Raw genomic sequence first — 56,409 nt, forward strand, 5'->3', positions numbered from 1 at the left:
GCTCGCGGGTAAACCCGATCCCACAGGGTTTTCAAGGCTCCCGTGGGCACGGGTTTACCGGCGAAAAAGCCGGAGGTGTTCATATTTATGGCCACATTCGTCTGGTACGCCTGTGCCGGTAAAAAGGCATAAATTTTTTGTTACCGACTGACGGATTTGCTGTGCTTGATGAGAAGAATTACTATTCGCAGCCTTCTCCGCCTCCCTGATGACCGACTGTGTCCGGACCCAAAGGCTTCCTCGACCACTACCACGAGCTGATCGGCACCTGGACGCGCAAACTGCGCAGCCGCCCCCAGGCCGAGGACCTCGCCCATGATGCCTTCGTGCGGGTGCTGGAAAACCCACGCCAGGCCGTCGAGCAGCCGCGCGCCTACCTGCACCAGACGGCCCGCAATATCGCCGTGGACGGCTACCGCCGTGACGACCGGCGCCAAGCCCTGGAAGAAGGGATGTTCGACGCTGGCCACGCAGGCAATGGCGACCCCGAAGCCTATGTACACGCCCTGGAGCTGGCCGACTGCGTCGAGCGGGCCCTGGCCGAGCTGCCGGTCAATTGCCGGCGGGTGTTCGTCTGGCAGAAGCTCGAGGGGCTGAGCCAGGCCGAGATCGCCGAGCGCATGGGGCTGAGCAAGAACATGGTCGAAAAGTATATGATCCGCACGCTCCGGCATCTGCGTGAGCACCTGGATGTGTCGACCAGATGAGTCAGGAGACCCTTTGCATGAAACAGCCCGGCGCCCTGGACGTGCGTGAACAAGCCGCCGCGTGGTTCGCCCGCATCAACGATGGGCCTGCAGATGACCACGTGCGGGCGCAGTTGCAGCATTGGCTAGACGCTGACCCGCGCCACCGTGAGGAATACGAGCTGCTCGGCCGGTTATGGCTGGCCGCAGACCGAATTCCCCGCGAGCGGCTCCAGGCGCTGTGCGAACCTGCCCCGGTCAGGCAATTACCGCGTCGGCGCTTCCTACAGCAGGCCCTGGCTGCGAGCGTGGGCATCGCCGCCCTGGGGCTGGGCTGGCGCGGCTGGCAATACCAACGCGAGCATCATCGACAGGATCTGCAGACGGCCCTGGGTGAGCGCCGCCAGGTCGAGCTGCCGGATGGCTCGCGGCTCGAGCTGAACGGCGGCACCCGCCTGGGTGTGCGTTTCAGCGCGGGCCAGCGGCAGGTCGTGCTCGAAGCTGGCGAGGTGATGTTCAACGTTGCCCACGACAGCACCCGGCCGTTCGTGGTGGAAACTGCCCAGGGCAAGGTCACCGTGACCGGTACCCGTTTCGATGTACGTCTGGACCCTGGCCAGACCCGGGTGGCAGTCGAGCAGGGCGCCGTGCGGGTGCAAGGGGCTTCGGGTTCGCTGGCGCAACTGACGGCGGGCCTGGGCTCGCACATCGGCGCGCAGGGGCAGGTGGCCCAACCCTACCCGGTGAACGCCGCGGCCCTGACCGCTTGGCGCCAGGGCAAACTGGTGTTCGACGATGCCACCCTGGCCGAGGTGGTCGCCGAAGTGTCCCGCTACCGGGCCCGGCCGCTTCGTGTCGCCCCGGGCAAGGTGGCTGGGCTCAGGCTTTCCAGCACCTTCAATATCGATGACACCGACGCCCTGCTGCGGGCTCTGCCGAGCATCCTGCCGGTGGCGATCAAGGCCCACCCTGACGGCTCCAGCGAAATTATTTCGAAATAGATTCAGGTTTTTTTCCGCTCGTTCGTCTTCCTCGCCAGCTGCAACTGCCAAGCATTTCCATTTGCGTGCGGTTGGCGTTTATCCCGTTTTTCAGGATCTTTCGACGACGTGAACAACAACAAGCCCTTCCAGCGTTTTCGCATTCTCGCCCTGGCCCTGGCGGTCAGCGCTGCCACTGCCAACGCTCATGCCGAGCAAGCCCCGGCGGCCATCCAGATCCAGGCCCAGCCGTTGGCCTCGGCCTTGAGTCAGCTCGGCCAGCAAACCCGTCTGCAACTGTTCTTCAGCCCCGAGCTGGTGGCGGGCAAGCAGGCCCCGGCGGTGTCGGGCGACCTGGCGCCGGAACAGGCCCTGCAGCAGTTGCTGCTGGGCAGTGGGCTGACGTATGAAATGTCCCAGGACACCGTAGTGGTCAAGCCGGCCCAGGCCGCCGGCTCGCTCACCACCGGCAGCCTGGAGCTGGCGCCCACCGATATCAAGGTGGTGGGCGACTGGCTGGGCGATGCCGAGCAGAGCGTGGTGCAGAACCACCCCGGCGCGCGCACCGTGGTGCGTCGTGAGGCCATGGTGGAGAAGGGTGCGATGAATGTGCGTGACGTGCTGCGCGGCATCCCCGGCGTGCAGGTGCAGGACTCCAACGGCACCGGTGGCAGCGACCTGTCGCTGAACGTCGGCGTGCGCGGCCTGACCTCACGCCTGTCGCCGCGCTCGACCGTGCTGATCGATGGAATCCCGGCGGCCTTCGCGCCCTATGGCCAGCCGCAGTTGTCCATGGCACCGATTTCCTCAGGCAACCTGGACAGCATCGACGTGGTGCGCGGTGCAGGCTCTGTACGCTATGGCCCGCAGAACGTCGGTGGGGTGATCAACTTCGTCACCCGGGCGATCCCCGAGAAGGCTTCCGGTGAATTGTCCACCACCCTGGAAACCTCCCAGCATGGCGGTTGGAAGCACACCGAGTCGGCCTTCGTCGGTGGCACCGCCGACAACGGCATGGGCGTGGCGCTGCTGTATACCGGCGTCAATGGCGACGGTTACCGCAGCAGCAACAACGACAACGATATCGACGATGTCATGCTCAAGACCCACTGGGCGCCTACCGACAACGACGAGTTCTGGCTCAACTTCCATTACTACGATGGCCGCGCCGACATGCCCGGCGGCCTGACCCAGGCCCAGTTCGACCAGGACCCTTTCCAGTCGGTGCGCGACTATGACTACTTCGCCGGCCGGCGCAAGGACGTGTCGTTCAAGTGGCAGCGCCAGATCGACGATGCGACGCAGTTCGAGGTGCTGACCTACTACACCGACAGTTTCCGCGGCAGCTCCATCGCCTCGCGGGACATGAAGACGCTGTCGTCGTACCCGCGCAACTATCACACGTTCGCCATCGAGCCGCGCGTGTCGCGCATCTTCTTCGCCGGCCCCACCACCCAGGAAGTCAGCGTTGGCTATCGCTACCTGAAGGAGGCCATGCGCGAGCAGTCGACCCGCCTGGGGCTGGTCGACAACGTGCCCACGCCGGTACCAGGCTCCGATGGCCATGTGTTCCAGGACCGCAGCGGTGGTACCGAGGCCAGCGCCTACTACATCGACGACAAGATCGATGTCGGCAACTGGACCATCACGCCGGGCATCCGCTTCGAGCACATCAACACTGACTGGCGTGACCGCCCGGTGATCGGGGCCAATGGTAGCCCGGTGGCGGAGAAGAAGCGCAGCATCACCAGCAACGAGCCGCTGCCGGCGCTGAGCGTGATGTACCACCTTTCCGACGCCTGGAAGCTGTTCGCCAACTACGAGACATCCTTCGGCAGCCTGCAGTATTTCCAGCTCGGCCAGGGCGGGACTGGCAACAGCACGGCCAATGGCCTGGAGCCGGAAAAGGCCAAGACCTACGAGATCGGTACGCGCTATGACAACGGCGACTGGGCCGGTGAGCTGACGGCGTTCTACATCGACTTCGACGACGAGCTGCAGTACATCAGCAACGATGTGGGCTGGACCAACCTGGGCGCTACCAAGCACCAGGGCATCGAGGCCTCGGTGCGCTATGACCTGTCCGGCCTCGACCCGCGCCTGCAAGGGCTGTCGGCCAATGCCGGCTACACCTATACCCGTGCGACCTATGAAGGCGAGATCCCGGGCTTCAAGGGCCGCGACCTGCCGTTCTACTCGCGCCAGGTTGCCACTGCCGGCCTGCGCTACGAGATCAACCGTTGGACCTGGAACCTCGACGCCTATGCCCAATCCAAGCAGCGCGCGCCGGGGACCGGGATCAATTCCGATGGCAGCTTCAACGGCGACTACATCACCGAGCCGAGTGCCGACGGGCAGTACGGCGATATTCCGGGCTACGTGACCTGGCATGTGCGCGGCGGGTATGACTTCGGGCCGCAGGCGTCGAACCTCAAGGTGGCGGCGGGGGTGAAGAACCTCTTCGACAAGCAGTATTACACCCGCTCCAGCGACAACAACGCCGGGCTGTATGTAGGCGAGCCGCGTACGTTCTATGTGCAGGCCAGTGTAGGGTTCTGATGACGAGCTGGGCCGCTCTGCGGCCCTTTTGTGGCACAAGGCCGCTCCTACAGGATTGCACCGTACCTGTAGGAGCGGCCTTGTGCCGCGAATAGGGGCGCGAAGCGGCCCCAGCGATTCGTCGGATTTTGGCCGGCGGCTCGACTTCAGGTATGATACTGCCCCTTTTTGATCCCCAGTCAGGCGATTTCCCATGACCAACCAGGCCGCCGAAGTCGCGAAGCGCCGCACTTTCGCAATCATTTCCCACCCCGACGCCGGTAAGACGACCATCACCGAGAAGCTCTTGCTGATGGGCAAGGCGATTGCCGTTGCCGGTACCGTGAAGTCGCGCAAGTCCGACCGCCACGCCACCTCCGACTGGATGGAAATGGAGAAGCAGCGCGGCATCTCCATCACCACCTCGGTGATGCAGTTCCCGTATCGCGAGCACATGATCAACCTGCTCGACACCCCCGGCCACGAGGACTTCTCCGAAGACACCTACCGCACCCTGACCGCGGTGGACTCGGCGCTGATGGTGCTCGACGGCGGTAAAGGCGTAGAGCCGCGTACCATCGCCCTGATGGACGTGTGCCGCCTGCGCGACACGCCCATCGTCAGCTTCATCAACAAGCTCGACCGGGACATCCGCGACCCGATCGAACTGCTCGACGAGATCGAGGCGGTGCTGAAGATCAAGGCCGCGCCGATCACCTGGCCGATCGGTTGCTACCGTGACTTCAAGGGCGTGTATCACCTGACCGGCGACTACATCGTGGTCTATACCCCGGGCCACGGCCACGAGCGCACCGAAGCCAAGATCATCGAGAAGCTCGACTCCGACGAAGCCCGCGCGCACCTGGGCGACCAGTACGACGCGTTCGTCGAGCAGCTGGAGCTGGTGCAGGGCGCTTGCCATGAATTCAACCAGGAAGAGTTCATCAACGGCCAATTGACCCCGGTGTTCTTCGGTACCGCGCTTGGCAACTTCGGTGTCGACCATGTGCTCGATGCTGTCGTCGACTGGGCGCCGCGCCCGCTGGGCCGCGTCGCCCACGAGCGGACCGTCGAGCCCGTCGAGGAAAAATTCACCGGTTTCGTGTTCAAGATCCAGGCGAACATGGACCCCAAGCACCGCGACCGTATCGCCTTCATGCGCATCTGCTCGGGCAAGTACGAAAAGGGCATGAAAATGCGCCACGTGCGCCTGGGCAAGGACCTGCGCATCGGCGACGCGCTGACCTTCTTCTCCTCCGAGCGTGAACAGCTCGAGGAAGCCTATGCCGGCGATATCATCGGCCTGCACAACCACGGCACCATCCAGATCGGCGATACCTTCACCGAAGGTGAGGCGCTGGGCTTCACCGGCATTCCGCACTTCGCCCCGGAACTGTTCCGCCGCGTGCGCCTGAAGGACCCGCTCAAGTCCAAGCAACTGCGTCAGGGCCTGCAGCAGCTGGCCGAAGAGGGCGCGACCCAGGTGTTCTTCCCCGAGCGCAGCAACGACATCATCCTCGGTGCGGTCGGTGTGCTGCAGTTCGACGTGGTCGCCAGCCGCCTGAAGGAAGAGTACAAGGTCGAGTGCGCCTATGAGCCGATCACCGTCTGGTCGGCACGCTGGATCAGCTGCGACGACAAGAAGAAGCTCGAGGAATTCCAGAACAAGGCCATGGAGAACCTGGCCATCGATGGCGGCGGCCACCTGACTTACCTGGCGCCGACCCGGGTCAACCTGTCGCTGATGGAAGAGCGCTGGCCGGATGTGACCTTCCGCGCTACCCGCGAGCACCATTGATCCCTGGCGCCAGGTCTGGACCTTATGATCTGGCCCATCGCCGGCAAGCCCGCGCCCCCACGTATTGCACAAACCACGTTGTGGGAGCCGGCTTGCCGGCGATGGGGTGGATGAGGCTCTACAGGGCCGTCAATTCCCGGCCTTGATGCTGGTCCACATCCGCGTCCTGATCCGGTCGATCTTCGCCGGCATCGCCTCCAGGGCATACAGCTTGCCCAGCACCTCGTCACTGGGGTAGATCATGCTGTTGGCCTTGAGCTGCGGATCCACCAGAGGGTCGGCCTTGAGGTTGCCGTTGGCGTACTGCACGTGGTCGCTGATGCTGGCCATCACCTGCGGTTGCAACAGGTAGTTCATGTAGGCATAGGCGGCCTTCTCGTCCGGCGCGTCGGCCGGCATGGCCACCATGTCGAACCACAGCGGTGCGCCTTCCTTGGGTATCGAATAGCCCACCTTCACCCCGTTGTGCGCCTCCTCGGCGCGGTTCTTCGCCTGCAGCACATCGCCCGAGAACCCCACTACCACGCATACATCGCCATTGGCCAGGTCGCCTATGTACTTGGACGAATGGAAGTAGCTGATGTTGGGGCGCACCTGCATCAGCAGCGCCTTGGCCTTGTCGTAGTCGGCCGGGTTACGGCTGTGATGCGGCAGGCCCAGGTAATGCAGCGCGATCGGTAGCAGCTCGGGCCCGTTGTCCAGCACGGCGACGCCGCAGCTTTTGAGCTTGGAAATGTACTCGGGCTTGAAGATCAGGTCCCAGGAATCCACCGGGGCGTTGTCGCCAAGCACGGCCTTGACCTTGTCGATGTTGTAGCCGATGCCGGTGCTGCCCCACAGGTATGGGAAGCCGTACTGGTTGCCCGGGTCGTTCACTTCCAGGGCCTTGAGCAGCACCGGGTTGAGGTTGTGCCAGTTGGGCAGCTGGCTTCTGTCGAGCTTTTTCAGCGCCTTGCCCTGGATTTGCCGGGCCATGAAATGGTTGGAGGGAAATACCACGTCGTAACCGGAATGACCGGTCATCAACTTGCCGTCGAGGGTCTCGTTGCTGTCGAACACATCGTAGGTGGGCACGATGCCGGTGGCTTGCTGGAACTGCTTGAGCGTATCGGGGGCGATGTAGCTGGACCAGTTGTAGATCTTCACCGAGTCGCTGGCATGGGCCGCGCAGGCGGCGAGCATCAGCGGGGCGAGAAGAAGCGTGCGCATGTCCGGTATACCTTGCTTGGTTTGTTGTTATCGAAGGGCGGCAGGCGAGTGGTGAATCAGAAAATCAGCACGTAGGTCTTGCGCACCGTCTCCTGGATGTCCCAGGTACCGGTGCTGTTGGCCGGTAGCATCAGGGCGTCTCCGGCTTCGATCTGCAAGGGCTCGCCCCCGTCGGGGGTGAAGGTGCAGCGGCCTTTGACGAAGTGGCAGAACTCCTGCTGCACGATCTGTCGCCGCCAGCGCCCGGGCGTGCATTCCCAGATGCCGGTCTCGACGCCGTCGTTGCGTTCGACGCAGGTCGTCGAAGTGACCGCGACCGGCTCGCCGAGAGGGACGGCGACCGGGGTGGAGCTGTCCAGGATGGCGCTGTCGGTGTGCTTGAACTGGGTGATGCTCATGGGGGTGGATCCTCTGTGGCGATGAAGGGGAATCAGCGCATGAAGCCTTCCATGAAGTTGGCAAGGCTGCTGGCCAGGTGCCTGCGCCAGGGCGCGCGGGCAGGGTTGGCCAAGGTCTGGTCTTCGTGCACGAAGCTTCGAATGATCGCGTTGTAGCCCAGCCATCGGCAGGGCTCGGGTGGCCAGCTGGCCAGGCTCGACAGCGGGCGGTTGTCGTACACCCAGGGCTGTGCGGTCAGGGCGTTGTGCTGGTCGAGAATCAACGCGGCCAAGGTGCGTCCGCCCAGGTTGGTGGCACCGACACCTTCGCCGCCATAGCCGCCGGCCAGGGCGATGCCACGTTGGCGGTCGCACAGCATGTGCGGGTGGAAGCGTCGGGCCATGCCCAGGTTGCCGCCCCACGAATGGGTGATGCGCACGTCCTTGAGTTGTGGGAACAGCTCGCTGAACAGGTAGCGGCGCAGGGCGATCTCGGCATCGGTGAGGCTGAAGTCTTCCCGCAGTCGCCCGCCGAAGCGGTAGCCGCCACGGGCTCCAAACACCAGGCGGTTATCGGCGGTGCGCTGGCCATAGGTGACCTGGCGGCTGCTTTCGCTGAAGGCCTGGCCCTGACTCAGGCCGATGCTCGCCCAGGTCGACTCCGGTAACGGCTCGGTCGCCACCAGCAGGCTTTGCACAGGTAACTGATGACGGCCCAAAGGCGGCAGGCTGGCGGCGTAGCCTTCCACTGCCGGCACCACCCAATGGCTGCGGATCGTGGCCTGTGGCGTGCGCACTTCGCCGGGGCGCCAGTCGATGGCGGGGGTGTTCTCGTAGAGAGCAACGCCCAGGCCTTCGACCACGCGCGCCAGGCCCCGGACCAGCTTGGCGGGCTGGATGGTCGCGGTGTGGGGGCTGAAGATCGCGCCATAGGCATTGCTGACCCGCAATTGGGCGCCGAGCTGCTCCGGGCCCAGCCAGCGGTAGTCGTCCGAGGTCATGCCCTGGCGGTACAGGCCGTCCAGATAGGCGCGCAGGCTGCGCTCCTGTTCGGGGTAGCGGGCCGCGCAATAGAGCACGCCGCCCTTGCGATAATCGCAGTCGATGCCCTCGCGCTGTAGCACGCCCTGGACTTCATCGGGGATCGCATGCAACAGGTCGATGCTGGCACGACGTTGCTGCGGCGAAAGGCTGGCGAGCATGCGGTCTTCGCCCAGCAGGTTGCCCATCAGCCACCCGCCGTTGCGCCCGGAGGCGCCGAAGCCTGCGATATGGGCGTCGATCACCGCGATGCTCAGGTGCGGCGCCTGGCGCTTGAGGTAGTAGGCCGTCCACAGCCCGGTGTAGCCGGCACCGATGATGCACACGTCCACCGTCAGGTCCTGGCCCAGGGCCGGGCGTGCGCAGAGGGGGTCGTCGAGCTGGTCCATCCAGAGGCTGATCGTGCGCCAGGGTTGCATGGTGTTGCGGCTCCACATCCATAAAAGGTCTGTGGCGATCCTAGTGGGGCGGGGTGGCGGCTGTCCTACGTGCGTGCACGCAGGGAAATTTGCTTCACATAGGCTTTGGGCGATAACCCTGTGTGTTCGCGAAAGCACTTGTAGAACGCCGAGAGCGAGTTGAAGCCGGCGGCGAAGGCCAGGTCATCGACCGGCATGTGCGTGCAGCTGTCGTCCAGGCTGGCCAGCAGGTGCTGCAGGCGCGCCTGGTTGACGTAGCGGTAGAAGCTCTGCCCCAGCACCTGGTTGAGCAGGTAGGAGATCTGGTTGCGGCTGTAGCCGCTGGCTTCGGCGACCTGCTGCAGGTCCAGCTCCGGGTCGAGGTAGGGGCGCTGGCGCTGGAAGTAATGTTCCAGGTCCTGGGCCATGGTCGACAACTGGCGGGGCGACAGGCCAAGGCGGCTGGTAGCCGGCCGTGGGTTGCTGCGGTCGGAGCCCTTGGCATCGCCGCGTACCAGGGTGGCGTACTCGTTGATGCGCCAGATCAGCCCGTCCTTGACGGTGATCGCTTCGCTGGACTGGAACGCCACCAGCCCGTCGCCGCCCTGGACCGTGACCTGGTACTGGATGAAGGCAGTGCAGCCGTCCACGCGGATGCGGTCGCTGTGGACGATGTCCTCACCAGCGGCATGGGGCAGGCTGGCGCGCACATAGTCGCGCAGCTCATCGAAGCCGAGTACGCGGTTCTGGAAGAAGTCGTGGTACTGGATGTCCGGGTGATAGAGCGCCATGACGCCGTCGAGATCGCGGTGCTTCCAGCAGAGGTGGTAGCGCAGCACGGTGTCGGCGGTGAGCGGGGTTTGCTCGGGGGTGTCGGCGAGGGTCATGGCGGGATAGTGCCCTGGCCGGGCGTGGGTGACAAGGCCAGGGCAGGCGTTGCCGGCGCCATCGTGGGGCAAGCGCTGGTCCCCCTGTGGGAGCGCCGCACCGCCGCTCCCACAAGGCCTGCAAAATCAAACAGTTATGCGTTGTTCTGTGGGAGCGGGCTTGCCCCGCGATTGAAGGTTCTAGAGGAACTGCTCGGCATAATGGCACGCCACCTGCCGTGTGCTCACCTGACGCAGCGCCGGCACTTCCTTGGCACAGCGCTCGGTGGCATAGGGGCAACGCTTGTGGAAGGCGCAGCCATCCGGTGGGTTGAGCGGGTTGGGCAGTTCACCGGCAATGCGGATCTTCGGCTTGAGCGGATCCGGGTGGATGGCCGGGGTCGCCGACAGCAGGGCCTGGGTGTAGGGGTGCAAAGGTTTTTCGTAGATGTCCTCCTTCGGCCCCATCTCCGCCGGGCGGCCCAGGTACATCACCAGCACCTGGTCGGCCACATGGCGCACCACCGCGAGGTTGTGGGAGATGAACACGTAGGCGGTGTTGAACTCCTTCTGCAGGTCCATGAACAGGTTCAGCACCTGGGCCTGGATCGACACGTCCAGGGCCGAGGTCGGCTCGTCGGCCACCAGCACCTTCGGCTGCAGCATCATCGCCCGGGCCAGGGCGATGCGCTGACGCTGGCCACCGGAGAACATGTGCGGGTAGCGTTGGTAGTGCTCGGGACGCAGGCCGACCTGCTCCATCATCTTCTGCACTTTCTCGCGGCGCTCGGCCTTGCTCAAGGCGGTGTTGATCAGCAGTGGCTCGGCCAGCTGGTCGCCGATCTTCTGGCGCGGATTGAGCGAGGCATAGGGGCTCTGGAAGACCATCTGCACGTCACGGCGCAACTGCTTGCGCTCGGCCTTGCTGGCGCCTTTCACTTCGGTGCCGGCGATCTGCAGGGAGCCGGAGGACGGCTCTTCGATCAGGGTGAGCGCACGGGCCAGGGTGGACTTGCCACAGCCGGACTCGCCGACCACGGCCAGCGTTTTGCCGGCCTCCAGCTCGAACGACACGCCATTGAGCGCGCGCACCAGCGCATGGCCCTTGAACAGGCCGCGGGAGACTTCGTAGTGACGGGTCAGTTCACGGGCGGATAGGACGACGGTCATCACGCCACCTCCTGGTTCAGCGGGTAGAAGCAACGTGCCAGGCTGTGCGCCTGGGGATCTAGAGGAGGGCGCTGCTGACGGCAGTTTTCCTGCACGTAGGGGCAGCGCGGCGACAGCAGGCAGCCCTTGGGCCGGTCGTAGCGGCCGGGGACGATGCCGGGCAAGGTGGCCAGGCGTTCGGCACCGATGCTGTGCTCGGGGATGGCCGCCAGCAAGGCTTCGCTGTAGGGGTGGGCGGGGATGTCGAACAGTTCCGGCACCTGGCCCACCTCCACCGCTTGCCCTGCGTACATCACGCAGACGCGCTTGGCGGTCTCGGCGACCACGGCCAGGTCGTGGGTGATGAGAATGAGCGCCATGTTGCGCTCCTTCTGCAGGTTCACCAGCAGCTCCATGATCTGCGCCTGAATGGTCACGTCCAGGGCGGTGGTCGGCTCGTCGGCGATCAAAAGCTTGGGTTCGCCGGCGATGGCCATGGCGATCGCCACGCGCTGGCTCATGCCGCCGGAGAGCTGATGGGGGTAGGCGTCCAGGCGGCTTTCGGCGGCCGGGATCTCGACCTTCTTGAGCAGCTCCAGGGCGCGCTGGCGAGCGGCCTTGCCCTTGAGCCCGAGGTGTTGGCGCAGCACTTCCTCGATCTGGTAGCCCACGGTGTAGCTGGGGTTCAGTGCGGTCATCGGGTCCTGGAAGACCATGGCGATGTCCTTGCCCACCACCTTGCGACGTTGCCGGCCGCTGAGCTTGAGCATATCGGTGCCGTCGAAGTTGAGCACATCGGCGGTGATGCGCCCGGGTGCGTCGATCAGGCCCATCAGGGCCATCATGGTGACCGACTTGCCCGAGCCGGACTCGCCGACGATGGCGAGGATCTCGCCGGCATCCACCGCAAGGTCCAGGCCGTCCACCACGGGCACGGCATTGGCGTCGCCGAAGCGCACGTTCAGGTTGTTGATCTGCAACAGTGACATGGCGTTCTCCTCAGGCGGCGTTCTTGAGTTTCGGGTCCAGCGCATCACGCAGCCCGTCGCCCATCAGGTTGATCGCCAGCACGCTGAGCAAGATGGTCAGGCCCGGCAGGCTGACCACCCACCAGGCGCGCTCGATGTAGTCGCGGGCCGAGGCCAGCATGGTGCCCCACTCGGGGGTGGGCGGCTGGACGCCAAGGCCCAGGAAGCCCAGGGCGGCGGCGTCGAGGATCGCCGAGGAGAAGCTCAAGGTCGCCTGGACGATCAGCGGCGCCATGCAGTTGGGCAGCACGGTGACGAACATCAAACGTGGCAGGCCGGCGCCGGCCAGGCGTGCGGCGGTGACGTAGTCGCGGTTCAGCTCGCCCATTACCGCGGCGCGGGTCAGGCGCACGTAGGATGGCAGCGAGACGATGGCGATGGCGATCACGGTGTTGATCAGGCCTGGGCCGAGGATGGCGACGATGGCGACGGCCAGCAGCAGCGACGGCAGGGCCAGCATCACGTCCATCAGGCGCATGATCGAGGGGCCGAGGATCTGCGGGAAGAACCCGGCCAGCAGGCCCAGCAGGATGCCGGGGATCAGCGACATCACCACCGACGACAGGCCGATCAGCAGCGACAGCCGTGCGCCCTGGATCAACCGCGAGAGCAGGTCGCGGCCGAGTTCGTCGGTGCCGAGAATGAATTGCCAGGTGCCGCCTTCGAGCCAGACCGGCGGGGTCAGCAGGAAGTCGCGGTACTGCTCGCTGGGGTTGTGCGGGGCGACCCACGGGGCGAACACGGCGCAGAACACCACCAGGCACATGAAGGCCAGGCCTGCGACGGCGCCCTTGTTGCGCGAGAAGGCCTGCCAGAATTCCTTGTACGGGGAAGGGTAGAGCAGGCTCTGGTCCACCGGGCTTGCCGGGGTGACGGATTTTGGAATCGAGCTAGTCATGGCTTGGGCCTCAGCGCTGATGACGGATGCGTGGGTTGGCCAGGCCGTAGAGGATGTCCACGACGAAGTTGACCAGGATCACCAGGCAGGCAATCAACAGGATGCCGTTCTGGACCACGGGGTAGTCACGGGCACCGATGGCCTCGATCAGCCACTTGCCGATGCCCGGCCAGGAGAAGATGGTTTCGGTGAGCACGGCACCGGCGAGCAGGGTGCCGACCTGCAGGCCGAACACGGTCAGCACCGGGATCAGCGCATTGCGCAGGCCATGGATGAACACCACGCGTGAAGGCGACAGGCCCTTGGCCCGTGCCGTACGGATGTAGTCCTCGCGCAGCACCTCGAGCATCGAGGAGCGGGTCATGCGGGCGATCACCGCCAGGGGGATGGTGCCCAGCACGATGGCCGGCAGGATCAGGTGCATGACCGCGTCCTTGAACGCGCCTTCTTCTTCGCTGAGCAGGGTGTCGATGAGCATGAAGCCGGTCTTGGGCTCGATGTCGTAGAGCAGGTCGATGCGCCCGGAGACGGGCGTCCAGCCCAGGCTTACCGAGAAGAACATGATCAGGATCAGGCCCCACCAGAAGATCGGCATGGAATAGCCGGCCAGGGAAATGCCCATGACCCCGTGGTCGAACAGCGAGCCTCGCTTGAGCGCGGCGATCACCCCGGCCAGCAGGCCGACGATGCCGGCGAACAGCAGGGCGGCGAAGGCCAGCTCCAGGGTGGCGGGGAACAGGGTGAGGAACTCGTTCCACACGCTTTCACGCGTACGCAACGATTCGCCCAGGTCACCCTGGGCGAGCTTGCCGATGTAGTCCAGGTACTGGACCGGCAGGGGCTTGTTCAGGCCCAGGCGCTCCATGGCCTGGGCATGCATTTCGGGGTCGACCCTGCGCTCGCCCATCATCACTTCCACCGGGTCGCCGGGGATCAGGCGTATGAGCGCGAAGGTCAGCAAGGTGATGCCGAAGAAGGTCGGAATCAGCAGGCCCAGGCGCCGGGCAATAAAACTCAACATCGTCGGGTGTACCTCATCAGCCGGTCAGGCGGTGCCGCCGGCTCCTTCGTGGGGCGCCGGCGGTCGTTGTTGTTCTACTTCACCTTGGTGGTGGCGAAGTTGTTGTTGGTCAGAGGGTTGATCACGTAACCCTCCACGTTGTCACGCATGGCGGTGAACATCTTCGGATGCGCCATGCTGATCCAGGGTTGGTCGTCATCGTACACCTTCAACGCCTGGGCATAGAGCCTGGCGCGTTCGTCGTTGTCGATCACTTCGCGGGCGCGGCTGATCAGTTCCTGGAATTTCGGGTTGCACCAGCGGGCATAGTTCTCGCCGCTTTTGGCCGCGTCGCAGCTGAGCAACGGGCTCAAGAAGTTGTCCGGGTCGCCGTTGTCTCCGGCCCAGCCGGTGGACACCAGGTCCGCTTCGCCCTTCTTGGCCCGGCGCAGCATTTCGGCCCATTCCATCACGCGGATGTCGAGCTTGATGCCGATTTGGGCGAGGTCTGCCTGGAGCATTTCGGCCGACAGGCGCGGGTTGGGGTTGGTGGGGCCGCCGCCGTTGCGGGTGAACAACGTGAGCCGGGCGCCTTCGGGCACGCCAGCTTCCTTGAGTAGCTCGCGGGCCTTGGCCAGGTCGCGGGGCGGGTTCTGGTTCTCGGTGTTGTAGCCGGTCATGGTCGGCGGGTACGGGTTGACCCCGACCAGAGCGTTGCCTTTGCCGAACAGCTGGTCGACGTGGGTCTGGCGGTCGAAGGCGATGTTGATCGCCTTGCGTACGCGCACGTCGCTCAGGTACTTGTGCTCGGTGTTCATCGAGATATAACCGGTGACCAGCGCCTCTATCTCGGCGACCTTGAGCTTGGGGTCGGTCTTGATGGCCGGGACGTCGTCAGGCTTGGGGTATAGCGCGATCTGGCACTCGTTGGCGCGCAGCTTCTGCAGCCGCACGTTGCTGTCTGTCGCAATGGCGAAGATCAGGGCATCGGCTGGCGGCTTGCCACGGAAATAGTCCGGGTTGGGCTTGTAGCGGACCTGGGCGTCCTTGTTGTAGCGCTGGAAGATGAACGGCCCGGTGCCCACCGGCTTGCTGTTGAGCTCGGCGGTCTTGCCGGCCTTGAGCAACTGGTCGCCGTATTCGGCCGAGTAGATCGAGGTGAAGGCCATGGCCATGTCGCGCAGGAAGGGCGCTTCCGGGCGGGTCAGGGTGATCACCACGGTATGATCGTCGGTTTTTTCCACCGACTTGAGCAGGTCCTTGAAGGCCATGCTTTCGAAGTAGGGGTAGCCGACGCTGGTCTTGTCGTGCCAGGGGTGGTCCTTTCTCAGTTGCCGATTCAGGCTCCACAGCACGTCGTCGGCGTTGAAATCGCGGGTTGGCGTGAAGTAGGGCGTGGTGTGGAACTTGACGCCTTTGCGCAGATGGAAGGTGTAGACCAGCCCGTCTGGGCTGATGTCCCAGCGTTCGGCCAGTGCCGGCTGGATGTCGGTGGTGCCGGGCTTGAAGTCGACCAGGCGATTGAAGATGGCCTCGGCCGTGGCATCGGCGGTAACCGCGGTGGTGTATTGGGCGATGTCGAAGCCTTCCGGGCTTGCCTCGGTGCATACCACCAGCGGCTTGGCCGCAAGGTGAGTCGCGGCGCCGAAGATGACGGCCGCCAGGGCGGCACGTAGCGGTAGCGATTTCATGGAACCTCCCTGCAGATTGTTCCAGCGTAGCTGCCACGGCCCGCACGGGGGCGGGCCGGGCATCCTGGCTCAGAGAATGTTGAACGGAATGGTGGTGACGATACGCAGCTCGTCCAGGCTGCCGTCGGCCTGGGCCTTGCTGGCACGGTGCGCGGTGTAGGTGGCGCGGATGCTGGTGTCTTTCAGCGGCCCGCTCTGCACCGCGTAGCTGGTGCCGATGCCCCATTCATAATGGGTCTCGCCGTCCATGCCATTGACGTCATAGGCCGTACCTCGGTAGTGGGTGCCGTCGATGCCCCAGCCGCGTGCGTTGTACACGTTGAACTTGAGCCCTGGCACACCATAGGGGGCCATGTTCAGCACATAGGAGATCTGCAGGGATTTCTCGTTGGGGCCGTTGAAGTCCGACAGCAGCGAGTTGGCCAGGAAGATGCCGTTGGTCTCGTGCAGGTAGTCGAAGTACTCGTTGCCGTTGACCTGCTGCCAGGAGGCGGACAGCGTGTGGGCCTGGTGGGTGAGGCCGAACGACAGGCTGTAGGTGTCGTTGTCGATCTGGCCCATCTTGCGGCTGCCGGCGTCCACGGTCTTGTAGTAGTTCAGGCCTGTGGTCAGGCTCAGCACCGCGCTGTCGCCCAGCACATGGTTGGCGCCGAAGTAGTACTGGTTCCAGAAGTCCTCGACCTTGGTGGCGTAGAGGCTGGTGCTCAGGCTCTTGAACGGCTGGTAGTTGACCCCGACGGTGCTGGCACGGTCGGTTTCGACGCCGGTGGCACTGTACTCGCTGCGAAACTTGCTCAGGCTCTGCTCGGTACGTGGCGAGACGCGGTCGAAGGTGCCCAGGTCGAACGACAGGTTGTCGAACTCGGCGCTGTGCAGGAACGCGCCCTGGAAGCTAGACGGCAGCGCACGGTTGCCGATGTAGGCCATCATCGGTGTATCGACCGACTGGCGGCCGACGGTGAGGGTGGTGTTGGACACCCGCGCCTTGACGTTGGCCAGGCCCATCTTGCTCCACTGGCCGATCACGTCGCCGTCGCTGTGGGTGAGCGTGCGGTTGTTCGGCCCGGCCACGGCGGCGCGGCCACGTTCCAGGGCGATGGCGTTGTAGCCGGCGGCTTCCACGGCTAAGCCCACGGTGCCCTGGGTGAAGCCCGAGCTGTAATTGAGGATGGTGCCCTGCACCCAGTTGTCACGGCTGTGGGTGGCGTGCCGGGTGCCGTCGCTCTTGTAGTACTTGAACAGCGGCGCGCGGGTAGCACGTTCCCGGGCGTACCAGTTGCGCGTGCTGCCGGTCAGGCTCTGGCCTTCGAGAAAGCCACTCGCCTCGGCCTGCTCGCTGCCTGATTTCAGGGTGATGGGCACGAAGTCCTGGCTGACGGGTTCGGCCTGTGCCGTGGCGGAAACTGCGCTTATGGCCAGGGCCAGTGCGGTGATGGTTGTACGTCTCAAGGTGAAGCTCCCTTTCTATTTTCTAGTTATTCCCGTGCCTTATGGGCCGGGCATGTTGCGGTACAGCGGTACTGCCAGGTTTGCCGCGGGATCGCCGGGCAAATTCGGGGGAACCGGTAGATCAGGCTGCTGGCGCAGACCGTGTAGGAGCGGGCTTGCCCCGCGATCGAGGGCGAAGCCCTCGCCATGCCAGCGCTTTGATGGGGGCGGCCGGTTCGCGGGTCGCAGTCCGGTCAGTCGACACTCACACCGGAAAAATCGTTACGCCCGAAGGGGCTGACCTTGAAGTCGTTGACCTTGGCGCTGATCGGCTGGTTGACCGTGGAGTGGGCCACCGGGGTGATCGGTACCTGTTGCTTGAGACGTTGCTGGGCTTGCTGATAGAGCTGGGTGCGCTGCTCGCGGTCGGTGACCTGCTTGGCTTTCTTGACCAGCGTGTCGTACTGCCGGTCGCACCAGAGGGAATAGTTGTTGCTGCCGATGGCATCGCAGCTGTACAGGGTGCCCAGCCAGTTGTCCGGGTCACCGTTGTCGCCGGTCCAGCCGATCAGCGCGATGTCGTGCTCGCCGTTCTTCATACGCTTGAGGTATTCACCCCACTCGTAGCTGACGATGCGCACCTTGAAGCCGAGCTTGCTCCAGTCGGCCTGGAGCATTTCGGCCATCAGCTTGGCATTGGGGTTGTAGGGGCGCTGCACGGGCATGGCCCACAGGGTGACTTCCGTGCCTGGCTTGACGCCGGCCTGGGCGAGCAGTTGCTTGGCTTTTTCGGGGTCGTATTGGGCGTCCTTGATGCTGTCATCGTAGGACCACTGGGTCGGCGGCATGGCATTGGTCGCCACTTGGCCTGCCTCCTGGTACACGGCCTGGACGATCGCCTGCTTGTTCACCGCCATGTCCATGGCCTGGCGCACCTCGAGCCGGTCGAAGGGCGGATGTTGGGTGTTGTAGGCGATGTAGCCAAGGTTGAAACCAGGCTTCTGCAATACCTGCAGCTTGTCGTCGGCCTTGACCGACGGCAGGTCTGCCGGGCGCGGATGCAGGGTGACCTGGCACTCGTTGCGGCGCAGCTTCTGGATACGCACCGAGGGGTCGATGTTGATGGAGAACACCAGGTTGTCGAGCTTCACGTCCTCCGGCGCCCAGTAGTTCTTGTTGCCCTTGTAGCGGATCTGCGAGTCCTTCTGGTAGCGCTGGAACACGAACGGGCCGGTGCCGATCGGCTTCTGGTTGATATCGCTGGGGCGGCCCTCGGCCATCAGGTGGTCGGCGTACTCGGCGGAGAGGATGGAGGCGAAGCTCATGGCCAGGTTCTGGATGAACGCGGCATCGACACTGTTGAGGGTGAAAACGACGGTCAGCGGGTCGGCCTTCTCGACCTTGGCGATGTTCTTGTCCAGGCCCATGCTGATGAAGTAGGGGAACTCGGTCGGGTAGGCCGTGCGGAACGGGTGATTCTTGTCGAGCATGCGGTTGAAGGTGAACAGCACATCGTCGGCATTGAAGTCGCGGCTTGGCGTGAAGGCCTTGTTGCCGTGGAACTTCACCCCCTCGCGCAGGTGGAAGGTGTAGCGCAGGCCGTCTTCGGAGACCTCCCAGCGGGTCGCCAGGGCGGGCTGGACAGCGGTGCCGCCACGTTCGAACTCGACCAGGCGGTTGTAGATCGGTTCGGCGGCATCGTTGTCGGTAGCGCTGGTGTACTGGGCGGTGTCGAAGCCGGCGGGGCTGCCTTCGGAGCAGAACACCAGATTCTTGGCGAGCAGGCCAGGGGCTTGGGTCATCAGGCCGAGGCCGAGCAGGGTGCTGAGGAGTGTGGCATGGCGCATGGCGAGTCCTTTTCCGTCTGTTTTCGCCGCGATTGGTTGAATTGCGGCAACAGGGTCCCTGTCCCGGTGCTGGGGGCATCGGGAGGGCGCTGGTTGCAGGTTGCGTTCGTGGCGCTGGGGATCGCCGCAGGCCGTCAGGCCCGCGGCGAAAGAGCTGGCGCTATTTCTCCACGCTCACGCCGTAGAAGGAGTTCAGGCCGAAGGGGCTGATCTTGAAGTCCTTCACCTTGGCGCTCATCGGCTGGTAGACGGTGGAGTGCGCGATAGGCGTGATCGGCACTTGTTCCTTGAGGATGTGCTGCGCCTTTTGGTACAGCTCGGTGCGCTTGGCCTGGTCAGGGGTGGCCTTGGCTTGCTTGATCAGGTCGTCGTAGGGCTTGTAGCACCATTTGGAGAAGTTGTTGCCGTCCATGGCATCGCAGCCATAGAGGGTGCCCAGCCAGTTGTCCGGGTCACCGTTGTCGCCGCTCCAGCCGATCAGCATGGCGCCTTGCTCGCCACCTTTGGAGCGCTTGATGTACTCGCCCCACTCGTAGCTGACGATTTTGGCCTTGATGCCGACCTTGGCCCAGTCGGACTGGAGCATTTCGGCCATCAACTTGGCGTTGGGGTTGTAGGGGCGTTGCACCGGCATGGCCCACAGGGTGATCTCGGTGCCTTCCTTGATGCCGGCTTCCTTGAGCAGCTGCTTGGCCTTTTCCGGGTCGTACTGGGCGTCCTTGATGGTGGTGTCGTAGGACCACTGGGTCGGTGGCATGGCGTTGACCGCCAGTTGGCCTGCGCCCTGGTACACCGACTCGATGATCTGTTGCTTGTTCACCGCCATGTCCAGGGCCTGGCGCACCTTCAGCTGGGCCAGGGGGTTGGGCTCGTTGCTGCCCTTGACCTTGTCCATCACGTTGTAGGCGATGTAGCCGAGGTTGAAGCCGGCCTGTTCAGGCATCTGCAGCTTCGGGTCCTTCTTCAGCGGCTCGATGTCCGCCGGGCGTGGGAAGAGGGTGACCTGGCACTCGTTCTTCTTGAGCTTTTGCATGCGCACCGAGGCGTCGGTGCTGATGGCGAAGATCAGGTTGTCGATCTTCACATCGTCGGGGTTCCAGTAGTCCTTGTTGCCCTTGAAGCGGATCTGGGCGTCCTTCTGGTACTTGCTGAACACGAACGGGCCGGTGCCGATCGGCTTCTGGTTGATGTCGGCGGCCTTGCCCTGCTTGAGCAGTTGGTCGGCGTATTCGGCGGACTGGATCGAGGCGAAGCTCATGGCCAGGTTCTGGATGAACGCGGCGTCGACCTGGTTGAGGCTGAACTTGACGGTGTGATCGTCGATTTTCTCCACCTTGGCGATGTTCTTGTCCATGCCCATGTCGGTGAAGTAGGGGAATTCGGTGGGGTAGGCTTTGCGGAAGGGGTGGTTCTTGTCGAGCATGCGGTTGAAGGTGAACAGCACGTCGTCGGCGTTGAATTCGCGGGTCGGCTTGAAGAAGTCGGTGCTATGGAACTTGACCCCTTCCCGTAGGTGGAAGGTGTAGGTCTTGCCATCCTCGGAAACGTCCCATTTGGTCGCCAGGCCCGGGATGACAGCGGTTCCGCCGCGTTCGAACTGGGTCAGGCGGTTGAAGACGGTCTCTGCCGAGGCATCGAAGTCGGTTCCGGTAGTGTATTGGCCGGGGTCGAAGCCGGCGGGGCTGCCTTCGGAGCAGAACACCAGGTTGGTGGCTGCAAGTGCGGAAGGTGCGCCGGCGAGCAAGCCTGCGCCGACCAGGAACGGAATGACTGCGTGTTTTAGCATGGTGGCCTCATTGTTCTTTTTCGATTGAGGTGGCCTCGTGAGCCGACTTGCGGATACTTATGCAGGCGAGATTGCCAATGCAACAGGCAGAAGGATAGTTGGCGTCAAAATAGTGGGACCAACGTACATGGATGTCGCATTCCTATAACTTTGCCGCAAGTTGTACGTTTGCGATGGTTTTTTGCCAGCAATTTAGCGTTTATTTGCTGGCCTCTGAGTCAATAGGAAAGTGCCGTAAGTACTGTGGGAAAGGTCTTTTTGAGCTGAAAAATTCCAGCGGCGTAGCGTAGACGGTGAAGCGACAAGCGTTGCACCTGTCGCTTCGGCCATAGACCCGATCAGGGCATTTGCACTTCGATCAGGCCATCGGCATTCATGCTGACTTCGCTGGTGCCGGCCTCGATGTCCGGTGCCGGTGCCGCCTCGTCGGCCGCCATGGCCTTCATGGCCATTGGCGCGCTACGCAGATAGGGGCGTGGGTAACCGCTGCTGTTGAGGTTCAGGCTGACCACCTTGTAGCCCTTGCCACCCAATGCCTCGGTGGCTAGCTGTGCGCGGGCCTTGAAGGCATCGACGGCGTCCTTGAGCAGGGCATCTTCACTGGCCTTGCGGGTGGCCGGGGCGATGGAGAAGTCCATGCCGCCCATCTTCAGGTCCTGCAGCAGCTCGCCGGTGAGCTTGGACAGGGCAGGGAAGTCGGCGCTTTCCAGGCGCAGCTCCGCGCGCTCTCGCCAGCCGGTGATCTTCTGGCCTTTGCTGTCGTACACCGGGTAGCTGTTGCGGCTGCCTTGGCTGATCTTCACATCCTTGACCTGGCGCGCCTGCTGAACGGCCTTGTTCATGGTCTCGGTGATTTCCTTGGCCAGCTTGCCGGGGTCGCTGTTCTGGGCTTCGCTGTAGAGGGTCACGACCATCAGGTCGCGTGCCACTTCCTTGCTGACTTCGGCGCGCAGCGATACCTGGTTGTAGCGGGGCGCTTCGGCGGCCAGCACCGGCAGGCTGGCCAGCAGGCCACAGGACAGGATCAGCGCAGTGCTGCGACGAGGTAGTTGCATGGTTGACTCCTTGGCAAAAAAGAAAGCGTGGGGGCGGTGTCCTTGCCACGCATGGCCCATCAGACCGGGAACAGTGTAGTGGGTTCCTAAGTGCCATCATGAACCTGTGACAAAGTGTGGCGCTTTGCCGCATTGCTGCTGTGGGGGGCCTGGCTTCGGTATACTTCAGGCGATTTTCCTGGAGCACTCATCAGGAGAGCTCATGCTCGCTGCCGTTCACCCGCTGTCCGCTACCCGCCAGAACCTCTGGCGCCTGACCTTCATCCGCATCCTGGTCCTGGCCGCCCAGGCCGGCTCCGTGGGCGTGGCCTACTGGACCGAGCTGTTGCCATTGCCCTGGCTGTCGCTGGCGGCGACGCTGGCGCTTTCATCGTTGCTGTGCGCGTTCACCGCCCTGCGCCTGCGCCTGTCGTTGCCGGTCACCGAGCTGGAATATGCCTTCCAGCTGGCCTGCGACCTGCTGATCCACAGCGCCTTGTTGTATTACTCGGGGGGCTCGACCAACCCCTTCGTTTCCTATTACCTGGTGCCGCTGGCGATCGCCGCGGTGACCTTGCCGTGGATTTACTCGCTGGTGCTGTCGGGTATCGCGCTGGTGGCCTACAGCCTGCTGTTGGTGCAGTTCTACCCGCTCGAGACTTTGCCCATGGCGCGGGACAAGATGCAGGTCTACGGCATGTGGCTGAGCATCGCCCTGGCCGCTGGGGTGATCACCTTCTTCGCCGCGCGCATGGCCGAGGAGTTGCGCCGCCAGGAGAAACTGCGCGCCGACCGACGCGAAGAGAGCCTGCGCGACGAGCAACTGCTGGCCGTGGCCACCCAGGCCGCAGGCGCCGCCCACGAGCTTGGTACGCCGCTGGCGACCATGAGCGTGCTGCTCAACGAGATGCGCCAGGATCATACCGACCCGCAATTGCAGGAAGACCTGGAGGTGCTCCAAGACCAGGTCAAGCTGTGCAAGGAAACCTTGCAGCAACTGGTACGCGCAGCCGAGGCCAACCGCCGGATGAGCGTGGTGGAGCAGGAGGTGACCGCCTGGCTCGACGAGGCGCTCAACCGTTGGCACCTGATGCGCCCTGAAGCCACATACCGCTTCCAGCGCCTGCGCGACGGCGCGGTACCACGCCTGACGCCACCACCGGACCTGACCCAGGCCTTGCTGAACCTGCTGAACAATGCCGCCGATGCCTGCCCGGACGACCTGGAAGTACAGTTGGACTGGGACGAGCAGGACATCATCATCAGCATTCGAGACCACGGCGCCGGCATTCCCGTGGCGATTGCCGAAGCGATCGGCAAACCCTTCTTTACCACCAAGGGCAAAGGCTTCGGCCTGGGCCTGTTCCTGAGCAAGGCCAGCGTGACCCGTGCTGGCGGCTCGGTGAAACTCTATAGTCATGAACAGGGCGGCACCCTCACCGAGCTGCGCCTGCCCCATGGCAAGCGAGGAGATGAACGATGAGCGAAGAAAACCTGGTCGAAGGCGAAGAGCTGCCGCACCTGTTGCTGGTGGACGACGACGCCACCTTCACCCGCGTCATGGCGCGGGCCATGAGCCGCCGCGGTTTCCGCGTGAGCACCGCGTCCTCCGCCGAGGAGGGGTTGGTGCTGGCCAGGCAGGACGTGCCTGACTACGCGACCCTGGACCTGAAGATGGACGGGGACTCCGGGTTGGTGTTGCTGCCCAAGCTGCTGGAGCTCGACCCGGAGATGCGGGTGCTGATCCTGACGGGGTATTCCAGCATCGCTACCGCGGTCGAGGCGATCAAGCGCGGGGCGTGCAATTACCTGTGCAAACCGGCAGACGCGGATGATGTATTGGCGGCGTTGCTGTCCGAGCATGCGGACCTGGATTCGCTGGTGCCGGAGAACCCGATGTCGGTGGACCGGTTGCAGTGGGAGCACATCCAGCGGGTGCTGGCCGAGCATGATGGAAACATCTCGGCGACAGCGCGCGCGCTGGGGATGCACCGACGCACGCTGCAGCGCAAGTTGCAGAAACGTCCAGTGCGACGCTGATCGATTCACAGGGTCGTTCGGTGATTGGTGCTGTCAGGGCTGCCTTGCAGCCCATCGCCGGCAAGCCGGCTCCCACAAGGGATCAGCGCTGGCGGACCGGATGATCTCCCGCAGAAGGCGAACCTTGTGGGAGCCGGCTTGCCGGCGATAGGGCCGGGACAGCCAACCCAACAACATGATCCTAGCGGCAGTGGCCACCGCCGTTACCTCTGAAATTTCGCTGAATTCCCCCTATTCCCCGCAAATCCCCCTAGTTCGCGTATCATTAGCCCCCAACGGCAACCCCTCAGGACCCGCAATGCTCGCCCTTCTCATCCAGACGCTGAACATCACGGCCCCGGTGTTCGCCATGCTGTTCCTGGGCGTGCTCCTCAAGCGTATCCGCCTGATCGACGACAACTTCATCAAGGTCGCCTCGTCCCTGGTGTTCAACGTCTGCATGCCGGCCCTGCTGTTCCTCGGCATCTACCACGCCGACCTGGCGGCTGCGGTCAAGCCCGGTGTCCTGCTCTATTTCGTTCTCGCCACCCTGGTCGGTTTCGCCCTGTCCTGGATCCTGGCCATCTGGCGCTGCCCCGAGGCCGACCGCGGCATCTACACCCAGGGCGCCTTTCGCGGCAACAATGGGGTGATCGGCCTGGCCCTGGCCGCCAGCCTGTACGGCGACTACGGCATCTCCCTGGGCGCGGTGCTCGCGGGCCTGGTGATCCTCCTGTACAACTCCCTCTCGGCGGTGGTGTTGGCGGTCTACAGCCCGGACCTGAAATCCGACCCGTGGAGCATCTGCAAGAGCATTTTCAGCAACCCGCTGATCATCAGCGTGCTGCTTGCCGCCCCCATGGCTTATGGCCAGGTGGCGTTACCCAACTGGTTGCTGACCTCCAGCGACTACCTCGCCCAGATGACCCTGCCGCTGGCGCTGATCTGCATTGGCGGGACCTTGTCCCTGGCTGCGCTGCGCGACAGCGGCAGGCTGGCCATCGACGCCAGCCTGACGAAGATGGTCTGGCTGCCCTTGATCGGCACCTTGGGCGCCTGGCTGTGCGGGTTCCGTGGCGCCGAGCTGGGCATCCTGTTCCTCTACATCGGCAGCCCGACCGCCGCGGCCAGCTATGTGATGGCGCGAGCGGCCAACGGCAACCACGAGCTGGCCGCCTCGATCATCGTGATCACCACGTTGCTCGCCGCGATCACCACCAATATCGGCATTTTCATCTTGCAGTGGGGCGGATGGATCTAGATCCTTCACTGCGCGCACACCAACAACAACACGCCTCCTGACCTGAGGACACTTCATGCAAGACCAGAGCACGCCCGAGCGGTTACAGCGCGGGTTGAAGAATCGCCATATCCAGCTCATTGCGCTGGGTGGGGCCATTGGTACCGGGCTGTTTTTGGGCATCGCCCAGACCATCCAGCTGGCCGGCCCGTCCGTCCTGCTGGGCTACGCCATTGCCGGCCTGATGGCCTTCCTGATCATGCGCCAGCTGGGCGAGATGGTCGTCGAGGAGCCGGTCGCCGGCAGCTTCAGCCACTTCGCCCACCAGTACTGGAGCGAGTTCGCAGGCTTCGTCTCGGGCTGGAACTACTGGGTGGTGTACGTGCTGGTGGGCATGGCCGAGCTGACCGCCGTCGGTATCTATGTCCAGTACTGGTGGCCGGGCTTCCCCACCTGGGCGACGGCGGCGATCTTCTTCGTGGTGATCAACGCCATCAACCTGACCCAGGTGAAGGTCTACGGTGAACTGGAGTTCTGGTTCGCCCTGGTCAAGGTGGTGGCGATCGTCAGCATGATCGGCTTCGGCGCCTGGTTGCTGGGCAGCGGCCATGGCGGGCCGGATGCCAGCGTGGCGAACCTCTGGCAATTCGGCGGGTTCTTCCCCAACGGCGTCACCGGCTTGATCATGGCCCTGGCGGTGATCATGTTCTCCTTCGGCGGGCTGGAGCTGGTGGGCATCACCGCGGCCGAGGCAGACAACCCACGCGAGAGCATCCCCAAGGCCACCAACCAAGTGGTCTACCGCATCCTGATCTTCTATATCGGCGCGCTGGCTGTGCTGCTGTCGCTGTACCCATGGCAGAAAGTGGTGCAGGGCGGCAGCCCGTTCGTGATGATCTTCCATGAGCTGGACAGCGACCTGGTGGCCACCATCCTCAACATCGTCGTGCTCACGGCTGCGCTGTCGGTGTACAACAGCTGCGTCTATGCCAACAGCCGCATGCTGTTCGGCCTGGCCAGCCAGGGCGATGCGCCACGCCAGTTGCTCAAGGTCAGCCGCCGCGGCGTGCCGTTGACGGCGTTGGGCGTCTCGGCATTCGCCACGGGCCTGTGCGTGCTGATCAATTACCTGATGCCGGGCGAGGCCTTCGGCCTGCTCATGGCCCTGGCGGTGTCGGCACTGGTGATCAACTGGGCAAGCATCAGCATCACTCACTTGAAGTTCCGCAAGGCCAAGTTGGCCGCAGGGATCACGCCGTTCTACCGCAGCTTGTGGCACCCGCTGAGCAACTACCTGTGCCTGGCGTTCATCGTGCTGATCCTGGTGGTGATGTACCTGACTCCGCCGATCCGCATCTCGGTGATGTTGATCCCGCTGTGGATCGCAGTGCTGTGGGTGGCGTTCCGGATGAAGAAAGCGCGCCAGGTTCGCCGTTAGGTTTCCTGCGCCCATGAGATAGAGCGCCGCCCGCGCGGCGCATCGCGAGCTGCGCTCGCTCCTACGTTTGTTTACGGCCAGTCCATCCTGTGGGCTTGTCGCGCGGACGCCTGGCGCATGACGCGATTTCGTGTCGTACCAACCGAGCAAAAGTAGGTCGCCGTAAAGGCGAAAAGGTGAGTCAGCGCCGCCATGGCGAATAGATATTTCGCGATTCCAATGCGCCCGGTGTTTGGTCGACTCGTTGGTATTGATTTAAGCGAATAGTCCGTTTGCGATGGCGACGCTGAGTCACCTTTCCGCCCTTACGGCGGGTCACTTTTTGTCAAACGCGACAAAAAGTAACCAAAAAACGCTGGCTCCTGCATCCGGCCCCTGCGCTTCGCTCCGGGGTTCCCTCGCTCCAGCCTTGCTCCGGCGGGGCGCGGCGAAGGGCCATCCATGGCCCTGCGCCGCTTGCCAGGCATCCATGCCTGGCACCCACCTGCGCAAGGCTTCCACTCGGCCTCCTGACGTCGCATTTGGCGGCGCCTGGGCTATCGTGTCTGACGAGCAACAGAAGGGTCACTGGTGCTGTTGTGATCAGAATCTAGTGAGAGAGCGAACCTTTCGACCGCGCTCGACGTATTAAATAGCTGCCGTTGCCTAATAATTGGGGCCGCTACGCGCCCCATCGCGGCACAAGGCCGCTCCTACAGGACTACGCAAACCTTGCCAATGGCGGGCGGTGCTCGGTCTCAATCACAACGACCCGCCTAAGCCCTACACCCATCAGTGCTGTCGCCGCCAGGCCCGCACTGTGGTGTACATCAATACCGCAGCAAGCACCGGCAAGACGTAGAACAGCATCAGGTGCTCCAGCCGCCCGGCCAGCGGCATGCCAGTGGTGAAGGCCACCACATGCAGGCCGTAGGCCAGGTAGAGGCAGAGAAATACCAGCCCTTCGGCACGGGTGACGCGGTAGCCGGAATAGAACACCGGCAGGCTCAACACCGCGACCCCCAGCATCACCGGCAGGTCGAAATCCAGGGCATTGGGCGAAATCGACAGTGGCTCCGGCGTGACCACCGCGGTCAGGCCCAGCACGGCCAGCAGGTTGAACAGGTTGCTGCCGATCACCGTGCCCACCGCGATTTCCCGCTCGCCGCGCAGGGCCGCGATCAGGGCCGCGGCCAGCTCCGGCAAGGACGTGCAGACGGCAACCACCGTAAGGCCAATGATGCGCTCGGACAGCCCCAGGTCGGTGGCCACCTCCACGGCAGCCTCGAGCAGCAGGTGGCCGGCCAGACTCAGCAGGCCCAGGCCCAGCAGCACCTGCAGCATCGCGCCGCTCCAGAAACGCCCGGCACTGGTGTGCACGGCCTCGGGGGCAGGATAAGTGCGGGCGTAATGCCGTGACTGGTGCCATAGCATGCCCAGGTAGCCCAGCAAGCCAAGAACCAGCAGCAGGCCTTCGAGGCGGCCCAGTTGGCCGTTTCCGGCCAGCAGGTAGACCAGGGCGCTGGCGGCGATCATCAGCGGGATATCCAGGCGTACCAGCTGCCGGGAAACGCGTAGTGGAATGACCAGCGCGGCCAGCCCGAGAATCACCAGCACATTGAAGATATTGCTACCGATCACGCTGCCCACCGCGACGTCAGGGGCGCCCTGGAAAGCCGCCTGCAAGCTCACGGTCAATTGTGGCGCGGTGCTGCCGAAGGCCACCAGGCTCAGGCCGATGATCAATGGGCGCACATGCAGGCGCAAGGCCAGGCGCAGGGCGGCGCGTACCAGCAGCTCGGCACCGATCACCAGCAACACCAGGCCGAAGCCCAGTTGCAGGAGGCTGAATGTGGGGAGGGTGGCCAGGTCGAAAATGGTCGGGACTCCTGTCAGGTCAGTCGCTTAGCCCTTGTACCCGGACGCGCGCTGTTCCGCTACGGATCATGCCGATTTTTTCTGCTGCAGCCCGTGACAGGTCGATCAGCCGGCCGCGGGTATGTGGGCCTCGGTCGTTGATGCGCACTACGACGCTGCGTTTGTTGGCAAGGTTGGTGACCAGCACCCGGCTGCCGAAGGGCAGGCTGCGGTGGGCGGCGGTGAGACCGTGTTGGTTGAAGCGCTCGCCGCTGGCAGTGCGTTTGCCGTGGTGGCGGGAGCCGTAATAAGAAGCGACGCCGGTCCGGTCGTAACCTCGGGAGTCGATGTCGCGGGAATCGATGTCAGGGCTGGCGCAGCCGGCCAGCAGGGAGAAGAGCGCGAGGGCGCTGAAGGAACGGCGTATCAATTCAGGGGCTCCGTTATAAGGAAGCAGCAGGCGAGGGCGTTGCCCTCGATCGCGGCACAAGGCCGCTCCTATAGGCTTGTCGAACCTGTAGGAGCGGCCTTGTGCCGAGATGGGCCGCAAGTGGCCCCAATGCCGCGTTACCCTTCGAGCTTAGCCTTGAGCAATTGGTTCACTTGCCCCGGGTTGGCCTTGCCCTTGGATGCCTTCATCGCCTGGCCGACGAAGAAGCCGAACATCTTGCCACGCTTGGCCTCGTCGGCGGCGCGGTACTGTTCTACCTGTTCGGCGTTGGCGGCGAGCATTTCGTCGAGCATCTTGTCGATCGCTCCGGTGTCGGTGACCTGCTTGAGGCCACGGCTTTCGATGATGCTGTCGGCATCGCCTTCACCGGCGGCCATGGCCTCGAACACGGTCTTGGCGATCTTGCCGCTGATGGTGTTGTCGCGGATGCGCAACAGCATGCCGCCAAGCAGTTCGGCATTCACCGGTGCCTGGTCGATCTCCACGCCCAGCTTGTTGAGCAGGCTGCCCAGCTCGACCATCACCCAGTTGGCGGCAAGCTTGGCGTCGCCACCGATACGGGCGACTTCCTCGAAGTAGTCGGCCTGCTCGCGGCTGGCGGCCAGCACGTTGGCGTCATAGGCCGACAGGCCATACTGGCTCTGGAAGCGCTCGACCTTCTGCGTCGGCAACTCCGGCAGGCCTGCACGGACGGTTTCGAGGAAGCTGTCCTCGATGACCACCGGCAGCAGGTCCGGGTCAGGGAAGTAACGGTAGTCGTTGGCTTCCTCCTTGCTGCGCATCGAGCGGGTCTCGTCCTTGTTCGGGTCGTACAGGCGGGTTTCCTGGACCACCTTGCCGCCGTCCTCGATCAGGTCGATCTGGCGCTGGATCTCGCTGTTGATGGCGCGCTCGATGAAGCGGAACGAGTTGACGTTCTTGATCTCGCAGCGCGTGCCGAACTCGGCCTGGCCCTTCGGCCGGACCGAGACGTTGCAGTCGCAGCGCAGCGAGCCTTCGGCCATGTTGCCGTCGCAGATACCCAGGTAGCGCACCAGGGCGTGAATCGCCTTGACGTAGGCCACCGCTTCCTTGGCGCTGCGCATGTCAGGCTCGGAGACGATCTCCAGCAGCGGGGTGCCGGCGCGGTTCAGGTCGATGCCGGTGGAACCGCTGAAGTCTTCGTGCAGGCTCTTGCCGGCGTCTTCCTCAAGGTGTGCGCGGGTGATGCCGATGCGCTTGATGGTGCCGTCTTCCAGGGCGATGTCCAGGTGGCCCTTGCCGACGATCGGCAGGTCCATCTGGCTGATCTGGTAGCCCTTGGGCAGGTCCGGGTAGAAGTAGTTCTTGCGCGCGAACACGTTGCGCTTGCCGATCTGGGCATCGATGGCCAGGCCGAACATGCAGGCCATGCGCACGGCTTCCTGGTTCAGCACTGGCAGCACGCCAGGCATGCCGAGGTCGACCAGGCTGGCCTGGGTGTTCGGCTCGGAGCCGAAGGTGGTGGCGCTGCCGGAGAAGATCTTCGACTGGGTGGCGAGCTGGGTATGAATCTCCAGCCCGATCACAACTTCCCATTGCATGTGTGAATTCCTCAGAAGCCGTTAGGGGCGCGGGTGTGCCAGTCGGTGACTTGCTGGTAGCGGTGCGCGACGTTGAGCAGGCGGCCTTCCTGGAAGTACGGGGCCAGCAGCTGTACGCCGACCGGCAGGCCATCGACGAAACCGGCCGGCATCGACAGGCCCGGCAGGCCCGCCAGGTTGGCGGTGATGGTGTAGACGTCCTCGAGGTAGGCGGCGACCGGGTCGCTGCTCTTGGCGCCGAGCTTCCAGGCCGGGTTCGGCGTGGTTGGGCCGAGGATCAGGTCGACCTGTTCGAAGGCGGCCATGAAGTCGTTCTTGATCAGGCGGCGGATCTGCTGCGCCTTCACGTAGTAGGCGTCGTAGTAGCCGGCCGACAAGGCATAGGTGCCGACCATGATACGGCGCTGCACTTCGACGCCGAAGCCTTCGCCACGGGAACGCTTGTACAGGTCGGTGAGGTCCTTGGGCTCCTCGCAGCGGTAGCCGAAGCGTACGCCGTCGAAGCGCGACAGGTTGGAGGAGGCCTCTGCCGGTGCGATCACGTAGTACGCCGGGATGGCGTGCTGCATGTTGGGCAGGCTGATTTCCTTGACCACTGCACCGAGCTTTTCCAGCTCCTTGACGCTGGCCTGGACCAGGTCGGCGATGCGTGGGTCGAGGCCGGCACCGAAGTATTCCTTCGGCAGGCCGATGCGCAGGCCTTCGAGTGGAGCGTTCAGGTTGGCGCTGTAGTCCGGCACCGGCTCGTCGATGCTGGTGGAGTCCTTGGCATCGAAACCGGCCATGCCTTGCAGCAGCAGGGCGCAGTCTTCGGCAGTGCGGGCCATCGGGCCGCCCTGGTCGAGGCTCGAGGCGTAGGCGATCATGCCCCAGCGCGAGACGCGGCCGTAGGTCGGCTTGAGGCCGGTGAGGTTGGTCAGTGCCGCCGGTTGGCGGATCGAGCCGCCGGTATCGGTGCCGGTGGCCACCGGCAGCAGGCGCGCGGCCACGGCGGCGGCCGAACCGCCCGAGGAGCCGCCAGGCACGTGTTCGAGGTTCCACGGGTTCTTCACCGCGCCATAGTGGCTGGACTCGTTGGCCGAGCCCATGGCGAATTCGTCCATGTTGGTCTTGCCCAAGGTGACCATGCCGGCTTCGGCCAGCTTGGCAACCACGGTGGCGTCATACGGCGCCTTGAAGTTGTCGAGCATCTTCGAGCCGCAGCTGGTGCGGATGCCGCTGGTGCAGAACAGGTCCTTGTGGGCGATCGGCGCGCCGAGCAGGGCACCGGCTTCGCCGTTGGCGCGGCGGGCGTCGGCGGCACGCGCCTGTTGCAGGGCCTGCTCCTCGGTGACGCTGATGAAGCTGTTGATCTGTGGGTCGAGCTGTTTGATGCGCGCCAGCAGGGCGCCGGTCAGCTCTTCGGAGGAAAACGACTTGTCGGCGAGTCCGCGGGCGATCTCGGCCAGGGTCAATTGATGCATGGCAGGCTCTTTCCCTTACTCGATGACTTTCGGAACCAGGTACAGACCATTTTCGGTCGCCGGGGCGATGGCCTGGTAGCGGTCGCGCTGGTTGCTTTCGGTGACTTGGTCGGGGCGCAGGCGCTGGCTGGCCTCCAGGGGGTGGGCCAGGGGCTCGATGCCGCTGGTGTCGACGGCTTGCATCTGGTCGACCAGCCCGAGAATACTGTTCAAGGCATCGGTAATGCGTGGCAGTTCGCCTTCATTCAGGCCCAGGCGGGCCAGATGGGCGATCTTTTCCACGTCGCAGCGTTGAAGCGCCATGGGGATCTCCAGGAGAAACGGAACGGATGGGGTCCGAAGTGAGGAACATGCCAGCATTTTGATGGTCATACGGCGGCGATCATCTGCTGGCGTGCTCGGAAAAACTGCCAATTTAACATATTGGCTCCTTGCCCAAAATCCCTGCCATTGTTAGAGTTTGCCGCACTTTTTTACCCACGCTTTGCCTAGGGTCACTTTCCCATGTTCAAGAAACTGCGTGGCATGTTTTCCAGCGATCTGTCCATCGACCTGGGTACTGCCAACACCCTTATTTACGTGCGTGAGCGCGGTATCGTCCTGAATGAACCCTCGGTTGTTGCCATTCGTACCCACGGCAACCAGAAAAGCGTCGTCGCGGTCGGTACCGAGGCCAAGCGCATGCTGGGCCGTACGCCTGGCAACATCGCTGCCATTCGTCCGATGAAGGACGGCGTGATCGCCGATTTCAGCGTTTGTGAAAAAATGCTGCAGTACTTCATCAACAAGGTTCACGAGAACAGCTTCCTGCAGCCCAGCCCGCGTGTGCTGATCTGCGTGCCGTGCAAGTCGACCCAGGTGGAACGTCGCGCCATTCGCGAATCCGCCCTGGGCGCTGGTGCCCGCGAGGTGTTCCTGATCGAAGAGCCGATGGCCGCCGCCATCGGTGCCGGGCTGCCGGTCGAAGAGGCCCGCGGCTCGATGGTCGTGGACATCGGTGGTGGTACCACCGAAATCGCCCTGATCTCCCTCAATGGCGTGGTCTATGCCGAATCCGTACGGGTTGGCGGCGACCGCTTCGACGAAGCCATCGTCACCTACGTGCGCCGCAATTACGGCAGCCTGATCGGTGAGTCCACCGCCGAGCGCATCAAGCAGGAAATCGGCACCGCCTACCCGGGCGGCGAAGTGCGCGAAGTCGATGTCCGTGGCCGCAACCTGGCCGAGGGCGTACCGCGTGCCTTCACCCTGAACTCCAACGAAGTGCTCGAAGCGCTGCAGGAATCCCTGGCGACCATCGTCCAGGCGGTCAAGAGCGCCCTGGAGCAGTCGCCGCCGGAGCTCGCCTCGGACATCGCCGAGCGTGGCCTGGTGCTGACCGGTGGCGGTGCGCTGCTGCGCGACCTGGACAAGCTGCTGGCCCAGGAAACTGGCCTGCCGGTGATCGTCGCCGAAGATCCGCTGACCTGCGTCGCCCGTGGTGGCGGCCGTGCGCTGGAAATGATGGACAAACACGCCATGGACCTGCTCTCCAGCGAGTGATCCTGCGCCGTCCATGCGTGCATGGATTGTGTTCGCCCGGTTTACAGGTAGCACACACAGTGCTACCTGTATGCGCTGGGCTGGCGTCCGTCCGGGCGTCGTTTCCGTTCAACCCGCAAGCAGGCCGGTGCATTGCTCCATGTTCAATGACCTCCTGAATCGTCGTCCACGAGGAACGGCCCATTAAACCGCTTTTCTCCAAGGGCCCTTCGCTGGGCGTTCGTCTCCTGGTACTGGTGGTGCTGTCGGTCGCGCTGATGGTGGTCGACTCGCGTTTCGCCGTGCTCAAGCCAGTACGTAGCCAGATGGGGCTGGTGCTGATGGAGTCCTATTGGATCACCGATCTGCCGCAACGCCTGTGGCAGGGGGTGGCCAGCCAGTTCGGCAGCCGTACCGAACTGATCGCGGAAAACGAAAAGCTCAAGACCGAAGCCCTGTTGCTGCAGGGGCGCCTGCAGAAGCTGGCGGCCCTGACCGAGCAGAACGTGCGGCTGCGCGAGCTGCTCAATTCCTCGGCGCTGGTCAACGAGAAGGTCGAAGTGGCCGAGCTCATCGGCGTCGACCCCAACCCGTTCACCCACCGTATCCTGATCAACAAGGGCGAGCGCGACGGCGTGTTCCTCGGCCAGCCGGTGCTCGATGCGCGTGGCCTGATGGGGCAGGTGGTGGAACTGATGCCTTACACGGCACGGGTCCTGTTGCTGACCGATACCACCCACAGCATCCCGGTACAGGTCAACCGTAACGGCCTGCGCGCCATCGCCAGCGGCACCGGCAACCCGGAGCGCCTGGAGTTGCGCCACGTGGCGGATACCGCCGACGTCAAGGAAGGCGACCTGCTGGTCAGCTCCGGCATGGGCCAGCGTTTCCCGGCGGGCTACCCGGTGGCCACGGTCAACGAAGTGATCCACGATTCCGGCCAGCCTTTCGCCATCGTCCGTGCCATTCCCACGGCCGCGCTCAACCGTAGTCGCTACATGTTGCTGGTGTTCAGCGACCGGCGTACGCCAGAAGAACGGGCGACGGACGCTGCGCTCGCCCAGGAAGAAGCCGACCGCAAGGGCACGCCGGAACATGGCCAGGCCGCCGGTGAAAACGGGCAGGCCGTGCCCACCCCGGCGCCTGCCACGCCTGGCGCCGCACCGGCAACACCTGGTGCGGTACCGGCAACGCCTGCAACGGCACCTGCTGCTGCGCCTGCTCCCGCTGCTCCCAACGCGCCCGTTGCGCCTGCAGCGGCACCCGCCAGCCCGGCAGCGGCCCCTGCGGCCCCGAACCCACCCCGGAGAGAATGATGGCGCGTTCCCGCAGCAAGAACGGCTGGGCCATCTGGCTGACCTTCGCGATCGGCCTGTTGCTCAGTGTCTCGCCGATGCCTCAATTCATGGAGGTGTTCCGCCCCATGTGGCTGGCGATGCTGGTGTCCTTCTGGACCCTCGCCGTGCCCAACAAGGTCGGCATGACCACCGCCTTCGTCCTGGGCCTGGCCGAAGACGTCCTGTATGGCACCCTGCTTGGGCAGAATGCCCTGGTGCTGACCCTGATCACCTTCCTGGTGCTGTCCCTTCAACAGCGCCTGCGCATGTATCCGATGTGGCAGCAGAGCCTGGTGATCCTGGTGATCTTCGGCATCGCCCAGCTGATCCAGCTGTGGCTCAGCGCCCTGACCGGCAACCGCCTGCCGACCTTGGCGCTGGTCTGGTCCGCCGTCATCAGTGCCTTGCTCTGGCCGTGGATCAGTTTCGCCCTGCGCGACCTGCGCCGTCGCCTTCACATCAACTGACGGCGACGCCGACTGACAGGGAGATGTCGATATGAACCCGTTGTACCTGGCCTCCGCCTCGCCACGCCGTCGTGAACTGCTGACCCAGATCGGCGTGCCTTTCGCGGTCATCAAGGCTGACATCGACGAAACCCCGCTGCCCGACGAGGGCGTCTCGGCCTACGCAGTGCGCCTGGCCCGGGCCAAGGCCGCCTCGGGTTTCGCTCAACTGGACGGCCCTGGCGTGGTGCTGGGAGCCGATACCGTTGTATCGATAGGTGGTCGGATTCTGGGCAAGCCCCGCGACCGTGAACATGCCTTGGCCATGCTGGCCGAACTGTCCGATGATCATCATCAAGTCATTACCGCCGTGGCGGTGACCGACGGCCAGCGTTGCCTGGACGTCTGCGTCGGTACCCATGTGTATTTTCGCCCCATCGGCCGCGACGAGGCCGAGCGCTACTGGGCGACCGGCGAGCCATTGGACAAGGCAGGCGGTTACGCCATCCAGGGCCTGGGCGCGGTGTTCGTCAGGGAACTGATGGGCAGCTATTCGACCGTCGTCGGCCTGCCGCTGTTCGAAACCGCGCAACTGCTGGAGCAGTTCTCCATCCCGTGCTGGCAGCAACCTGAGGTGCCAGCTTCACGCTAGCCAGCCACCGGTCAGCGATCCATCATTACCGAAGACCTTTGACGAGAGCCCGCCATGAGTGAAGAGATCCTGATCAACATCACCCCGATGGAATCACGCGTGGCAGTGGTGGAAAACGGCGTTTTGCAGGAAGTGCATGTCGAGCGTACCCAGCGCCGGGGCATCGTCGGCAATATCTACAAGGGCAAGGTCGTGCGCGTGCTGCCGGGCATGCAGGCGGCGTTCGTCGATATCGGCCTGGAACGCGCCGCGTTCATCCATGCGTCGGAGATTTCCCAGCGCGAAGGCTCGGCGGTGGAGAACATCAGCGCGCTGGTCCATGAGGGGCAGGCCCTGGTCGTGCAAGTGACCAAGGACCCGATCGGCACCAAGGGCGCTCGCCTGACCACCCAGTTGTCGATCCCGTCGCGCTACCTGGTGTACATGCCGCGCAGCAGCCATGTGGGTATTTCCCTGAAGATCGAAGACGAGGCCGAGCGCGAGCGGCTCAAGCAGGTGGTCAGCGACTGCGTGGAGAAGGAAGACATCAAGGACGCCGGCGGCTTCATCCTGCGCACGGCTGCCGAAGGCGCCCGCGCCGACGATATCCTCCAGGACATCCGCTACCTGCGCAGGCTGTGGGAGCAGATCGGTAGCCAGATCCAGACCTGCGGCTCCCCGTTGGTGATCTACGAGGACCTGGGGCTGGCCCTGCGTACCCTGCGCGACCTGGTCAACCCCAAGATCGAGAAGATCCGCATCGACTCGCGGGAAACCTTCCAGAAGACCACGCAGTTCGTCGCCGAGCTGATGCCGGAAATCGCCGACCGTCTCGAGCACTACCCAGGCGAGCGACCGATCTTCGACCTGTATGGTGTGGAGGACGAGATCCAGCGAGCCCTGGAGCGCAAGGTGCCGCTCAAGTCCGGTGGCTACCTGGTGGTCGACCCGGCCGAGGCGATGACCACCATCGACGTCAATACCGGCGCCTTCGTCGGCCACCGCAACCTCGAGGAAACCATCTTCAAGACCAACCTCGAGGCCGCCACCGCCATCGCCCGGCAACTGCGCCTGCGCAACATCGGCGGCATCATCATCATCGACTTCATCGACATGGAGGACGAGGAGCACCAGCGCCAGGTCCTGCGCACCCTCGAGAAGCAGCTCGAGCGTGACCATGCCAAGACCAACATCATCGGCATCACCGAGCTCGGGCTGGTACAGATGACCCGCAAGCGTACCCGCGAAAGCCTCGAACAGGTGCTGTGCGAGCCGTGCATCGCCTGCCAGGGGCGCGGCAAGCTGAAGACCCCCGAAACCGTATGCTATGAAATCTTCCGTGAAATCCTCCGCGAGGCCCGGGCCTACCAGGCCGAGGGTTACCGGGTGCTGGCCAACCAGAAGGTGGTCGACCGCCTGCTGGATGAAGAGTCCGGCAATGTGGCCGAACTCGAGGCCTTCATCGGTCGAACCATTCGCTTCCAGGTCGAGTCCATGTATTCCCAGGAACAATACGATGTGGTGCTGCTCTGACGCGTTCTGAAACCCTTTCGCGTTCGGCGGCGCTGGTAAAACCACGGCACCGAGCCATAGTTAAGGCACGACTTGGAGGGCCATGGCCATGGGACGTCTGACCCACGTTCTAGGCGCCTTGACCCGCTGGGGGCTGGGAATCTGCGCCCTGCTGGCGGTGCTGGTGGCGCTGTATGTCAGCCTCGGTCGGGAACTGGTCCCGCTGGTGGCCGAGTACCGTGCCGATGTCCAGAACAAGGCCGAGCAGGCCCTGGGCTTGCCGGTGCATGTGGGTGCCCTGGAGGGGCGCTGGAGCGGCCTGGCGCCCGTGCTGCACGTGCGTGATCTGCAGGTGGGCGAAGGGGCCGCGGCGTTACGCCTGGACGAAGTCAAGGTGGTTCCGGACCTGTGGGCCAGCCTCAAGGCGCGCGAGCTGCGCCTGGCGCGTATCCAGCTCGGCGGGCTGCAACTGATCCTGCGCGAAGACGAGCAGGGCGCCTGGGCCCTGGAAGGCCTGCCGCGCCAGGACGATACCCCGCTGGATCCTGCGCAGGTATTACAACGCCTGCAGCAGTTGGGCAGGGTCGATGTCTTCGACAGCCAGGTCACCCTTCATCCCTGGCAGCGCGACCCCCTCACCCTTACCTATGTCAGCCTTGGCCTCGAAGCCGGGGCGTCGCGCCAGGCCCTCGACCTGCGCGGCACTCTACCGGACGGGCAACCCCTGGCGGTCAACCTGCGCAGCCGTGCCACCGCCAAGGCCTGGCGCGATGGCCAGGTGCAGGCCTACCTGAGCCTGCCGCAAAGCGACTGGGCCCGTTGGTTGCCCCCGCGCTTGCTCGGGCGGTGGCAGGCCGAGACACTACGGGCCGGCGGCGAATTCTGGGTTGACTGGCGCGAGGGCCAATTGCAGCGCGCCGTGGTACGCCTCAATGCGCCACACTTGCGCGGCGCCTATAGCGGGCGCAAGGCGGTCGCCGTGGACAACCTGGCCGTGTCGGCCTGGCTCCAGCGGGGCGAGGAAGGCTTCGACGGCGTGGTCGATTCGCTCGCCATGAGCCTGGGCGACACCCGCTGGGAGACCCACCTGCAGCTCAGGCAGCGCCCAGGGCAGGGCTCGACCCAGGAAAGCTGGCAAGTACAGGCCGACCGCCTGGACCTGACCCCGTTGACGCCTCTGGTCGATGCCCTGGCGCCGCTGCCGGACAAACTCATGGCCGTGGTCGATGCGCTCAAGGTCACCGGCTCGCTGCGCAACCTGCGCCTGGATATCCGCCCCAAGGCCGAAGGCGACCAGCGCCTGGCGTTCGCCGCCAATCTGGAGAAGGTCGGCTTCGACGCCTACCACAACGCACCGGCGGCCGGAAACGTGAACGGCAGCATCAGCGGTGATCTCGGCCAGGGTGAGCTGCGTCTGGATACCGACGCCTTCATGCTGCACTTGTACCCGATCTTCGCCAAACCCTGGCATTACCAGAAGGCCAACGCACGGCTCACCTGGCGCCTGGACAAGGAAGGCTTCACCCTCGTTGCGCCCTATATCAAGGTGCTCGGCGAGGAGGGCAAGATCGCTGCCGACTTCCTCATCCGCCTGCTGTTCGAGGAAGGCCGCGAGGACTACATGGACCTGCGCGTGGGCCTGACCGAGGGCGATGGCCGCTACACCGCCAAGTACTTGCCCGAGGTGCTCAGCCCAGCGCTGGATGAATGGCTTCGCAGTGCCATCGTCAAGGGCTCCGTCGATGAGGGCTACTTCCAGTACCAGGGTTCGCTGAACCACGGTGCCGCCCCTGAGGCCCGCAGCATCAGCCTGTTCTTCAAGGTGCATGACGCCGCCCTGGCCTTCCAGCCTGGCTGGCCTCAGGTGCAGCAGGTCGATGGCGACGTCTACATCGAGGACAGCGGTGTCCGCATCAAGGCCCGACGCGGCCTGTTGCTCGATACCCAGGTGAGCGATGTCAGCGTCGACATTCCCCATGTCGACGAGGGCCAGCACAGCCACCTGTACCTGAACGGCGATTTCGATGGCAGCCTGGGCGATGGTTTGAAGATCCTCCAGCAAGCGCCCATCGGCACGGGCGAGATCTTCGCCGGCTGGGAAGGCGAAGGGCCGCTCAAGGGCAAGGTCAATCTCGACATTCCTCTGGCCCATGGCGAGCGGCCCAAGGTCGTGGTCGATTTCGCCACCGCCGACGCGCGCCTGAAAGTGGCTCCGCCGACCCTGGATCTGAGCCGACTCAAGGGCGATTTCAGCTTCGATCTGGATAAAGGCCTGAGCGGCAAGGGCATCACCTTCCAGGCATTCGGCAAGCCGGTCACGGCGCAGATCTTCGCCGAAGGCCAGCCCGGGCAGATCCAGACCCGCATCAATGCCACCGGCAGCGTCGGCCTGAAGGCACTGACCGACTGGTTGAAATTTAACCAGCCACTGCCGGCTGCGGGCGAGCTGCCCTACCAAGTGCAAGTGAGCCTGGGGAGTCGCGACAACCGCTTGACCGTGAACTCCTCGCTCAAGGGGCTGGCCATCGACCTGCCGGCACCGTTCACCAAGGCCGCGCGGGATACCCTGGACAGCCGCTTCAGCATGACCCTGCAAGGGCCTGAGCGACGCCTGGATGCCAGCTACGGCGACCTTGCGCACCTGGCCTATGCCGCGCCGATCGAGAACCTTGCCCAAGGGCGAGGCGAACTGCTGCTGGGCAGCGGTAGTGCACAGCTTCCAGCGGGCCAGGGCGTGCGGGTTCGCGGGCGCCTGGAAACTTTGGACCTGGCGCCCTGGCAAGCGCAGATGGAGCGTTTCGCAGGCCAGGACCCAGGTGGTAACGCCAGGCAGCGCTTGCAGGGCGTGGACCTGAGCATCGGCCAGCTCAAGGCGTTCGACTTGGACCTGAACCAGGCTGTCGTGCGTCTGGCGCGGGGTGCCAGTGCCTGGGACCTGCGCCTGGACAGCCGTGAAGTCATCGGTAATGCGCGGGTGCCCGATGCCAAGGCAGCGCCGATGGTCGTCAGGCTGCAGACCCTGCGCCTGCCGCCGGAGGAGCCTGCGGGCAAGCAACCAGAGGATGCACCTGACCCGTTGGGCAGCTTCGACCCACGCCAGGTGCCGGCCCTGGATGTGACTGTCGACAAGCTGTATCGCGGTGACGATCTGTTCGGCAGCGTCGCGATCAAGCTGCGGCCTACCCCGCGCGGCATGAAATTCGATGATGTCGACCTCGACCTCAAGGGCCTGCGTATCGACGGCAGCGGTGGCTGGGAAGGGGAACCAGGGAGCACGGGTAGTTGGTACAAGGGCCGACTGGAGGGCAAGAACCTTGCCGATGTGCTCAAGGCCTGGGGCTTTGCGCCCACCGCCACCAGCCGCGACTTCCGCCTGGACGTGGATGGCCGCTGGCCGGGTTCGCCGGCCTGGGTTGCGCTCAAGCGTTTCTCCGGCAGCCTCGATGCCGCCTTGCGCTCCGGCCAGTTCGTCGAAGTGGAGGGCGGGGCCCAGGCGCTGCGGGTGTTCGGCCTGCTCAATTTCAATTCCATCGGCCGCCGCCTGCGCCTGGACTTCTCCGACCTGTTCGACAAGGGCCTGGCCTACGACCGGGTCAAAGGCCTGCTGGTCGCCAGCCAAGGGGTCTACGTGACCCGTGAGCCGATCACCATCAGCGGGCCGTCGAGCAACTTCGAGCTCGATGGCACCCTCGACCTGGTTCGCGACCGTGTCGATGCCAACCTGCAGGTCAGCCTGCCGGTCACCAACAATCTGCCGTTGGCTGCCCTGATCGTCGGTGCGCCGGCTGTCGGCGGCGCCTTGTTCTTGGTCGATCGGCTGATCGGCGATCGGGTGTCGCGTTTCGCCAGCGTGCACTATCGCGTCGAGGGGCCCTGGAAAGAGCCTAAAATCACCTTTGTGAAACCTTTCGAGAAACGCTAATGAAGTCAGCGGTCATCCAGATGGTCAGCCAGGACGATGTAGCGGCTAACCTGCGACAGGCCAGGGCCTTGCTTGAGCAGGCTGCCAGTGGCGGTGCCCGGCTGGCAGTGCTGCCCGAGAACTTCGCCGCCATGGGCCGGCGCGATGCGGCGGCCATCGGTCGGGCCGAAGCCCTTGGTCAGGGCCCGATCCTGCCGTGGTTGAAACGCGCGGCCCGCGACCTCAAGTTATGGATTGTCGCAGGCACCTTGCCGTTGCCGCCGGTCGGTCAGCCCGACGCGAAGGCCCATGCCTGCTCGTTGCTGATCGATGAACACGGTGAAGTGGCAGCGCGCTACGACAAGCTGCACCTGTTCGATGTAGACGTGGCCGACAACCGGGGCCGTTACCGCGAATCCGATGACTACGCCCACGGAGCTCAGGTCGTGGTGGCCGATACCCCGGTGGGGCGCCTCGGGCTTTCGGTGTGCTACGACCTGCGCTTTCCCGAGCTGTACAGTGCACTGCGCGCCGCCGGAGCTGAATTGATCAGCGCACCATCGGCTTTCACCGCAGTGACCGGCGCGGCGCATTGGGAGGTGCTCATTCGGGCCAGGGCCATCGAAACCCAGTGCTACATGCTTGCCGCCGCTCAGGGCGGCACCCACCCAGGGCCACGGGAAACCCATGGCCATGCGGCGATCGTCGACCCTTGGGGGCGTATCGTCGCTGAACAGGCGCGCGGCGAAGGCGTATTGCTGGCCGAGCGCGACAGCATTGAACAGGCGTCCATCCGGGCGCGAATGCCGGTTGCCCAGCACCGGCGCTTTTTCTCGCAGGACGCCTTGCGGCCTGCGCACACCTCGGAGTGACTATGAGCCAGATGTTATCCACCGTCAGCGAACAGCTCCTGGCCCCCGGCGGACTGACCCTGGACAGCCTGCAGGCTGTGCTGGGCGAGTTGGCAGGCCCAGGCATCGATGCCGCCGACCTGTATTTCCAGGGCCAGATCTCGGAAACCTGGGCGCTGGAGGACGGCATCGTCAAGGAGGGTAGCTTCAACCTCGACCAGGGCGTGGGCGTGCGTGCCCAGTCTGGTGAGAAGACCGGTTTCGCCTACAGCAATGCCATCAACCTCGAGGCGCTGACCTCGGCGGCCCGTGCTGCCCGTTCCATTTCTCGCGCCGGGCAGGAGGGCCGCGTGCAGGCCTTCCGAAGCCAGGAAGTGACGGCGTTGTACGCCCAGGACAACCCGCTGGACGTGCTCAGCCGCGCCGAGAAAGTCGAGCTGCTCAAGCGTGTGGACGCCGCGACCCGTGCCCTGGACCCCCGTATCCAGCAGGTCACCGTGAGCATGGCCGGGGTCTGGGAGCGCATCCTGGTGGCTGCGGTCGATGGCAGCCTGGCGGCCGACGTGCGGCCGCTGGTTCGTTTCAACGTCAGTGTGATCGTCGAGCAGAACGGCCGTCGCGAGCGTGGCGGGCAGGGGGGTGGTGGGCGCACCGACTACCGCTACTTCACCGAGGAGCGGGTCATGGGCTACGCCCGAGAGGCCCTTCGTCAGGCGTTGGTCAACCTCGAGGCCAAGCCGGCACCGGCCGGTACCCTGCCGGTCGTGCTGGGCCCAGGCTGGTCCGGCGTGCTGTTGCACGAGGCCGTGGGCCACGGCCTGGAAGGCGACTTCAACCGCAAGGGCAGCTCGGCCTACAGCGGGCGCATCGGTGAACAGGTAGCCTCCAAGCTGTGCACTATCGTCGACGACGGCACCCTGGAAGGCCGGCGGGGCTCCCTGAGCGTCGATGACGAGGGCACCCCGACCGAATGCACCACCTTGATCGAGAACGGCATCCTCAAAGGCTACATGCAGGACAAGCTCAATGCGCGGCTCATGGGCATGGCGGTCACCGGCAACGGTCGTCGCGAGTCCTACGCCCACCTGCCGATGCCGCGTATGACCAACACCTACATGCGTGCCGGTGAAAGCGACCCGCAGGAAATCATCGCCTCGGTGAAAAAGGGTATCTATTGCGCGAACCTTGGCGGTGGCCAGGTGGATATCACCAGCGGCAAGTTCGTGTTTTCCACCAGCGAGGCGTATTTGATCGAAGACGGCAAGATCACCGCGCCGGTCAAGGGCGCCACCTTGATCGGCAATGGTCCGGAGGCCATGAGCCGGGTCTCGATGGTCGGTAACGACCTGGCCCTGGACAGCGGGGTGGGGACATGCGGCAAGGATGGGCAATCGGTACCGGTGGGCGTTGGCCAGCCGACCTTGAAGCTCGATGCGATTACCGTTGGGGGTACCGGCGCGTGATGCCGACGTGGGCCGTTGTGGGAGCGGGCGTGCCTTGCGGACACCGACGAGGCCGGTGCCAGCCAGTACTGCGGCGCCTGCTTCGCGGGGCAAGCCCGCTCCTACAGGCCCCCTCGGCAGGGCTCAGCGCAACCCGCGCTGCAGTTCGTCGAGGTCACGGATGTACTTGAAGACCTTGCGCGCAGCGGCTGGCGGCTTATTTCGTGCTTTCTCGTGCTGGGCGTGGCGGATCAGCGAACGCAGGTGCTGGCGATCGGTGTCGGGGTACTCGTTGACGAAACGTTCGAGGTCATCGTCGGTGCCGTCGACCAGGCGATCGCGCCAACGCTCCAGGTTATGGAAGCGCTCGTTGTACTGGCGGGTCGAGCTGTCCATCTGCTCGAGCACGGCATGGATCGCGTCGATGTCCTGTACGCGCATCAGCTTGCCGACGAACGACATGTGGCGTTTGCGGGCGCCATGAGCCGTGTGCTTGGAGGCTTCGGCCAGCGCCTTGCGCAGCTCGTCGGTCAAAGGCAGGCGCGCCAGGGTATCGGCCTTGAGCGTCGTGAGGCGCTCACCGAGTTCGACCAACGCATGCAGCTCGCGCTTGATCTGGGTTTTGCTTTTTTCGCCGTCGAAGGCGTCGTCGTATGAATCAACCATGGTGGCAGTCCGCTGGAAATCGCCGCCATGATAACCAGTCGGGGGCCGCTTGTCCGGCCCGGTCGTACAATGACCCAAGCCGAACGCAGAATTTTGAGTGGAGAAAACCATGAGTGCAGTCCAGAGCGTAGGCCCCAAGGACCTGCCAGCCTTGCAGGAACAGGTCGAGGCGATCATCGCAGAGGCGCGCCGCCAAGGCGCCAGCGCCTGCGAGGTCGCGGTGTCGCTGGAGCAGGGCCTGTCCACCACGGTGCGTCAGCGTGAGGTCGAGACGGTCGAGTTCAACCGTGACCAGGGCTTCGGCATCACCCTCTACGTCGGCCAGCGCAAAGGCTCGGCCAGCACCTCGGCGAGCGGCCCGGAGGCCATTCGCGAGACCGTCGCGGCCGCCCTGGCCATTGCCCAGCATACCTCCGAGGATGAATGTGCAGGCTTGGCCGACGCGGCACTGATGGCCCGTGAGATCCCGGACCTCGATCTCTATCATGACTGGGGCCTGGAGCCGGAAAAGGCCGTCGAGATGGCGTTGGCCTGCGAAGCGGCGGCCTTCGATGCCGACCCGCGCGTCCTCAATGCCGACGGCACGACCCTGAACACCCATCAAGGCTGTCGGGTCTATGGCAACAGCCATGGCTTCATCGGCAGCTATGCCTCCACGCGCCATAGCTTAAGTTGCGTGATGATCGCCGAAGGCGAAGGGCAGATGCAGCGCGACTATTGGTATGACGTCAATCGCCAGGGCAACCTGCTGGCCGACCCGCGCAGCATCGGTCAGCGGGCTGCACAGCGCGCGGCCAGCCGCCTTGGGGCGCGCCCGGTGCCGACCTGCGAAGTGCCGGTGCTGTTCTCTGCCGAACTGGCCGGTGGCCTGTTCGGCAGCTTCCTGTCGGCGATCTCCGGCGGCAACCTGTACCGCAAGTCATCGTTCCTTGACGGTGCCATCGGCCAACGCCTGTTCCCCACCTGGCTGACCCTCGACGAGCGCCCGCACCTGCCGCGCGCCTTGGGCAGTGCCGCCTTCGATGGCGATGGCCTGGCCACCTATGCCAAGCCGTTCGTCGACAAGGGCGAGCTGGTTTCCTACCTGCTGGGTACCTATTCGGGTCGCAAGTTGGGCCTGCCGAGCACCGCCAACGCCGGTGGTGTGCATAACCTCTTCGTCACCCACGGGGTCGAAGACCAGGCAGCCTTGATCCGCCGTATGGGGCGTGGCCTGCTGGTGACCGAATTGATGGGGCATGGCCTGAACATGGTGACCGGTGATTACTCCCGCGGCGCGGCGGGCTTTTGGGTGGAGAACGGCGAGATCCAGTTCCCTGTCCAGGAAGTGACGATCGCCGGCAACATGAAGGACATGTTCCAGCAGATCGTGGCGATTGGCAGCGATATCGAAACCCGTAGCAATATCCACAGCGGCTCGGTGCTGATCGAGCGGATGACGGTTGCGGGGAGCTGAGCCTTGTCTGCGGGCTGTTGTTTCGACATGCGGCGACATTGTCGCCGTAGTTCGAAACAACAAGCATTATGCCGTAGAGAGGATAGGGCGTTTTAGCAATTCATAGAGGGCAGCCGCGAGATCAGGTGCTTCGCCGGAAGGCTTTTATCGCCCGGGGAGACCATGTTGAACGCACGCACGCCAATATAATATTTCATATGCTTATAGCTGTGGTAGATGCTCACAGGGATCGGGCAGTGAAAGTCGGGGGTTGTCCCGACTGTTTTGATCAAGCTGTTGTTTTCGGAAAAAACGCCTACCTCGAACATTGTGCTTTTCGGCCAATTGTCATTTGTCGGTCTTTCCCAGCGTGCAATAAAACCATGTTGCTCCCAGTTCGGATATTTTTCGGGGCAAAAGCGACGGCTTCGGGGCTGGTAGAGCCTCTGGCAGCGGTGATCTGTGCCTGGCTGGTGAACGTTGCCCAATTGCTGCTACCGCTCGGCCTAGCGTGTGCGGCGGGGGCGATGTTGCTGGTAGTGACCCAGGAGATCATCCCGGAGTCGCGTAGCAATGGGCATCACCGGTTAGCCGGCCTGGGGCTGTGCATCGGGTTCTGTTTGATGATGGTGCTGGATACGGCGATGTCTTGAGTTGCAGATCCACAAGGATTACGACTTCAGTGGGTTACTCACCTTCATCGAAGTAATTGTTGATCAACTCGACCAGTGCTTCCATGGCTTCGTTGTCCTGCTCGCCCTCGGTATGCAGGTGCACCGAGGTGCCCTTGCCCGCCGCCAGCATCATCACCGCCATGATGCTCTTGCCATCCACCAGCTTGTCCGGCGCGCGCCCGACCCTGACCTGGCAGGGGAAGCGGCCGGCCACGCCGACGAACTTGGCCGCCGCCCGGGCATGCAGGCCAAGCTTGTTGATGATGGTGATTTCGCGGGCGGGCATCGTGGGGCGGATATCCTGTGGGCTAGAGGTCGCGGTGGCGGACCTGGACGTTTTTCAGGGATTGTTGCAGCAACTGGCCCAAGCGCTCGGTCAGGTACACGGAGCGGTGGTGCCCGCCGGTGCAGCCGATGGCGATGGTGACATACGCACGGTTGCTGGCAGCGAAGCGGGGCAGCCATTTGAGCAGGTAGCTGGAAATGTCCTGGAACATCTCCTCGACGTCCGGCTGGGTGGCAAGGTAGTCGATCACTGGCTGGTCCAACCCGGAATGCTCACGCAGTTCCGGCTTCCAGTACGGGTTGGGCAGGCAGCGTACGTCGAACACCAGGTCGGCGTCCACGGGCATGCCACGCTTGAACCCGAAGGACTCGACCAGGAAGGCGGTGCCGGGCTCAGGCTGGTTGAGCAGGCGCAGCTTGATCGAGTCTCGCAGCTGATAGAGGTTCAGGTTGGTGGTGTCGATCTTCAGGTCGGCCAGGTCGGAGATCGGGCCGAGTAGCTCGCTCTCGACGCGGATCGCTTCTGCCAGGGAGCGGTTGGCGTTGGTCAGCGGGTGGCGCCGGCGGGTCTCGGAGAAACGCTTGAGCAGCGTCTCCTCGTCGGCGTCCAGGTACAGCACGTCGCATTGGATATGCCGGCTCCTGGCATCTTCGAGCAGGTCGGGGAAGCGGCTCAGGTGGCTGGGCAGGTTGCGTGCGTCGATGGAAACGGCCACCTTCGGTTGCAACAGCTCGGTGTTGATCAGTGCGTTTTCGGCCAGTTGCGGCAACAACCCGGCGGGCAGGTTGTCGATGCAGTAATAGCCGTTGTCTTCCAGGACATCGAGGGCGGTACTTTTGCCGGAGCCGGACCGGCCGCTGACGATGATCAGGCGCATGTTCAGTGCTCGTTCTGTGCGTCCAGGACTACCTGGTACAGGGCCTCGCTGCTGTCGGCGGCACGCAGGCGATCGCGAACCTCCTTGCGATCGAGCATGCTGGCGATCTGGCGCAGCAGTTCAAGGTGCGCATCGGTGGCAGCTTCCGGCACCAGCAGGACGAACAGCAGGTCCACGGGCGCGCCATCGATGGCGTCGTAGTCGATAGGAGCATCCAGGTGCAGCAGGGCGCTGACGGGGGCCGTGCAGCCTTCGAGCCGGCAGTGGGGAATGGCGATGCCATTGCCGAAGCCGGTGGAACCCAGTTTCTCGCGGGCAATCAGTTTATCGAAGACGTCTTGCATCTCCAGTTCGGGAATTTGCTCGGCGATCAGGTTGGCGACCTTTTCCAGGGCGCGCTTCTTACTGCCGCCCGGCACGTTCACGAGGGAACGGCCGGGGGTCAGGATGGTTTCAAGTCGGATCATGGATGAGAGGGATCAGCGGGCGGCTGCACCTTGCAGCAGGCTTTGCTGTTTTTCCTTATGTTTTTTCAGTTGGCGGTCGAGCTTGTCAGCCAGGGCGTCGATCGCTGCATACATGTCTTGGTGTTCGGCGTTGGCAACCACTTCTCCGCCGGGAATCTGGAGCGTGGCCTCGACCTTCTGCTGCAGTTTCTCGACTTTCATGATCACCGTGACGTTGGTGATCTTGTCGAAATGTCCTTCCACCCGGGCGAGCTTCTCGAGTACGTACTCACGCAGTGGTTGGGTGACTTCTACATGCTGTCCACTGATGTTGACTTGCATACAGCTTCTCCTTTGTTGCCCGTGCATAAAGGGCAGGTATTGCACCTGCCACTGAAACGCTATGGCACAGCCAGGGGCTACATCAGTCGCTTGCGCTCGCTCGACGGTGCGATGCCGAGGGACTCGCGGTACTTGGCGACGGTGCGACGGGCTACCTGGATGCCTTGTGCCTCCAGTAAACCAGCGATCTTGCTGTCACTCAATGGCTTTTTCTGATTTTCCGCTGCAACCAGTTTCTTGATGATCGCGCGGATCGCCGTAGACGAGCATTCACCGCCTTCGGAGGTGCTCACATGGCTCGAGAAAAAGTATTTCAATTCGTAGATGCCACGCGGGGTGTGCATGTATTTCTGCGTGGTGACCCGGGAAATGGTCGACTCGTGCATGCCCACCGCTTCGGCGATGTCATGCAGTACCAGCGGCTTCATCGCCTCGTCGCCCTGATCGAGGAAGCCGCGTTGGTGTTCGACGATTTGCGTGGCGACCTTCATCAGCGTTTCGTTGCGGCTCTGCAGGCTCTTGATGAACCAGCGCGCCTCCTGCAACTGGTTGCGCATGAACGTGTTGTCGGCGCTGGTGTCGGCGCGGCGGACGAAACCTGCGTATTGCGGGTTGACCCGCAGGCGGGGGATCGCTTCTTGGTTGAGTTCCACCAACCAGCGGTCGTTGTCCTTGCGCACGATGACATCCGGCACCACGTACTCCGGCTCGCTGGACTCGATCTGCGAGCCTGGGCGCGGGTTGAGGCTCTGTACCAGTTCGATGACCTGGCGCAGTTCATCTTCCTTGAGCTTCATGCGGCGCATCAGCTGGCTGTAGTCGCGGCTGCCGAGCAGGTCGATGAAATCGGTGACCAGGCGCTGGGCCTCGGCCATCCACGGCGTGTTGGCTGGCAACTGGCGCAGTTGCAGCAACAGGCATTCGCCGAGGTTGCGTGCACCGATGCCGGCGGGCTCGAACTGCTGGATGCGGTGCAGTACGGCCTCCACTTCATCCAGTTCGATATCCAGCTCGGGGTCGAAGCCTGCGCAGATCTCCTCGAGGCTGTCCTCCAGATAACCCTGGCCGTTGATGCTGTCGATCAAGGTCACGGCGATGAGCCGGTCGGTGTCGGACATCGGTGCCAGGTTCAACTGCCACAGCAGGTGGCTCTGCAGGCTCTCGCCGGTGGAGGTGCGGGTGGTGAAGTCCCACTCGTCGTCATCGCTGGCCGGCAGGCTGCTGGCACTGGTCTGGTAGATGTCTTCCCAGGCCGTGTCCACGGGCAGTTCGTTGGGGATGCGTTCGTTCCATTCGCCTTCTTCCAGGGTTTCGGCGTTGGCCGTGCTTTCCTGGAAACTGTTGTCCTGGGCTTCGGCGACGGGCTTGCTCTCGGCGTTGTCGGCCATGGGGTCGCTGTTGTCGAAGTCGTCGCCGTCTTCCTGACGTTCGAGCATCGGATTGGATTCCAGCGCTTCCTGAATTTCCTGTTGGAGGTCCAGGGTGGAGAGCTGGAGCAGACGGATGGCCTGTTGCAACTGCGGTGTCATCGTCAGTTGCTGGCCCATTTTTAGGACGAGCGATGGTTTCATGGCTGGGGCTTAATACCTTGTTCGCCGGCGCGCATGCGCCATCCACTACACGAAGGGCGCCGGGGCGCCAATTTTAAGCAAGTTATATGCCTGAAATTGTAGCGTTTGCCTAGAGCACTGCAACATTTGCAGCAGTGCCCAGGCAGACTCCGGGCTCAGAGTCGGAACTCGTGGCCCAGGTAGACTTCCTTGACCAGGTCGTTGGCCAGGATCGTCTCGGCATCGCCTTCGGCGATCAGTTGTCCATCGTTGACGATGTAGGCGGTCTCGCAGATATCGAGCGTCTCGCGGACGTTGTGGTCGGTGATCAGTACACCGATACCCTTGGCCTTGAGGTGATGGATGATCTGCTTGATATCGCCCACGGAAATCGGGTCGACACCGGCGAAGGGTTCGTCCAGCAGGATGAACTTCGGCGCGGTGGCCAGGGCCCGTGCGATCTCGACGCGGCGGCGTTCGCCACCGGAGAGGCTCATGCCGAGGTTGTCACGGATGTGGCTGATATGGAACTCCTGCAGCAGGCTTTCCAGCTCCTTGCGGCGGCCGTCGCGGTCGAGGTCCTTGCGGGTCTCGAGGATGGCCATGATGTTGTCGGCCACCGACAGCTTGCGGAAGATCGAGGCTTCCTGGGGCAGATAGCCGATGCCGGCGCGGGCGCGGCCATGCATGGGCTGGTGGCTGACATCCAGGTTGTCGATCAGCACGCGGCCCTGGTCGGCGCGGACCAGGCCGACGATCATGTAGAAGCAGGTGGTCTTGCCGGCGCCATTGGGGCCGAGCAGGCCGACGATCTGGCCGCTGTCGATCGACAGGCTGACGTCGCGGACGACCTGGCGGCCCTTGTAGCTCTTGGCCAGGTGCTGGGCTTTGAGGGTTGCCATTTACTCGGCCTTCTTCTTCGGCTGAATCACCATGTCGATGCGCTGACGCGGCGAGGTCACATTGCCACCACGACCGGCGGTGGCCACCTGGGTCTTGGTGTTGTAGACGATCTTCTCGCCTTCGGTGGTGTTGCCTTCGTTCTCGACCTTGGCGCGGTCGGTGAGGATCACCATGTCCTTCTGCGCCTGGTACTGGATGGTCACGGCCCAGCCTTTCATCTTGTCGGGCTTGGCGGTGCTCTGCTGCTGCTCGAAATACGCCAGGTTGCCCACCGAGGTGACCACGTCGATATCGCCGGAGGCGGCGCGGGTGATGGTCACGGTGTTGCCTTTGATCATCATCGAGCCCTGGGTGATGATCACGTCGCCGGTATAGGTGGCTACGCCTTGCTTGTCGTCCAGGTGAGCGTTGTCGGCCTGGATGCGGATAGGCTGGTCACGATCGTTGGGCAGGGCCAAGGCGCTCGCGCTTCCCAGTGCCGCGCTCAGGCTGAGCAAAAAGGGGAGGGTTTTAACGAGCCTCATACTGTCCTCTTACGTTGGACAGCAGGTCCATCCTGCCGTCTTTCAAATACGCTTTCATTCCTTTGCCCGTAGTGGTCCCACCGGCGCCGTCGATTCTAACGGCTTGCTCGGTCTGCGCATATTGCTTCTGCGGGAACACGGTCATGCGGGACGTGGTGACGATCATTTCGCGCTGCTTTTCATCGGTGCGGGCCACGCGGACCTTCTCGATGAGTTCGACCTCGGTGCCGTCCGGGTTGACCTCGGCGCGCTCGCTCTGCACGTGCCATGGGTACTGGGTACCGCGGTACAAGTGCAGGTCGGGCTTGGTCAGCAGGGAGACTTCGCTGGCCTTTAGGTGCTCGACCTTGTCGGCGGTCATCTCGTACTGCATCTTGCCGTCCGGCATGAACTGCACGCTGTGGGCGTTGATCGCGTAGTAGTCGATGGCGCTTTCGTCGACCTGGGCCACGGGCTTGTCGAGGAAGCTCTCGGGGCTGATGTTCCAGTAGCCGACCGCCACCAGCAGTGCGGCGATCGCACCGAGCAGCACGATATTTCGGGCTTTCTTGCTGAACATGTGCGGCCTTAGAGGTAGTTGGCGTTGGCAGCGTCCAGGTTGCCCTGGGCCTGCATGATCAATTCACAGAACTCTCGGGCTGCGCCTTCGCCGCCGCGGGCCTGGGTCACACCATGGGCGTGCTGGCGAACGAACGGTGCGGCGCTGGCCACTGCCATGCCCAGGCCTACGCGACGGATCACCGGCAGGTCGGGCAGGTCGTCGCCCAGGTAGGCGACCTGTTCATAGCTTAGGCCCAGTTCGGCGAGCAGGCCGTCGAGCACCACAAGTTTGTCCTCGCGGCCCTGGAACAGGTGTGGGATGCCGAGGTTGCGGGCCCGGCGCTCGACCACCGGCGTCTTGCGCCCGCTGATGATAGCGGTGGTCACGCCCGAAGCCATGAGCATCTTGATGCCATGGCCGTCGAGGGTGTTGAAGGTCTTGAACTCGCTGCCGTCCTCGAGGAAGTACAGGCGCCCATCGGTGAGCACGCCGTCGACGTCGAAGACCGCCAGCTTGATGGCTTTGCCGCGTTGCAGCAGATCCGGGTTCATCGTGTTGTCCTCCATCACATCACGCCTGCGCGCAGCAGGTCATGCATGTTCAAGGCGCCGGTCGGGCGGTCGTTCTGGTCGACCACCACCAGTGCGTTGATCTTGTTGTCTTCCATGATGCGCAGGGCCTCGGCGGCGAGCATCTCGGCGCGGGCGGTCTTGCCGTGCACGGTCATCACCTGGTCGATGATGGTCTTGTGCACGTCGATGTTGCGTTCCAGGGCGCGGCGCAGGTCGCCGTCGGTGAACACCCCGGCCAGGCGGCCGTCGGCTTCCAGGACCACGGTCATGCCCACCAGGCTCTTGCGCGACATCTCTACCAGGGCGTCCTTGAGCAGAGTGCCACGCTGCACGATCGGCAGCGCCTCGCCGGTGTGCATGACGTTTTCCACCTTCAGCAGCAAGCGACGGCCCAGGGCACCGCCCGGGTGGGAGAAGGCAAAGTCCTCGGCGGTGAAGCCGCGAGCCTCGAGCAGCGCGATGGCCAGGGCGTCGCCCAGGACCAGGGCCGCGGTGGTGGAGGAGGTGGGTGCCAGGTTCAGCGGGCAGGCCTCCTGGGCGACGCTGGCGTCGAGGTTGACCTCGGCGGCCTGGGCCAGGGGCGAGTCGGGGTTGCCGGTGAGGCTGATCATCTGGATGCCCAGGCGCTTGATCAGCGGCAGCAGGGTGACGATCTCGGCGGTGCTGCCGGAGTTGGACAGGGCCAGGATGACGTCATCACGAGTGATCATGCCCATGTCGCCATGGCTGGCTTCGGCCGGGTGCACGAAGAACGCCGGCGTGCCGGTGCTGGCCAGGGTCGCGGCGATCTTGTTGCCGATGTGGCCCGACTTGCCCATGCCGAGGACGACGACCCGGCCCGTGCTGGCCAGGATCAGCTCGCAGGCCTTGACGAAGTTGTCGTCGATACGCGGCAGCAGGCCCTCTACGGCTTCGAGTTCCAGGCGCAGGGTGCGCTGGGCGGATTGGATCAGCTCGCTGGATTGGCTCATGTCGAAAAGCAATGTCTGATAAAAAGGCGCCGATTATAGCTGCAATGTACGAAAGGCTCATCCATCGATTGTCGTACTGGCTGTCGTTGGCCTGAACAGCCTGCGTGATGGCCTTGGGGCGCACCTTGCAGCGGTGCTATAGTTCGCCGCTATTCGGCCCGCCGTTGGCGCGTGTGCCTTCATGAAGAGGGCAGGCGTCCATTGAGACGAGGCTGCATCGCAAGGAGTCTAGATGAGTGTGGATAGCGCCTACGCGGTCGAGTTGAAGGGGGTTTCCTTCAAGCGCGGTTCGCGCAGCATTTTCAGCAATGTGGACATACGCATCCCCCGTGGCAAGGTCACCGGCATCATGGGGCCTTCCGGGTGCGGCAAGACCACGCTGTTGCGCCTGATGGGCGCACAGTTGCGCCCTTCGGGCGGCGAAGTCTGGGTCGCCGGGCAGAACCTGCCGACCCTGTCGCGGGGCGACCTGTTCGATGCGCGCAAGCAGATGGGCGTATTGTTCCAGAGCGGCGCCCTGTTCACCGATCTTGACGTATTCGAGAACGTCGCCTTTCCATTGCGGGTCCATACCCAGCTGTCGGACGAGATGATTCGCGACATCGTCCTGATGAAGCTGCAGGCCGTGGGCCTGCGCGGTGCCATCGATCTGATGCCGGATGAACTTTCCGGCGGCATGAAGCGCCGCGTAGCGCTGGCCCGGGCGATCGCGCTGGACCCGCAGATCCTCATGTACGATGAACCGTTCGTCGGCCAGGACCCGATCGCCATGGGCGTGCTCGTGCGCCTGATCCGCCTGCTCAACGATGCCCTGGGCATCACCAGTATCGTGGTATCCCACGACTTGGCCGAAACCGCGAGCATCGCCGACTATATCTATGTGGTGGGGGATGGCCAGGTGCTGGGGCAGGGCACGCCCGACGAGCTGATGGGCTCGGACAACCCGCGTATCCGCCAATTCATGAAGGGCGACCCGGACGGCCCGGTGCCTTTCCACTTCCCTGCGCCTGACTATCGCGCCGACCTGCTGGGAGCGCGGTGATGCGCAGAAAATCCGTACTCGAACGTATCCGCCTGTTCGGCCGCGCGGCCATCGACGTTCTGGCCGTGCTAGGCCGTTCCTGCCTGTTCCTTGGCCATGCCCTGGGCGGGCGCGGCGGCATCGGCGGCAGCTTCCAGCTGCTGGTCAAGCAGCTCTATGCGGTGGGCGTGCTGTCGCTGGCCATCATCGTCGTCTCCGGCGTCTTCATCGGCATGGTGCTGTCGCTGCAGGGCTACAGCATCCTCACCAAGTACGGCTCCGAGCAGGCCGTGGGGCAGATGATCGCCCTGACCCTGCTGCGTGAGCTGGGGCCTGTGGTCACCGCCTTGCTGTTCGCCGGCCGCGCGGGTTCGGCCTTGACCGCCGAGATCGGCAACATGAAGTCCACCGAGCAGTTGTCGAGCCTTGAGATGATCGGCGTCGACCCGCTCAAGTACATCGTCGCCCCACGCCTGTGGGCTGGGTTCATCTCGCTGCCGTTGCTGGCGCTGATCTTCAGCGTGGTCGGCATCTGGGGTGGATCCTGGGTCGCCGTGGACTGGCTGGGAGTCTATGAAGGCTCGTTCTGGGCCAACATGCAGAACAGTGTTTCCTTTACCGACGACGTGCTCAACGGGCTGGTCAAGAGCCTGGTGTTCGCCTTCGTCGTGACCTGGATCGCCGTATTCCAGGGGTATGACTGCGAGCCCACCTCAGAAGGGATCAGCCGTGCCACCACCAAGACCGTGGTCTACGCCTCGTTGGCAGTCCTGGGTCTGGACTTTATTCTGACCGCCTTGATGTTTGGAGATTTCTGATGCAAAACCGCACCCTGGAAATCGGTGTCGGCCTGTTCCTCCTGGCCGGGATCCTGGCGTTGCTGCTGCTGGCCCTGCGCGTCAGCGGGCTGTCCGCCAGCCCGAGCAGCGACACATATAAAGTTTATGCGTACTTCGACAATATCGCCGGTTTGACGGTCAGAGCTAAAGTGACCATGGCCGGTGTGACGATCGGCAAGGTCACGGCCATCGATCTGGACCGCGACTCCTATACCGGTCGGGTGACCTTGCAGCTGGACAAGAACGTCGACAACCTGCCGACCGACTCCACTGCCTCGATCCTGACCGCGGGGCTGCTCGGTGAGAAGTACATCGGCATCAGCGTGGGCGGTGAAGAAGACGTGCTCAAGGATGGCTCCACCATCCATGACACCCAGTCGGCGCTGGTGTTGGAAGATCTGATTGGCAAGTTCCTGCTCAATACCGTGGGCAAGGAACCCAAAGAAGCCCAACCCGCTAATTAAGGAGTTTCCATGATTTCGATCCTGCGACGCGGCCTGCTGGTTCTCCTGGCGGCCTTCCCCCTGCTGGCCATGGCCGCGCCGGGTCAGTCGGCCCGCGACGTGGTACAGGGCACCACCAGCGAGCTGCTGGCAGACCTGAAGGCCAACAAGGAGCAGTACAAGAGCAACCCGCAGGCGTTTTACGACGCCCTCAACCGCATCCTGGGCCCTGTGGTCGATGCCGACGGCATCTCCAAGAGCATCATGACCGTCAAGTACTCGCGCAAGGCTACGCCTGAGCAGATGCAGCGCTTCCAGGAAAACTTCAAGCGCAGCCTGATGCAGTTCTATGGCAATGCGCTGCTCGAGTACAACAACCAGGGCATCACCGTCGACCCGGCCAAGGGTGAAGAAGGCGATCGCACCAGCGTCGGCATGAAGGTCACCGGCAACAACGGTGCGGTCTATCCGGTGCAATACACCCTGGTCAAGCTCGGTGGCGAGTGGAAGGTGCGCAACGTGATCGTCAATGGCATCAACATCGGCAAGCTGTTCCGTGACCAGTTCGCCGACGCCATGCAGCGCAACGGCAACGACCTGGACAAGACCATCGACGGCTGGGCCGGCGAAGTGGCCAAGGCCAAGGAAGCTGCCGACAAATCGCCCGACAAGGAAGTGAAATGAGCGACACCGGCGTGACCATGGCCGAGCCGGGCGTCCTGCGCCTGGCCGGCGTGCTGGACTACCGCAGCGGCCCGGTCCTGCGCAAGGAAGGCAAGGCACTGATCGCCGCCTGTCGCGAACCGAAGGTGGTGTTCGATTGTTCGTCAGTGGCCCGCTCCACCAGCGTCGGCCTCTCGCTGCTGCTGGGCTTCATCCGTGATGCCCAGGCCGCAGGCAAGGGCTGGGAGCTGC

51 protein-coding genes and 1 pseudogene (1 of these 52 running past the window's edge) are annotated in these 56,409 nt (G+C 63.9%); 23 read left to right on the top strand and 29 right to left on the bottom strand.

Annotated elements, in window-relative coordinates; translation table 11 throughout:
- Positions 1-218: 218 nt before the first annotated feature.
- From ACNFG0_RS05045 to ACNFG0_RS05060, 4 genes are all read left to right on the top strand, one after another.
- Positions 219-707, top strand: a complete 489-nt coding sequence (locus ACNFG0_RS05045) for an RNA polymerase sigma factor (RefSeq protein ID WP_196143637.1) — start codon at positions 219-221, stop codon at positions 705-707.
- 17 nt (positions 708-724) lie between these two features.
- Positions 725-1,687, top strand: coding sequence for a FecR family protein (locus tag ACNFG0_RS05050; RefSeq protein WP_196143636.1), 963 nt, complete (start codon positions 725-727; stop codon positions 1,685-1,687).
- A 108-nt stretch (positions 1,688-1,795) separates the two neighbouring features.
- On the top strand, positions 1,796-4,225 hold the full coding sequence (locus ACNFG0_RS05055; RefSeq protein WP_416764147.1) for a TonB-dependent receptor family protein: 2,430 nt from the start codon (positions 1,796-1,798) through the stop codon (positions 4,223-4,225).
- 193 nt (positions 4,226-4,418) lie between these two features.
- A complete protein-coding gene (locus ACNFG0_RS05060; RefSeq protein ID WP_196143634.1) occupies positions 4,419-6,002 on the top strand; it encodes a peptide chain release factor 3 in 1,584 nt (527 codons plus the stop codon).
- A gap of 129 nt (positions 6,003-6,131) precedes the next feature.
- On the opposite strand, the gene ACNFG0_RS05065 is transcribed toward ACNFG0_RS05060, so the two are convergent.
- The 13 genes from ACNFG0_RS05065 to ACNFG0_RS05125 all read right to left on the bottom strand — a co-directional run bounded on the left by ACNFG0_RS05065 (position 6,132) and on the right by ACNFG0_RS05125 (position 21,775).
- Positions 6,132-7,211 carry a polyamine ABC transporter substrate-binding protein gene (locus ACNFG0_RS05065; RefSeq protein ID WP_196166125.1) on the bottom strand — a complete coding sequence of 360 codons (1,080 nt, stop codon included), beginning with the start codon at positions 7,209-7,211 and terminating at the stop codon, positions 6,132-6,134.
- 56 nt (positions 7,212-7,267) lie between these two features.
- Positions 7,268-7,609 carry a cupin domain-containing protein gene (locus ACNFG0_RS05070; RefSeq protein WP_196156462.1) on the bottom strand — a complete coding sequence of 114 codons (342 nt, stop codon included), beginning with the start codon at positions 7,607-7,609 and terminating at the stop codon, positions 7,268-7,270.
- Between the two features lie 32 nt (positions 7,610-7,641).
- A complete protein-coding gene (locus tag ACNFG0_RS05075; RefSeq protein WP_416764148.1) occupies positions 7,642-9,048 on the bottom strand; it encodes an NAD(P)/FAD-dependent oxidoreductase in 1,407 nt (468 codons plus the stop codon).
- Positions 9,049-9,113: 65 nt separating this feature from the next.
- The gene (locus ACNFG0_RS05080; RefSeq protein WP_416764207.1) at positions 9,114-9,914 is read right to left on the bottom strand and encodes a helix-turn-helix domain-containing protein; all 801 of its coding nucleotides are present in this window, start codon (positions 9,912-9,914) and stop codon (positions 9,114-9,116) included.
- A 180-nt stretch (positions 9,915-10,094) separates the two neighbouring features.
- Positions 10,095-11,063, bottom strand: coding sequence for a peptide ABC transporter ATP-binding protein (locus tag ACNFG0_RS05085; protein ID WP_196166127.1), 969 nt, complete (start codon positions 11,061-11,063; stop codon positions 10,095-10,097).
- The gene (locus ACNFG0_RS05090) at positions 11,063-12,031 is read right to left on the bottom strand and encodes an ABC transporter ATP-binding protein (protein ID WP_196156466.1); all 969 of its coding nucleotides are present in this window, start codon (positions 12,029-12,031) and stop codon (positions 11,063-11,065) included. The genes ACNFG0_RS05085 and ACNFG0_RS05090 overlap by 1 nt, the downstream gene beginning before the upstream one ends.
- 10 nt (positions 12,032-12,041) lie before the next feature.
- Positions 12,042-12,968 carry an ABC transporter permease subunit gene (locus ACNFG0_RS05095; RefSeq protein ID WP_084854567.1) on the bottom strand — a complete coding sequence of 309 codons (927 nt, stop codon included), beginning with the start codon at positions 12,966-12,968 and terminating at the stop codon, positions 12,042-12,044.
- A 10-nt stretch (positions 12,969-12,978) separates the two neighbouring features.
- Positions 12,979-13,989, bottom strand: coding sequence for an ABC transporter permease subunit (locus ACNFG0_RS05100; protein ID WP_196143628.1), 1,011 nt, complete (start codon positions 13,987-13,989; stop codon positions 12,979-12,981).
- A 74-nt stretch (positions 13,990-14,063) separates the two neighbouring features.
- Complete coding sequence (locus tag ACNFG0_RS05105; RefSeq protein ID WP_416764149.1) at positions 14,064-15,659, bottom strand: ABC transporter substrate-binding protein; 1,596 nt, start codon at positions 15,657-15,659, stop codon at positions 14,064-14,066.
- A 69-nt stretch (positions 15,660-15,728) separates the two neighbouring features.
- A complete protein-coding gene (locus tag ACNFG0_RS05110) occupies positions 15,729-17,108 on the bottom strand; it encodes an OprD family porin (RefSeq protein WP_416764150.1) in 1,380 nt (459 codons plus the stop codon).
- A gap of 233 nt (positions 17,109-17,341) precedes the next feature.
- A complete protein-coding gene (locus ACNFG0_RS05115) occupies positions 17,342-18,934 on the bottom strand; it encodes an ABC transporter substrate-binding protein (RefSeq protein ID WP_416764151.1) in 1,593 nt (530 codons plus the stop codon).
- A 160-nt stretch (positions 18,935-19,094) separates the two neighbouring features.
- Positions 19,095-20,720: an ABC transporter substrate-binding protein gene (locus ACNFG0_RS05120; RefSeq protein ID WP_196143624.1), complete on the bottom strand. Its 1,626-nt coding sequence runs from the start codon at positions 20,718-20,720 to the stop codon at positions 19,095-19,097.
- 338 nt (positions 20,721-21,058) lie between these two features.
- Complete coding sequence (locus ACNFG0_RS05125) at positions 21,059-21,775, bottom strand: SIMPL domain-containing protein (RefSeq protein WP_196156469.1); 717 nt, start codon at positions 21,773-21,775, stop codon at positions 21,059-21,061.
- Positions 21,776-21,977: 202 nt separating this feature from the next.
- On the opposite strand from ACNFG0_RS05125, the gene ACNFG0_RS05130 reads away from it, so the two are divergent.
- From ACNFG0_RS05130 to ACNFG0_RS05145, 4 genes are all read left to right on the top strand, one after another.
- The gene (locus tag ACNFG0_RS05130) at positions 21,978-23,237 is read left to right on the top strand and encodes an ATP-binding protein (protein ID WP_196143622.1); all 1,260 of its coding nucleotides are present in this window, start codon (positions 21,978-21,980) and stop codon (positions 23,235-23,237) included.
- Entirely contained in the window at positions 23,234-23,794 is a 561-nt protein-coding gene (locus ACNFG0_RS05135) for a response regulator transcription factor (protein ID WP_196143621.1), read from the top strand. Before ACNFG0_RS05130 ends, ACNFG0_RS05135 begins: the two co-directional genes overlap by 4 nt.
- A gap of 298 nt (positions 23,795-24,092) precedes the next feature.
- Positions 24,093-25,034 (top strand): AEC family transporter, encoded by a 942-nt coding sequence (locus ACNFG0_RS05140; protein WP_196143620.1) that lies wholly within the window; start codon positions 24,093-24,095, stop codon positions 25,032-25,034.
- Positions 25,035-25,089: 55 nt separating this feature from the next.
- A complete protein-coding gene (locus ACNFG0_RS05145) occupies positions 25,090-26,451 on the top strand; it encodes an amino acid permease (RefSeq protein ID WP_196143619.1) in 1,362 nt (453 codons plus the stop codon).
- Between the two features lie 771 nt (positions 26,452-27,222).
- On the opposite strand, the gene ACNFG0_RS05150 is transcribed toward ACNFG0_RS05145, so the two are convergent.
- The 5 genes from ACNFG0_RS05150 to gatC form a co-directional block, all read right to left on the bottom strand.
- A complete protein-coding gene (locus ACNFG0_RS05150; RefSeq protein WP_196146448.1) occupies positions 27,223-28,266 on the bottom strand; it encodes a calcium/sodium antiporter in 1,044 nt (347 codons plus the stop codon).
- A 61-nt stretch (positions 28,267-28,327) separates the two neighbouring features.
- A complete protein-coding gene (locus ACNFG0_RS05155; RefSeq protein WP_416764208.1) occupies positions 28,328-28,714 on the bottom strand; it encodes a septal ring lytic transglycosylase RlpA family protein in 387 nt (128 codons plus the stop codon).
- Positions 28,715-28,854: 140 nt separating this feature from the next.
- Positions 28,855-30,300: an Asp-tRNA(Asn)/Glu-tRNA(Gln) amidotransferase subunit GatB gene (gatB, locus tag ACNFG0_RS05160; protein ID WP_196146415.1), complete on the bottom strand. Its 1,446-nt coding sequence runs from the start codon at positions 30,298-30,300 to the stop codon at positions 28,855-28,857.
- Between the two features lie 11 nt (positions 30,301-30,311).
- The gene (gene gatA / locus ACNFG0_RS05165) at positions 30,312-31,763 is read right to left on the bottom strand and encodes an Asp-tRNA(Asn)/Glu-tRNA(Gln) amidotransferase subunit GatA (protein WP_196155255.1); all 1,452 of its coding nucleotides are present in this window, start codon (positions 31,761-31,763) and stop codon (positions 30,312-30,314) included.
- 15 nt (positions 31,764-31,778) lie between these two features.
- Entirely contained in the window at positions 31,779-32,066 is a 288-nt protein-coding gene (gene gatC / locus ACNFG0_RS05170; protein WP_084854553.1) for an Asp-tRNA(Asn)/Glu-tRNA(Gln) amidotransferase subunit GatC, read from the bottom strand.
- A gap of 201 nt (positions 32,067-32,267) precedes the next feature.
- Between gatC and mreB the strand changes: the two genes are divergently transcribed.
- The 8 genes from mreB to tldD all read left to right on the top strand — a co-directional run bounded on the left by mreB (position 32,268) and on the right by tldD (position 43,425).
- A complete protein-coding gene (gene mreB / locus ACNFG0_RS05175; protein WP_003255163.1) occupies positions 32,268-33,305 on the top strand; it encodes a rod shape-determining protein MreB in 1,038 nt (345 codons plus the stop codon).
- A 212-nt stretch (positions 33,306-33,517) separates the two neighbouring features.
- Positions 33,518-34,600 carry a rod shape-determining protein MreC gene (mreC, locus tag ACNFG0_RS05180; protein WP_230386058.1) on the top strand — a complete coding sequence of 361 codons (1,083 nt, stop codon included), beginning with the start codon at positions 33,518-33,520 and terminating at the stop codon, positions 34,598-34,600.
- Positions 34,600-35,088, top strand: coding sequence for a rod shape-determining protein MreD (gene mreD, locus ACNFG0_RS05185; RefSeq protein WP_084854551.1), 489 nt, complete (start codon positions 34,600-34,602; stop codon positions 35,086-35,088). Before mreC ends, mreD begins: the two co-directional genes overlap by 1 nt.
- 31 nt (positions 35,089-35,119) lie before the next feature.
- A complete protein-coding gene (locus tag ACNFG0_RS05190) occupies positions 35,120-35,719 on the top strand; it encodes a Maf family protein (protein ID WP_416764153.1) in 600 nt (199 codons plus the stop codon).
- Positions 35,720-35,773: 54 nt separating this feature from the next.
- The gene (gene rng, locus ACNFG0_RS05195; RefSeq protein ID WP_416764155.1) at positions 35,774-37,231 is read left to right on the top strand and encodes a ribonuclease G; all 1,458 of its coding nucleotides are present in this window, start codon (positions 35,774-35,776) and stop codon (positions 37,229-37,231) included.
- 82 nt (positions 37,232-37,313) lie between these two features.
- Positions 37,314-41,132, top strand: a complete 3,819-nt coding sequence (locus ACNFG0_RS05200) for a YhdP family protein (protein ID WP_416764157.1) — start codon at positions 37,314-37,316, stop codon at positions 41,130-41,132.
- Positions 41,132-41,983, top strand: coding sequence for a carbon-nitrogen hydrolase family protein (locus ACNFG0_RS05205; RefSeq protein ID WP_416764159.1), 852 nt, complete (start codon positions 41,132-41,134; stop codon positions 41,981-41,983). The genes ACNFG0_RS05200 and ACNFG0_RS05205 overlap by 1 nt, the downstream gene beginning before the upstream one ends.
- Positions 41,984-41,985: 2 nt before the next feature.
- Positions 41,986-43,425: a metalloprotease TldD gene (gene tldD, locus ACNFG0_RS05210; protein WP_196155259.1), complete on the top strand. Its 1,440-nt coding sequence runs from the start codon at positions 41,986-41,988 to the stop codon at positions 43,423-43,425.
- Between the two features lie 123 nt (positions 43,426-43,548).
- Here tldD and yjgA read toward each other — a convergent pair whose 3' ends face one another.
- Positions 43,549-44,070 (bottom strand): ribosome biogenesis factor YjgA, encoded by a 522-nt coding sequence (yjgA, locus tag ACNFG0_RS05215; protein WP_196146422.1) that lies wholly within the window; start codon positions 44,068-44,070, stop codon positions 43,549-43,551.
- A gap of 109 nt (positions 44,071-44,179) precedes the next feature.
- On the opposite strand from yjgA, the gene pmbA reads away from it, so the two are divergent.
- Together pmbA and ACNFG0_RS05225 are read left to right on the top strand one after the other, a co-directional pair.
- Positions 44,180-45,526, top strand: a complete 1,347-nt coding sequence (gene pmbA, locus ACNFG0_RS05220; protein WP_416764161.1) for a metalloprotease PmbA — start codon at positions 44,180-44,182, stop codon at positions 45,524-45,526.
- A gap of 404 nt (positions 45,527-45,930) precedes the next feature.
- Positions 45,931-46,158, top strand: a pseudogene (locus tag ACNFG0_RS05225) (ZIP family metal transporter); the annotation flags it as partial.
- 34 nt (positions 46,159-46,192) lie between these two features.
- On the opposite strand, the gene ACNFG0_RS05230 reads toward ACNFG0_RS05225, so the two are convergent.
- The 10 genes from ACNFG0_RS05230 to ACNFG0_RS05275 form a co-directional block, all read right to left on the bottom strand.
- On the bottom strand, positions 46,193-46,465 hold the full coding sequence (locus tag ACNFG0_RS05230; RefSeq protein WP_196155263.1) for an HPr family phosphocarrier protein: 273 nt from the start codon (positions 46,463-46,465) through the stop codon (positions 46,193-46,195).
- Between the two features lie 22 nt (positions 46,466-46,487).
- Positions 46,488-47,342 (bottom strand): RNase adapter RapZ, encoded by an 855-nt coding sequence (gene rapZ / locus ACNFG0_RS05235; RefSeq protein ID WP_196146428.1) that lies wholly within the window; start codon positions 47,340-47,342, stop codon positions 46,488-46,490.
- A 2-nt stretch (positions 47,343-47,344) separates the two neighbouring features.
- Positions 47,345-47,809, bottom strand: coding sequence for a PTS IIA-like nitrogen regulatory protein PtsN (gene ptsN, locus ACNFG0_RS05240; RefSeq protein ID WP_196155264.1), 465 nt, complete (start codon positions 47,807-47,809; stop codon positions 47,345-47,347).
- Positions 47,810-47,821: 12 nt separating this feature from the next.
- Positions 47,822-48,130, bottom strand: coding sequence for a ribosome hibernation-promoting factor, HPF/YfiA family (hpf, locus tag ACNFG0_RS05245; RefSeq protein ID WP_043213265.1), 309 nt, complete (start codon positions 48,128-48,130; stop codon positions 47,822-47,824).
- 77 nt (positions 48,131-48,207) lie between these two features.
- On the bottom strand, positions 48,208-49,701 hold the full coding sequence (locus ACNFG0_RS05250; RefSeq protein ID WP_196146430.1) for an RNA polymerase factor sigma-54: 1,494 nt from the start codon (positions 49,699-49,701) through the stop codon (positions 48,208-48,210).
- Between the two features lie 155 nt (positions 49,702-49,856).
- Entirely contained in the window at positions 49,857-50,582 is a 726-nt protein-coding gene (gene lptB, locus ACNFG0_RS05255) for an LPS export ABC transporter ATP-binding protein (protein ID WP_084854539.1), read from the bottom strand.
- Positions 50,583-51,107 carry a lipopolysaccharide transport periplasmic protein LptA gene (lptA, locus tag ACNFG0_RS05260; protein WP_196146431.1) on the bottom strand — a complete coding sequence of 175 codons (525 nt, stop codon included), beginning with the start codon at positions 51,105-51,107 and terminating at the stop codon, positions 50,583-50,585.
- Entirely contained in the window at positions 51,094-51,666 is a 573-nt protein-coding gene (lptC, locus tag ACNFG0_RS05265) for an LPS export ABC transporter periplasmic protein LptC (protein ID WP_084854537.1), read from the bottom strand. The genes lptA and lptC overlap by 14 nt, the downstream gene beginning before the upstream one ends.
- Positions 51,667-51,674: 8 nt before the next feature.
- A complete protein-coding gene (locus ACNFG0_RS05270) occupies positions 51,675-52,199 on the bottom strand; it encodes a KdsC family phosphatase (RefSeq protein WP_084854596.1) in 525 nt (174 codons plus the stop codon).
- Positions 52,200-52,213: 14 nt separating this feature from the next.
- Complete coding sequence (locus ACNFG0_RS05275; protein ID WP_084854536.1) at positions 52,214-53,191, bottom strand: KpsF/GutQ family sugar-phosphate isomerase; 978 nt, start codon at positions 53,189-53,191, stop codon at positions 52,214-52,216.
- A gap of 232 nt (positions 53,192-53,423) precedes the next feature.
- Between ACNFG0_RS05275 and ACNFG0_RS05280 the strand changes: the two genes are divergently transcribed.
- The 5 genes in view from ACNFG0_RS05280 to ACNFG0_RS05300 are tightly spaced (at most 9 nt apart) and all read left to right on the top strand, a layout consistent with a single transcriptional unit that may run on beyond the window.
- Entirely contained in the window at positions 53,424-54,233 is an 810-nt protein-coding gene (locus tag ACNFG0_RS05280) for an ATP-binding cassette domain-containing protein (protein WP_196146432.1), read from the top strand.
- Positions 54,233-55,030, top strand: a complete 798-nt coding sequence (mlaE, locus tag ACNFG0_RS05285) for a lipid asymmetry maintenance ABC transporter permease subunit MlaE (RefSeq protein ID WP_196146433.1) — start codon at positions 54,233-54,235, stop codon at positions 55,028-55,030. Before ACNFG0_RS05280 ends, mlaE begins: the two co-directional genes overlap by 1 nt.
- The gene (gene mlaD, locus ACNFG0_RS05290) at positions 55,030-55,515 is read left to right on the top strand and encodes an outer membrane lipid asymmetry maintenance protein MlaD (RefSeq protein ID WP_084854533.1); all 486 of its coding nucleotides are present in this window, start codon (positions 55,030-55,032) and stop codon (positions 55,513-55,515) included. Before mlaE ends, mlaD begins: the two co-directional genes overlap by 1 nt.
- A 9-nt stretch (positions 55,516-55,524) precedes the next feature.
- Positions 55,525-56,178, top strand: coding sequence for an MlaC/ttg2D family ABC transporter substrate-binding protein (locus ACNFG0_RS05295; protein WP_196146434.1), 654 nt, complete (start codon positions 55,525-55,527; stop codon positions 56,176-56,178).
- Positions 56,175-56,409 carry the 5' portion of an STAS domain-containing protein gene (locus ACNFG0_RS05300; protein ID WP_416764166.1) on the top strand. It continues 68 nt past the right edge of the window, so 235 of the gene's 303 nt are visible here — the first part of the coding sequence; it begins with the start codon at positions 56,175-56,177; its stop codon lies off the right edge, out of view. Before ACNFG0_RS05295 ends, ACNFG0_RS05300 begins: the two co-directional genes overlap by 4 nt.

Origin of the sequence: Pseudomonas sp. NY15372 (assembly GCF_048068215.1) — a bacterium.
GTDB lineage: Bacteria > Pseudomonadota > Gammaproteobacteria > Pseudomonadales > Pseudomonadaceae > Aquipseudomonas > Aquipseudomonas guariconensis_A.

Coding starts and splice junctions, on each gene's coding strand:
- ACNFG0_RS05050 (WP_196143636.1), top strand. CDS start 725: ATGAAACAGCCCGGCGCCCTGGACGTGCGTGAACAAGCCGCCGCGTGG.
- ACNFG0_RS05060 (WP_196143634.1), top strand. CDS start 4,419: ATGACCAACCAGGCCGCCGAAGTCGCGAAGCGCCGCACTTTCGCAATC.
- ACNFG0_RS05065 (WP_196166125.1), bottom strand. CDS start 7,211: ATGCGCACGCTTCTTCTCGCCCCGCTGATGCTCGCCGCCTGCGCGGCC.
- ACNFG0_RS05070 (WP_196156462.1), bottom strand. CDS start 7,609: ATGAGCATCACCCAGTTCAAGCACACCGACAGCGCCATCCTGGACAGC.
- ACNFG0_RS05075 (WP_416764148.1), bottom strand. CDS start 9,048: ATGCAACCCTGGCGCACGATCAGCCTCTGGATGGACCAGCTCGACGAC.
- ACNFG0_RS05080 (WP_416764207.1), bottom strand. CDS start 9,914: ATGACCCTCGCCGACACCCCCGAGCAAACCCCGCTCACCGCCGACACC.
- ACNFG0_RS05085 (WP_196166127.1), bottom strand. CDS start 11,063: ATGACCGTCGTCCTATCCGCCCGTGAACTGACCCGTCACTACGAAGTC.
- ACNFG0_RS05090 (WP_196156466.1), bottom strand. CDS start 12,031: ATGTCACTGTTGCAGATCAACAACCTGAACGTGCGCTTCGGCGACGCC.
- ACNFG0_RS05095 (WP_084854567.1), bottom strand. CDS start 12,968: ATGACTAGCTCGATTCCAAAATCCGTCACCCCGGCAAGCCCGGTGGAC.
- ACNFG0_RS05100 (WP_196143628.1), bottom strand. CDS start 13,989: ATGTTGAGTTTTATTGCCCGGCGCCTGGGCCTGCTGATTCCGACCTTC.
- ACNFG0_RS05105 (WP_416764149.1), bottom strand. CDS start 15,659: ATGAAATCGCTACCGCTACGTGCCGCCCTGGCGGCCGTCATCTTCGGC.
- ACNFG0_RS05115 (WP_416764151.1), bottom strand. CDS start 18,934: ATGCGCCATGCCACACTCCTCAGCACCCTGCTCGGCCTCGGCCTGATG.
- ACNFG0_RS05120 (WP_196143624.1), bottom strand. CDS start 20,720: ATGCTAAAACACGCAGTCATTCCGTTCCTGGTCGGCGCAGGCTTGCTC.
- ACNFG0_RS05125 (WP_196156469.1), bottom strand. CDS start 21,775: ATGCAACTACCTCGTCGCAGCACTGCGCTGATCCTGTCCTGTGGCCTG.
- ACNFG0_RS05130 (WP_196143622.1), top strand. CDS start 21,978: ATGCTCGCTGCCGTTCACCCGCTGTCCGCTACCCGCCAGAACCTCTGG.
- ACNFG0_RS05135 (WP_196143621.1), top strand. CDS start 23,234: ATGAGCGAAGAAAACCTGGTCGAAGGCGAAGAGCTGCCGCACCTGTTG.
- ACNFG0_RS05140 (WP_196143620.1), top strand. CDS start 24,093: ATGCTCGCCCTTCTCATCCAGACGCTGAACATCACGGCCCCGGTGTTC.
- ACNFG0_RS05145 (WP_196143619.1), top strand. CDS start 25,090: ATGCAAGACCAGAGCACGCCCGAGCGGTTACAGCGCGGGTTGAAGAAT.
- gatB (WP_196146415.1), bottom strand. CDS start 30,300: ATGCAATGGGAAGTTGTGATCGGGCTGGAGATTCATACCCAGCTCGCC.
- gatA (WP_196155255.1), bottom strand. CDS start 31,763: ATGCATCAATTGACCCTGGCCGAGATCGCCCGCGGACTCGCCGACAAG.
- gatC (WP_084854553.1), bottom strand. CDS start 32,066: ATGGCGCTTCAACGCTGCGACGTGGAAAAGATCGCCCATCTGGCCCGC.
- mreB (WP_003255163.1), top strand. CDS start 32,268: ATGTTCAAGAAACTGCGTGGCATGTTTTCCAGCGATCTGTCCATCGAC.
- mreD (WP_084854551.1), top strand. CDS start 34,600: ATGGCGCGTTCCCGCAGCAAGAACGGCTGGGCCATCTGGCTGACCTTC.
- ACNFG0_RS05190 (WP_416764153.1), top strand. CDS start 35,120: ATGAACCCGTTGTACCTGGCCTCCGCCTCGCCACGCCGTCGTGAACTG.
- rng (WP_416764155.1), top strand. CDS start 35,774: ATGAGTGAAGAGATCCTGATCAACATCACCCCGATGGAATCACGCGTG.
- ACNFG0_RS05200 (WP_416764157.1), top strand. CDS start 37,314: ATGGCCATGGGACGTCTGACCCACGTTCTAGGCGCCTTGACCCGCTGG.
- ACNFG0_RS05205 (WP_416764159.1), top strand. CDS start 41,132: ATGAAGTCAGCGGTCATCCAGATGGTCAGCCAGGACGATGTAGCGGCT.
- tldD (WP_196155259.1), top strand. CDS start 41,986: ATGAGCCAGATGTTATCCACCGTCAGCGAACAGCTCCTGGCCCCCGGC.
- yjgA (WP_196146422.1), bottom strand. CDS start 44,070: ATGGTTGATTCATACGACGACGCCTTCGACGGCGAAAAAAGCAAAACC.
- pmbA (WP_416764161.1), top strand. CDS start 44,180: ATGAGTGCAGTCCAGAGCGTAGGCCCCAAGGACCTGCCAGCCTTGCAG.
- ACNFG0_RS05230 (WP_196155263.1), bottom strand. CDS start 46,465: ATGCCCGCCCGCGAAATCACCATCATCAACAAGCTTGGCCTGCATGCC.
- rapZ (WP_196146428.1), bottom strand. CDS start 47,342: ATGCGCCTGATCATCGTCAGCGGCCGGTCCGGCTCCGGCAAAAGTACC.
- ptsN (WP_196155264.1), bottom strand. CDS start 47,809: ATGATCCGACTTGAAACCATCCTGACCCCCGGCCGTTCCCTCGTGAAC.
- hpf (WP_043213265.1), bottom strand. CDS start 48,130: ATGCAAGTCAACATCAGTGGACAGCATGTAGAAGTCACCCAACCACTG.
- ACNFG0_RS05250 (WP_196146430.1), bottom strand. CDS start 49,701: ATGAAACCATCGCTCGTCCTAAAAATGGGCCAGCAACTGACGATGACA.
- lptB (WP_084854539.1), bottom strand. CDS start 50,582: ATGGCAACCCTCAAAGCCCAGCACCTGGCCAAGAGCTACAAGGGCCGC.
- lptA (WP_196146431.1), bottom strand. CDS start 51,107: ATGAGGCTCGTTAAAACCCTCCCCTTTTTGCTCAGCCTGAGCGCGGCA.
- lptC (WP_084854537.1), bottom strand. CDS start 51,666: ATGTTCAGCAAGAAAGCCCGAAATATCGTGCTGCTCGGTGCGATCGCC.
- ACNFG0_RS05270 (WP_084854596.1), bottom strand. CDS start 52,199: ATGAACCCGGATCTGCTGCAACGCGGCAAAGCCATCAAGCTGGCGGTC.
- ACNFG0_RS05275 (WP_084854536.1), bottom strand. CDS start 53,191: ATGAGCCAATCCAGCGAGCTGATCCAATCCGCCCAGCGCACCCTGCGC.
- ACNFG0_RS05280 (WP_196146432.1), top strand. CDS start 53,424: ATGAGTGTGGATAGCGCCTACGCGGTCGAGTTGAAGGGGGTTTCCTTC.
- mlaE (WP_196146433.1), top strand. CDS start 54,233: ATGCGCAGAAAATCCGTACTCGAACGTATCCGCCTGTTCGGCCGCGCG.
- mlaD (WP_084854533.1), top strand. CDS start 55,030: ATGCAAAACCGCACCCTGGAAATCGGTGTCGGCCTGTTCCTCCTGGCC.
- ACNFG0_RS05295 (WP_196146434.1), top strand. CDS start 55,525: ATGATTTCGATCCTGCGACGCGGCCTGCTGGTTCTCCTGGCGGCCTTC.